The following is a 56,602-nucleotide window of genomic DNA, read 5'->3' on the forward strand; positions in this document are numbered from 1 at the left end:
ACCTTCGATCGCGTTGGCCTCGGCCAGCGCCGCGCGGCGGGCCCGCTCGCCCTCACCGGTGAGCCGGGCCTGCTCGGCGGCGGCACCGGTGCCGTGGTGACCGGTCAGCCGGCGGTGATCTCGGCCAGGATCTGCTGCTGGAAGGCGCGGGCTTCGGCGGCGGTCGGCGGTGGGCCGCCGTCGCGGGCGCGGACACAGCGGCGTAGCAGCTCCGGTTCGCGGCCGAGGGCGATCACCCGGTGGCCGGCGGCGACCTTCGACAGCCAGTCGCCGTCACGGACCCGGACCAGGGCGCGGCAGGCGGCCAGGACCGCGTCCTCGGCGCCGGGGGTGGGGCCGTCGCCGGGCGGGGCGGGCCGGGCCAGCCACCACCGCAGCGCCGCCACCAGCAACTGTCGCAGGTCACCCGGAGCCAGCTCGGCGAAGACCTCACCGGCTGGCGGTCCGGCCAACGGCAACCCCCGCTGGTGCAGGATGCTGCGGTCCAGGCCGTACCAGAAGTGGCCGTCGGCGGCGGGCCGGTCGGCCGGCGTGAAGGTGACCCGCGACGACATCCGCGCCCCGGTGTTGAGTTCCACCTCGAAACCGGGCTCGGGGGTGCCCGAGGCGGCCACCTCCCGCGAGTAGGTCACCAGTTCCAGGCCGCGCGCCGGGCAGGGCAGGGTCTCGTGACGCAGCCGGTCCACCAGGGCCTGGCTGGTCCGTCGGGACAGGGTGCCCCGGCAGACCAGCGCCACGTCGACGTCGCTGCGGCCCGGCCGGTAGGCGTCCAGCGCCACCGAACCGGCCGCGTAGGCACCGACCAGCTCCGGTCCGAGCACGTCCCGCGCACAGGGGACCAGGTCGGCGAGGTAGCGGCGTACGGCGGGATCCATGGTGGTCATCCTGCCCGCTGCCGGAGGGCCGGCGGCGGCGGAGTCGGTCGGCGGGCACCCCTGGCGCGGATGCCGTCGGTGGGACAGACTTGAGGCCCGACACCGAGGACGGGGGCATGGGCGGTTCCACACAGGACGATGCGGCGGCGGAATTCGTGCGGGAACTGGCCCACTGGCGACGCCAGCGGGGATTGTCCAAGAAGGAGCTGGCCGAGCGCACCGGCTTCGACCCGTCGTACGTCAGTCACATCGAGAACGGGCGGCACCAGCCCACCGAGGAGTTCGCCCGTCGGGTCGAGCTGGTGCTGGACAGCGGCAACCGGATCTGGCAGCAGTACGTCACCTTCGCCGACGCCCGGGGGTCGGGGGGACGCCGCTCGGCACTCGGCCCGACCGCAGTGCCGCCGCCGGCCGGCTCGCACCTGGTGATCGAGGACGAGCAGGCCATGCTCTCCCTGGTGGACGGGGTGTACGAGTGCCGGTTCCGCCGGGTGCTGCACAGCGTGGGCACCGAGCCGATCACCCGGCACACCGTGCAGATCGACATCGACCGGTTCCCCGAGGATCCGGCCCGGTCCGCTCTTTTCCACAGCCACCACCCGCTCACCATCGACGAGGTGGCCTTCCGGGCGACCATCGGCACCGAGCAGGCCGAACCGATGCGGTGGCGGGTGAGTCGCAGCCGGGACGCCTTTCTCAAGATCGTCCTGTTGCTGGACGGTGGGGGCACCCCGATGCCGCTCTACCCCGGGCAGCGCACCGTCGTCGACTACGCCTACCGGGTGCCGGCGTGGAAGTTCGGTGACTGGTTGCAGCGTGACATCCGGCTGCCCACCCGCAACCTGGTGATCCGGCTCGACTTTCCGGTCGAGACCGGCCCGACGGTCTGGGGCTCCGAGACCTCGTTCACCTCGGAGTCGACCGTCGAGGTGCACCCGGACCGCCGGGAGGGGCAGGGGCGGGTCGCGTACCGGTGGGTGGTGTCCCGGCCCCGGCTGCGCGCGCAGTACCGGGTCGACTGGCGGTACGCCGACCCGCGTGCCGCGCTGGTCGACGCGCCGACGGATATCCGACCGTTGGCCTGCTGAGCACCGCCGCCGGGGCGCCCCGGCGGCGCGGGCGGGCGGTCGGAGGCGGCCCGCACGGCCGGCCCGCCCTGGCCGACAGGTGTCGCTTCCGACAGATCCGGCCTGTTGTCGGGCTCGGCATAGCGGTGCGGCGGGCTCGACCGTTAGGCTCGAAGGCTGAGCGGAGCCGACGGAAACCATCGTAGCTGCTCGATGCAAATCGCGAGTAACGGCTGGTAGTGGCACTGGAAGGCAGGCTGCAGTGACCCGAGAAGGTGAGCCTGGGCCGCGATACGCCCACCGTGCGGACAACAAGCGGGTGGCGTACGAGGAGTCCGGTGCTCCCGACGGGTTCCCCGTCTTCCTGATGCACGGCACACCCGGCAGCCGGCGGGGGCCGAAGCCCCGGGGCATCGTGCTCTATCGGATGGGGATCCGGTTGATCGCCTACGACCGCCCCGGATACGGCGACTCCGACCGGTTCGAGGGTCGGGACGTGGCCGACGCCGCGCGGGACGTGGAAGCCATCGCCGACCAGCTCCGGCTCCGCCGGTTCGCGGTGGCCGGCCGCTCCGGGGGCGGGCCGCACGCGCTGGCCTGCGCCGCCGACGAGCGCCTCCGCGGTCGGGTGAGCCGGGTGGCGGTGCTGGTCAGTTTCGCGCCGTCGGAGGCCATCGGGCTGGACTGGTTCGACGGCATGAACCGCGACAACCAGCGCGGCTTCGGTGACGGTCGGCACGACACCGAGATCGTGGTCGAGGAGATCCGCCAGCGCGCCGCCCGGGCCGCCGAGGACCCCCGGTTCCTGCTGCGGGAGCTGATGACCCAGATGGGGCCACCGGACCGCCGGGCGATCAACGACGCGGCACTGCGCGGGATCATCTTCGACACCTATCAGGAGGCGCTGCGGGCCGGCCCGTACGGCTGGATCGACGACGTGCTGGCGCTGCGCCGCGACTGGAAGTTCGACCTCGACACGATCGACACCACGGTCACCCCGGTACGCCTGTGGCACGGCGAGGAGGACACCTTCGCGCCGGCCAGCCACGGCCGGTGGCTGGCCGCCCGGATCCCCGGGGCCGAGATCGAGGTGCAGCCCGGCGCGGCCCACTTCGACGCCATGCAGCAGCTCCCGCGCATGCTGCGCTGGCTCGTCGACGGGCAGGCCCCGACAGGCACCGACGTGCTCATCGGGGCCCGCCCCGGTCAGTAGGGGTGCGGGTCGAGGACCCGACGCACGTACCGTCCGGCGCGCAGCACCACCACACTCGGGTGTTCCTGCCCGATCCGGTCGGCGAGCCGGTCGGCCAGCCGCATCCGTCCGATGCTGACCGTCCCGCCGGTCGCCGCCTGTCGGGCCGTCTCCAGGTTGCCCAGGCTGCGCAGGGTGTCCGGATGGTCGACGCCCAACACCGCCGTCAACCGGTCCACCACCGCCTGCAACCGGGCGAAGCCCTCCTCGTCCCGGCCGGTGAGGATGGCGAAGACGGCGAGGTTGTTGTCCGCGCCCATGCTGAACGGATGCTCGGGCCCCAGCACCTCCCGTAGCCCGTCCGCCGCGGACACGGTGAGCGCGTACGCCTCGTCCTGCTCACCGATGTCCCACAGCGCCACCCCCCGGTTCAGTTCACACACCAGCGTGTAGGGGTGCCGCGCCCCGAACACCTCCGCGAGCGTCTGCTGCACCTCCTCCAGCTCCGCGCGGGCCTGCGCCCCGTCCCCCTGGAGCATCAGGTTGGCCGTCCGGCTCAACCGGCTGAGCAGGGTGTCCGGGTTGGCCGCCCCCAGGGTGGCCCGCAGCCGCGTGTAGGCGTCGTCGAGCAGCCGGCCGGCTTCGGCGATCCGGCCGGTGCTGCGCAGCGACGTGGCGAGGTTGGCCTGGCTGATCAGCAGCTCCCGGAACTGGTCGCCGAACAGCCGCCGGTAGCCCTCGATCACGTCCTGCAGCAGGGCCACCGAACCCTGGTAGTCGCCGGTCTCCCGCAGGTCGCGCGCGTAGTTGCCAGCTGAGAGCAGGGTGCGTGGGTGGTCGGGGCCGAGCACCACCCGCAGCCGACGGTAGGTGGCCTCGTCGAGATCCAGGGCCCGGGTGAAGTCGCCGGCCAACCGGTGGGAGGCGGCCAGGTTGTTGGCCGCGTTGAGGGTCCGCCGGTGGTCCTCGCCGAACACCTCCACGCAGGCCCCGTGGGTACGCAGGTCGCGCTCCAGGGCCGGCCGGTAACGGCCGAGGGCCCGCAGGTCCGCCGCGTACCCCCCGGCGGTCATCAGGGTGTAGGGGTGGCTCTGGCCGATCAGCTCCTCCTGCTGGTGCAGGGTGTCCTCGTCGAGCGCCAGGGCCTGCTCGAATCGGCCGAGGCTGCGCAGCAGGTTGGCCCGGTTGAAGCGCAGGTTGAGCAGTTGCACGCGCAGCGCCCGGTGCGCGCCGGTATCCGGGGGGAGCCCATCGAGCATCGTCGTCCAGGTCGTGTCCACCTCCCCGGCGTACTGCGCGCCCTGCGCGAAACCGCCGTTGAGGAAGATGTACCGGACCCGGTCGATGACCAGCTGCCGGACGGTGTCGTCGTGACAGGAGACCGCGTCCGAGCCGTCCAGGTGCGGCCACAGGTGCCGGTACCGGACCTGGAAGACCGGGTCGTCCACCTCACCCGAGGGGCGGGAACCGGCGAGGATGCGGTGCACGTCGTGTTTGACCTCGGCCAGTTCCCGCTCGGACATCCGGGCCCGCAGCGCCGCCTGGAGCAGCCGGTGGATCTGCACCCGCTGGGCGTGCAGGTCCACCTTGATCAGGGCGAGCCGGTTGATCCGTTGGACCAGCGCCGCGGCGATGTCGCGTTCCGAGACCCGGTCGGTGACCTGCGCGGCGACCGACGGGTCGTGCGGGGCGATGACCTTCGCCACCTGGTCGCTGAAGAGCAGGTCGAGGGCGATGTCGGGGGCCAGCACCGAACCGAGTTGCAGCAGCCGGTAGGCGCCCGGGGACTGCTCCCGCAGACCCTCCAGCGACCGGCCCCACACGTCGCTGTCCGGGCCGGTACGCGCCAGGCCCGCCAGGTAGGTGGCGACCGAGTCGGGGCTCTCCGCCAGCCACGCCCCGGCCAGCGCCACCAGGATCGGGACGTCCTCCACCGCCTCGGCGACCTGCTGCGCCTCGGCGGCCGTCATGCCGCGACGGCCGGTACGACCGATCAGGTGGTTGACGCTCTCGCCCCGCTGGAAGGCCTCCACGTCGACCGCCCGCGCCAGGTCGCCCCAGTCCGGGTTGCGGGTGGTCACCAGCACGTGCCCCTCGCCCTGGGGGAGGAAGTCCTTGACGTGGTCGTACTGGTCGACGTTGTCGAAGACGACCAGCCAGCGCAGCGGCGGCTCGTCGGCACCCCGGCCGCCGCCGTGGCTGAGCCAGTCCCGGACCGCCCGGGTGTTGTCCGGCACGTGCTGCAGGTCCGGCAGGTTGAGCCGCCGCCCCAGGTCGGCGAAGCGGACGTCGATGAACTGCGCCGGGTCCGCGTCCACCCACCACACGACGTCGTACGCGCCGTGGAAGCGGTAGGCGTACTCGGTGGCGACCTGGGTCTTGCCGATGCCCGCGCCACCCCGCAGCGCCACCGGGACGCGTTCGCGCGCCGCCGTCTTCAGCTCCTCCCGCAGGGCCAGCAGCAGGCCATCCCGGCCGGTGAAGCGGACGTTACGCGCCGGGGCGTAGAAGACCATCGGCTCGACGGCCGGGTAGCGGGTCGCCGGCACCGGCCGGTTCCGGCCGTCGACGGACCGCCCGACCAGTTCCCACACCTGCTCGGCGGCGGCCGAGACGCCGCGCTCGTGCACGGTGGCCCAACTTCCCGGCGGGGTGTCCACCGACGGGGTGGTGTCGTCCAGATGCAACGCGAGCACGGGGGAACCCGCCTGCCGGGCGGCCCCGCCGAGCGCCCGGCGGGCGGCGAGGTAGGACCGGGAGACCAGGTGCAGCTCACGCGAGGGCGTGCCGGCCGGCACCGACGCCGCGGCACCCAGCGGGGTGGCCAACACCCGCAGGTCGACCGCGTGCAACGTGGACTGCACCCACTCCGCCCACGCCTGGTCCTCCGGCACGTACCGCAGCACGATCAACTCGTCGACGATCACCGGTTTGCGTTCGAAACGCTGGATCGTCTGCCGCCGCAGCCCGTCGTCCATCCGGGGCAGTCCGGTGACCGCACCACCGGTGATGTGCCGGGTCAACGCCTCGTACGCCGACAGCAGGCCCCGGCTGCCCGGCACGTCGCCGAAGGTCGCCAGGGTCTCCTCGTACGCGTAGTAGGCCCGGTAGGGCACCTCCACGGAGAGCCAGTAGTCCTGCCGTTCCAGGTCGGTCATGCCGCTGGGCAACCCGACGAACCGCTGCATGGCCAGCGCCCGGCCGGCGTCGGTCTTGGTCTTCTCCCCCTCGTCGACGCGCATCGGCACCGGCAGCACCCGGCGGGCCCGTCGCCCCTCGTAGCTGCGGACCCGGGCGGCGACCGTGGCGGCGCCGTCGATGCCCTGGTCGCTGAGGGTGAAGCAGTCGACCAGCAGGTCCGGCAGGTGGATGGTGCAGATCTCGGCGACGTCGCTGATGCCGGTGCGGCTGTCGATCAGGGCGTAGTCGTAGTGCCGCTTCATGTCCGCGCGCAGCGCGTCGAAGAACTGCGCCCCGCCGAGCCGGTTGTAGAAGTTCTCCCAGTTGAGTCCGGTGACGCTGGTCGCGTAGTCGGGGTTGTGCCGGCCGGCGAGCAGCAGGTCCAGGGTGCCGCCGCCGGGGAACTCCCAGCCCACCGAGAAGGCGTACTTGTGGACCCGGGCGTACTGCCGGTGCCAGTCGCCGGGGCGGGTGTCGACGCCCTCCTGCCGGCGCCGGGCGTTCTCCCACTCGTACTCCAGGATCAGGTCCATCACCCCGCCGGTGGAGGCGACCTGCTCCGGGTCGAGGAACGGTGCGAAGAACCGGTGCAGGCCGGGGGATTCCAGGTCCCAGTCGGCGACGAGCACCCGGTGGCCGTTCGCGGCGAGGATCCAGGCGGTGTTCGCCAACGCCATCGTGCGCCCGGTGCCGCCCTTGTACGAGTAGAAGGTGACGACCTGGCCGTCGTGGGGTGGAGTCATCGTCATGCCTTCCCTCGCCGTACGTCGAACGGTCCGGTCGCCCCCAGGGTCGGCTTCGGGTCGTGCGGGCCCTGCGGCGGATCGACCGGACCGTGCCGGAGGAACTGTTTACGCGCCTCGGTGACCAGCAGCGGGGCGCAGCGCTCAAACTCGTCGATGGTGCGCACCGGCAGCACCCAGGGGAACCGGGCGTCCTGCAAACTACCGGCGATCGCCTCGGGCGTCGGCTCGCCACGCGCGTGGTCGGCGGCGATGACGAGCGGGACCGCCCACCGCGGCAACCCGTCGAGTGCGGACCGGGCGGCGTCCACCCCGACGCCGGCGTCGACCAGCACCACCGCCGGGCTGCTGGCGGCCCGGTCCCGGGCCTCGGCCAGCTCGACGACCCGGGTGGGCAGGCCCAGCCGTTCCGCGGTCGCGGCCACGTAGTCGGCGACGGCCAGTTGGTGCTGGTCGCCGTAGGGCCGCCAGCGCGCCCGGTCGGCGGTGAGGGTGGTGACCACGAGCGCGGCGCCCGGCCCGTCGGGGACCGGGCTGCTGGTCAGCGTCGTCGCCCGGGACGGGGCCAGCGGCTCGTTCTCGGTCACCGTGACGATCCGGTCGGCCAACGCCCCGAGCAGGTTGCGGTACTGGGTGCGGTAGGCGCTCAGCTTGCACAGCGCCCGCAGCCCGTTGTCGGCGTAGTCGGCGCGGTCGCCGGGGTCACCCACCAGGTCCAACGCCTGGACGGTCTCGGGGCGGTCCCCCCAGGACGGCAGCGGCATCCAGAGCACCGGCAGCACGTGCCGCTCGGCCCGGCCGGCCGCCAGTCGGACCAGCCGGCTGCGGAAGGAGTCGCGTTCACCGAGCGCCCAGGCGTTGCGGAAGTAGTTCGGTGAGTAGAGGGGCACGAAGACGTGGGCGAGGCTCAACGCGTTGGTCAGCGTCCGCCTCAGGTCGACGCCGGGGCTGACCTGACCGTCGAAGAATCCCGCGTCGAGCGGGCCGAGCCGGGTGGCGCGTTCCCGCACCGCGTCGGCGAGCTGGTGGAAGAACTGGCTGACCCAGTAGTCGGTGTCCGGCCGGGCGGCGTCGGACAGCGGGACGGAGTGCGCGTAGCTGAGGAAGAAGTAGGTCTCCTGCCCGACGACGCCCGCCGGGGAGGAGGGGTCAGGCCAGGTCATGCCCGTCCTCCTCGAACTGGTCGGGCAGCTGCCGCAGATCGGTCGGCACCGCCGCCTCGACCCAGTGCGTGCGGTACGCGCGGGCGACCCGCTGGGCCAGTCGCCAGACCACCGCGTCGTAGGCGTCCTTGCCGTTGCTGCCGAGGCTGAGCAGTCCGTAGATGCCCTCCTCGTGATATTGCGGGGCGATGTCCGAGGGTAACCGGGTGGGGGTGAACATCTGCCGCTGCGACACGGGTGGGGGCATCCGCCGACGCTCCACGACCGACCAGTTGACCGGGATCACCGGGGTCTCCCCCGCCGACGGTTCGGCGTCCGGGCGGGGTACGACCCGCCGCCGGGTGAAGGCGTTCCACTCCCGGGCGCACCACGCGCTGCGCAGGTACTGCGGTGAGATCAGCGGGATGAACACCTGGCAGTGCCCGGCGGCGAAGGCCAGGTCGTCGGTCCACAGCTGTCCCCCGTCGAGCATCCGGTCCATGAAACCCGCCGTTCGTCCGGGGCCCAGGCCGAGCAGCTCGACGACGTGGTCGGAGAGGTCGACGAAGAGCTGGAAGACCTTCTGGTTGGTGTCCCGTGGGGGTGCCGCCACCCGGTTGCCGGTACGGGCGTAGCTGAGGAAGAACACGGGGGCGCTCTCGTCCTCCCGGAACTGTTCCTCCGCCACCTACCGCTCCCGCCCGGCGCCGCCACTCCCGACCGACCACAGTATCGATCGCCGCCAACTCCGCGCTGTCCCGTTCCTGCCGGTCGGGGTCCGGCGGCGTCGGCGACGGGCATCCGGGCCGGGGTCGGCCGGCACCCGGGCCGGGCCGTGCCCGGCGCAGCGGGTGGCGACGCTGCACACCACGACGATCCCCGCCGGCCGGTCCGGCGGGGGTCACCGCCAGTCGTCCAGGGTGGCACGCATCCGCTGGACGAAGCGTTGGCCGTCGGCGGTGAGGCTGCCCAGGTCGAGCAGCGCGTCAACCGTGCCGTCGGTCCATTCCCGGTAGCGCCGGTGGTGCGCCGCCGCCTCGGCCCCGGGGCGGTGCCGCCACACGTCGGCGACGGCGAGGTGGGCGTAGACGCCGTGCAACGCGCCCTCCACCGGGCGCGGGTCGTCGCGCCAGGGCACCCGCAGCCGCCGGGCGTCGGCGGGGTCGAACAGGTCGCAGACGTCGAGGATCGCGTCGAGCTTGAGGTGCTGCACCTCGTGGACGAGCAGCACCGCCAGTGCGGCGGCGTCGACCGTCGGGGTGACGGCGACCGCGCCGAACGCGGACCGGGCGGCGGCGCTGCGGGACCGGCCGGACGGGTCGGGTCGCAGCGGCACCACGGCGCGCAGCAGGGCACGGACGCCGGTGGCGTAGCCGACGGCCTCGGCGTCGAGGCGGTGCACCGCCTGCCGGACCTGCGTCGTCCACCGGTCGGCGACCGCCGGGGTGAGCCGGGCCGCCACCGGCAGGTCGAAGCAGTCCCGGTACGGGTCGGTGTCCTCCAGGAGGATGGTCCCGTCGCCGGTGTACGCCGTCCGGGTCGGCTGCCACCGGTCCGGGTTCGGCCCCCGCAGTGGGCGGATCCGGATCCGTCGCCGGCCGGCCCGCAGCTCGACCGATCCGGCGCAGATGGCGACGGCGATGGTGTCGACGGGGGTGTCCACGACGAGCGTGCCGAGCGTCGGCAGGTGCACCGCGCCGGCCCGTACCGGCAGCACGAGGTCGGTGTCGACGCCGGCACGGACCGCTGCGGCGGCGGCGACGGCGGCGAGGTGGGGCAGCTCACCGGTCTCCCCGGCCCGGCACCGCTGGGCCCACCGCCGCACGAAGGGGTGGGTCAGCACGGTATGGACGGCGTCGGGCGCGGCCACGTCCAGGTCCACCAGGAGCCGCCACCCGGCCGCCGCGACGGGGTCGGCGGTGGCGGCGGGGCTGAGCGCGACCGTCAGGGCGCGGGCGATGCCGTGGTGCACGGCGGCGAGCTGACCCGTCGACTCCGCACCGCCCCGCCCGGAGCCGAGGTCGTCCAGGACGGCGGACGGCAGCGCGTCGGCCGACCGGTCCGGCACCGGGCCGGCGGGCGTCGTGGTCGCGCGGACCAACGCGGCCAGGTCGGCACAGTAGACGGACGGGTTGTCGAAGCCGCTGCCGGAGCGGTACCGGTGGGCGAAGAGGCCACCGCCGCACCGGCGTACCAACGGGCAGGACCGGCAGGTGGCGCAGAGGCCGGCCAGGCCGGTCTGCCGCACCGCGATGCCGGGATGGGCGGCCGCCTCGTCGACCGGGTGGCGGAACACGTCCAGGCCGGTGGCGGCCGCGCCGTGGAAGGCGGACTTGAGCGAGTCGACCTGTTCGAAGGTGCCGTCGGTCTCCACCACCACCAGGTCGGCCGGGGCGAGCCCGACGGCCTCGGTGCTGGTGCTGCCCCCGGCGGCGGTGGCCAGCAGGGACTCCAGCAACCGGATCGGCACCGGTCGCCCGTCGGCCAGCCAACGCCGGTGGATCGTCAGCAGCCAGTCCGCGTAGGGGGTGGCCGCGCCGTCGGGGCGGGTGGGCGGCCGGTCCCAGTTGGCGTGCGGCAGCAGGAAGTCGATCCGGGGTGGTTGCTCGGCGAGCAGCGCCTGGTAGACCCGGAGCGGATCGTTGGCCAGGTCGACGGTGCACAGCAGGCCGGCGTAGGCGCTGCGGTAGTCGGGGCGGCGCAGCAGGGCCAGCCCCCGGCGTACCTGGTCGTAACTGCTCGCACCGGTGGCGTAGCGGCGGTGCCGGTCGTTGGCCGAACGGTCGCCGTCCAGGGAGACGCCGACCCGGATCTCGTGGGCGACGAGGACGTCGGCGATCTCGGGGGTGAGCAGCACCCCGTTGGACTGCATCCGCAGGTCGAGCCGGGCCACCGGGGTGATGGTCCGGCGCAGGGTGTCGGCGGTGGCGGCGAGCCGGGCCGCGCCGGCGAGTAGCGGCTCTCCGCCGTGCAGGACCACCCGGACGGTGCCGAGCCGGTGGTCGGCGGCGTGTTCGGCGATGCGCCGCGCGGTGGCCTCGACCGTGTCGGGCGTCATCAACCGGGGCTGACGACGCCACGACTGGTCGGGGTGTTCGTAGACGTAGCAGTGGTCACAGGACAGGTCGCATCGGCTGGTCAGCTTGAGGACGTACTGGCTGAGCGGGGCGACCGGAGGCACGGGCGGGTCGACCAGGTCAGACCGTCGAGCCGAAGGAGGCGACGTCGACCCGGGTCGGGTGGGCCGCCCGGCGGTCGTCGATGCGGGCCACGGCGACGGCCCGGTCGACCGGGATCTGGCCGAGTGGCGTACGCCGCACGTCGCTCATCGGCGCCGGGAACGGATCGGACAGGCGTTGGGTGCGGTCCACGTGGGGCCCCATTTCGTGTCGGGAGTGGACGGAGGTCCGTCCACGTCGACGGCCAATCACAGATATCGATGATGCTATCCGCCACAGCGCGTCATGTCACTGCTGCGCAGCGCCATCTTCCTCGATCATCTTGGCCATCCAGGCGGCGTTGGACTGGGCGATGATCCGCTCGACCTCGGCCACGAGCGCGTCGTCGTCGGTCCAGCCCAGGCCGGCCGCGCGGGTCGTCCGCAACCGGGTCAGCTGGTCGGCCGTCCGGGCGTACTCCAGGTGCTGCTGCTCGAAACGCTGGGCCGCCCCGTAGCCGACCAGCGCCGTGGTGACCACCGCGGCCACCCCCACCCAGGCGGTCAGGCCCCACCCGTCGCCCAGCACCCCGGCGGCGGCGGAGAGCAGTGCGGCCAGCACGGTCAGCCCGGTCGTGGCCCGGCCGATGCGCCCGGCGGACCGGCCGGCCCGCCGGGCGGCCGGCAGGTAGTAGCCCTCGACCTGCCGCTGCACCCGTTCGACGAGGTAGCTCGGCACGTCGGAGACGGGCGGTAGCGGACGCCGCCCCGCCGCGACGTCGAGGGTGTGTCCGACCAGGTCGCCGCCGTCGGCCAGGAGCAGGTCGTGGCGGCGCAGCAGGACGGCGTCGGCATCGGCGTCGGCGTACGGGGCGACGCGGGCGAGGTAGCGGTGCAGTTCCGCCTTCATCGCCTCGGAGGTCGCGCGGAACCGGGTCCAGGCCGCCACCGCGTCCCGGGAGGCCGCGCGGCCGGCCACCGGCACCAGCAGCAGGGACGTGGCGGCGACGAGTGCCAGCACCCGACCGGCGGTGGGCGCGGGCTCGGCCAGTCGGGCCGCCGCGGTGCCGGCGACGGCGGCGGTGACGGTGAACGCGGCGACCAGCCGTCGTCCCCTGGTGATCCGTCGCTTGGCCCGTCGGGCGGCCTGCGACCAGATGCCCTGCCTCCGCCACACCTCGGCGGCGGCGAGAGTTCCGTCGATGTCCGGCACGCCCCGAATGGTAGGTGACCCGCGCATCCGACTCGTGCCCGCTGCGCCGAGCACGACGGACATGACGACGTTGTCGTACTGCTGGTCGACCGGGTGTATGCGCATCGGCCGCGCGTTCCGGCGAAAACGATCAACTGGGGCGGCCGACCGGACAGGATCCGGAAAGGACGACCTGTTCAGGGCGGGGTGCATGACGGTCGTTCATCGAGCGGCAACAGTCGTACCGACGACAGTGTCCGATGGTTGCCCCGGTCAACCCATTGATATGGGTGCCTACCCGTGTGATCGTGCCTCCAGTGGTCGCCAACCCCCGGCGACCTGCGACGGACAGTCACCCCCACCGGGCCGCCGGCAGCCCGGAGACCGCCCGACGCAACCACGCCTCAGTGCAGCATCGGCGCGCGACCCCACCGGGTCTCGCAGCGCCGCCCGAGAACAGGAGCACCCCCCTTGAAGCTCTCACCCCGCCTCGTCGCGCTCTCCGGCGCGGTCGCGGCCGGCCTGATCGCCGCGGGCACCACCGCAGCGGTACAGGCCGCGCCCTCCCACCCCGCCCCCGACCCCGCCCAGGCCCGCGCCGCCGCCGTCGGCGCAGCCGGCTCGCTGGTCGCCAGCCGCCCCGGTTACCTGCACGCCAGCGCCGACGACGCGTTCGTGCAGCGGCCGGTCATCTCCTCCGAGGGCATGCAGTACGTGCCGTACGAACGCACCTACCGGGGCCTGCCCGTGGTTGGCGGCGACTTCGTCCTGGCGACCACCGCCACCGGGGAGGTCACCTACGCCTCCGTCGCCCAGCAGCAGAGCATCGGCGACCTGTCGACCACACCGAAGCTCACCACCACGGCGGCCGAGCGGATCGCCCGCGCCCAACTGCGCAAGGTCACCGGTGTCGAGGGCACCACGCTGGTCGTGCACACCCTCGGCGCCCGGCCCGCGCTGGCCTGGGAGACCACCGTCACCGGCACCGGCGCGGACGGCCCCAGCCGGCTGACCGTCGACGTGGACGCCGTCACCGGCGCGGTGCTGGGCACCCAGGAACACGTCGTCCGGGGCACCGGCACCGGGGCGTGGAACGGCCCGGTCACCCTGACCACCACCCAGTCCGGCAGCACCTACTCGCTGAAGGACCCGGGCACCACCAACCTGAGCTGCCAGGACGCCGCGAACAACACCACCTTCTCCGGCCCGGACGACGTCTGGGGCAACGGCACCGGTACCAGCAAGGAGACCGGCTGCGTCGACGCGCTGTTCTCGGCGCAGACCGAGCACAAGATGCTGTCGCAGTGGCTGGGGCGCAACGGCGCGAACGGCAGCGGCGGCGCGTGGCCCATCCGGGTCGGCCTCAACGACCAGAACGCCTACTACGACGGCAGCCAGGTGCAGATCGGCAAGAACACCGCCGGGCAGTGGATCGGCTCGCTCGACGTGGTGGCCCACGAGATCGGCCACGGCATCGACGACACCACCCCCGGCGGCATCTCCCGGGGCAACACCCAGGAGTTCGTCGCCGACACCTTCGGCGCGGCCACCGAGTGGTTCGCCAACGAGCCGTCCACCTACGACGCGCCGGACTTCCTCGTCGGCGAGAAGATCAACCTGGTCGGCAGCGGGCCGATCCGCAACATGTACAACCCGTCCGCGCTCGGCGACGCCAACTGCTACTCCAGCAGCATCCCGAGCCAGGAGGTGCACGCGGCGGCCGGCCCCGGTAACCACTGGTTCTACCTGCTGGCCATGGGCAGCAACCCGACCAACGGGCAGCCGACCAGCCCGACCTGCAACAGCAGCACCGTGACCGGTCTGGGCATCCAGAAGGCCATCAAGATCATGTACAACGCGATGCTGCTCAAGACGACCACCTCGTCGTACCTGAAGTACCGCACCTGGACGTTGCAGGCCGCCAAGACCCTCTACCCGGGCAGCTGCACCGAGTTCAACACGGTCAAGGCCGCCTGGGACGCGGTGAGCGTGCCGGCCCAGTCCGCCGACCCGACCTGCACCGGCGGCACCCCGACGCCCACCCCGACGGCGACCTCCACCCCGACGCCCACCCCGACCTCGGGCGGCTGCTCGGGCCAGAAGCTGACCAACCCCGGCTTCGAGTCCGGCGGCACCGGCTGGACCGCCACCTCGGGCGTGATCACCTCGTCGGCCAGCCAGGCCGCGCACGGTGGCTCGTACAAGGCGTGGCTCAACGGGTACGGCTCGACCCACACCGACACCGTCACCCAGTCGGTGAGCATCCCGGCCGGTTGCCGGGCCACCCTGTCCTTCTGGCTGCACATCGACACGGCCGAGTCGGGCAGCACGGCGTACGACAAGTTGACCGTCAAGGCCGGCAGCACCACCCTGGCGACGTACTCCAACGTCAACGCCGCCAGCGGCTACGTGCAGCGCAGCTTCGACGTGTCGGCGTCGGCCGGCAGCACCGTCACCATCTCGTTCAGCGGGGTGGAGGACAGCAGCCTCCAGACGTCCTTCGTGGTGGACGACACCGCGCTCACCCTGAGCTGACCCCCACACTGCCGGCAGCGGCCGGTCGTCGCCACCCGCGACGGCCGGCCGTCGGCGTGTCCACCCCCACCCGCTCCTCCGGCATCCCGGGCAGGCCCCGGTCCCTCTCCGGCATCCAGGGTCGGCCCGGGTCCACCTCAGGCATCCAGGGTCGGCCCGGATCCACCTCCGGCATCCCGGGCCGGCCCGGGTCGGCTCACCGGCCGACCTGAAGCCGGTTCCCCGCCGGCACCCGTGGCTGCGGGTCGAATACAGCTCCACTGCTCGCGTCTGCAAGGGCGTTACCCGCTTCCGGGCCGCAGACGCGGGCCATTAAGGTGACCGGGTGAGCGTGTTCCGGATCAGTGAGGCAGCCGAGTTGCTCGGCGTCAGCGCCGACACCGTGCGGCGCTGGGTCGACGCCGGCCGGCTGCCCGCCCATCGCGACGACCACGGCCACCGGCTCGTCGACGGGGTGGAACTGGCCGGCTTCGTCCGCGCCCAGTCCGCCGGCCCGGACGAGGGTGCCGAGTTCTCCTCGGCCCGCAACCGGCTGCGTGGGATCGTCACCGCCGTCGTCCGGGACACCGTGATGGCCCAGGTCGACATCCAGGCCGGACCGTTCCGGATCGTCTCGCTGATGAGCCGGGAGGCGGTCGACGAGCTGGGACTCCAGGTCGGCTCGGTGGCCGTCGCGGTGATCAAGTCGACCACCGTCGTGGTGGAGCGGCCCGCGCCCACCGGCCCGGCCAGGGGAAGGGCCCAGCCATGACCCACCCCGCTGCCGGTCCCGTCGCGACCGGTCCGACCACCGACCCGCACCGCGCCGCCCACCCCGTCGCGACCGGTCCGACCACCGACCCGCACCGCGGCGGCGGCGCGGTCGGCCGACGGGTCCGCACCGTCGTCGGCCTACTCATCGCGGTCTCCCTCGTACTGGCCGGTTGCGGCGTCGACAGCACCGGACCGGCCGACGACGGGGACCTGACCGGCCCGGTGACCGTCTTCGCCGCCGCGTCGCTGACCGAACCGTTCACCACCCTCGGCCGACGGTTCGAAGCCGAGCACCCGGGCAGCACGGTGACCTTCAACTTCGCCGGCAGCTCCGCGCTGGCCACCCAGATCACCCAGGGTGCGCCGGCCGACGTGTTCGCCTCGGCCGCCCCGAGGAACATGGCCACCGTCACCGACGCCGGGCACGCCGCCGGCACCCCCACCGTCTTCGCCCGCAACCAGCTCGTCATCGCCGTACCGCAGGGCAATCCGCAGCGGCTGGCCGGGCTGGCCGACCTGACCCGGCCGGGGTTGAAGGTCGCGCTGTGCGCCGCCCAGGTGCCGTGCGGGGCGGCGGCGACCACCGCGCTGGACCGGGCCGGCGTCCGGGTCACCCCGGTCACCCTCGAACAGGATGTCAAGGGGGCACTGGCCAAGGTGAAACTCGGCGAGGTCGACGCGGCGCTGGTCTACCGCACCGACGCCCGGTCGGCCGACCGGGAGATCGACGGCATCGAGTTCCCCGAGTCCGCGCAGGCCGTCAACGACTACCCGATCGTGGTGCTGGCCGACGCGCCGCACCCGACGGCCGCCCGGGCCTTCGTCGAGCTGGTCCGCTCCGCAGCCGGCCGGACCGTCCTCACCGACGCCGGATTCCAACCGCCGGCAGGCCCGTGACCACCCGTACCCGCCGACGCGGCACCGGTCAACGGGTACCGGTCGCGCTGCTCGTACCCGCCGCCCTCGGGTTGCTGTTCCTGGTGCTGCCGCTGGGCGGTCTACTGCTGCGCACCCCGTGGACCGCGCTGGGACCGCGCCTCACCGCACCCGGGGTGCTCACCGCGCTGCGGCTGTCCGTGCAGTGCGCCACCCTCGCCACGCTGCTCTGCCTCGCGCTGGGCGTACCCCTGGCGTGGCTGCTGGCCCGGGTGGAGTTTCCCGGCCGGCGGTGGGTGCGGGCGTTGGTCACCGTGCCCCTGGTGCTGCCACCGGTGGTCGGCGGGGTGGCGCTGCTGCTGGTCTTCGGCCGGCGCGGGCCGGTCGGCGGCTGGCTCGACGCCACCTTCGGGGTCACGCTGCCGTTCACCACCACCGGCGTGGTGCTCGCCGAGGCGTTCGTGGCGATGCCGTTCCTGATCATCGCGGTGGAGGGGGCGCTGCGCGGCGTCGACCACCGCTACGAGGAGGCCGCCGCCACCCTCGGCTCGGGCCGGTGGACGACCTTCACCCGGGTCACCCTCCCGCTGGTCGCCCCCGGCGTCGCCGCCGGGGCGGTGCTGTGCTGGGCCCGCGCGCTCGGCGAGTTCGGTGCGACCATCACCTTCGCCGGCAACTACCCGGGCCGCACCCAGACCATGCCGCTCGCGGTCTACCTGGCCCTGGAGACCGACGTGGAGGCCGCCGTCGTGCTCAGCCTGGTGCTGCTGACCGTGTCGGTGCTGATCCTCGCCGGGCTGCGCGACCGGTGGATCACCGGCCCGTGACCGCCCCGCTGCTGGACGGCCACCTGGTCGTCGACCGGGCCGGCTTCCGACTGGACGTCCGGCTGCACGTCGCCGCCGGGGAGGTGGTCGCGCTGCTCGGGCCCAACGGCGCCGGCAAGACCACCGCGCTGCGCGCCCTCGCCGGGTTGCAGCCGCTCGACGCCGGCCGGCTGCGCCTCGACTCGGTGGTGCTGGACCAGCCGGACGCCCGGCGGTTCGTCCGGCCCGAGCGGCGACCGGTCGGCGTGGTGTTCCAGGACTACCTGCTCTTCCCGCACCTGAACGCCCGGGACAACGTGGCCTTCGGCCCCCGCCGGCAGGGCCTGCCCCGACGGGCCGCCCGGGAACGGGCCATCGCCTGGTTGGACCGGGTCGGCCTGGCCGCGCACGCCGGACGCCGACCCTGGCAGCTCTCCGGTGGGCAGGCCCAGCGGGTGGCGCTGGCCCGGGCGCTCGCCGTACACCCGGCTCTGCTGCTGCTCGACGAGCCACTGGCCGCGCTCGACGCCCGCACCCGGCTGGACACCCGGGCCGAACTGCACCGCCACCTCGCCGACCACGCCGGGGCGGCGGTGCTGGTCACCCACGACCCGCTGGACGCCCTGGCGCTGGCCGACCGGCTGGTCATCGTCGAGGACGGCCGGGTGGTCCAGGAGGGCGACGCCGCCACGGTGACCACCCGGCCCCGCACCGACTACGTGGCCCGACTCGTCGGGCTGAACCTGCACCGGGGCCGGGCCGACGGCAGGCACGTCCACCTGGGCGACGGGTTCGCCGTGCCGACCGCCCACCAGCTCGACGGCGACGCCTTCGTGGTCTTCGCACCCACCGCCGTCACCCTGCACCCGCACCGACCCGACGGCGACGCCCCGCACACCTGGCCGGCCACCGTCGCCGGGGTGCACCGGCACGGCGACCACCTGCGGGTGCAGCTCACCGGGGCGGTCAGCACCGTCGCCGACGTCACCCCGGCCGCCGCCGCCGGGCTGCGGCTGCTCCCCGGGCAGCAGGTCTGGGCGAGCGTCCAGACCGCCGCGACGCGCGTCTACCCGGTCTGAGCGCCATCCCGGTCGGCGACCGTGCTCTCTCCCGCCGGGGCGTGCGACGGCGGGCCGGCACGGCGACGGGCGGTGCCCGGGAGAAGACCGGGCACCGGCTTCTCGGGCGACATGCCGACTCCTGTCCACCGACGGATCTCGTACTAGGGTGACGGCAGGTGTGCCGGGAAGACTGGTCGGCGTGCGGTAGCCCATGCCCGAAACACCTTCGAGGAGTCGCCGTGCGCGCCAAGGACCTGGCGGTGCCGTTTCCCACGATCGCCCTCGACGCCCCGGTGCTGGAGGCTGCCCGGCTGCTCGCCGGGCACAACCTACCCGGGCTGATCGTCGTCGACGCCGCCGGTCGTCCCGTCGCGGTGCTGCCCGGCACCCAGGTGCTGCGTCTGGTCATCCCCGGCTACTGCCGGGAGGATCCGACGCTGGCCCGGATGATCGACGAGCCGTCGGCGGATGTCTTCCTGCGTGGGGCGGAGGGTCGTTCCGTGGCTGAGCTGCTGCCCCGTGAGCAGCCGGGACCGCCCGTCGTCGAACCGCAGGCCACCGTCCTGGAGGTCGCTGCGGTGATGGCCCAGAAACGCAGCCCACTGGTCGCGGTCGCGGCCCGGGGCGCGGCGGTGACGGGCGGCATCACCCTGGACGCCCTGCTCGACCGGATGCTGGGCACGGCGTGAGCGGCCTGGCCTGGACGGCGGTGGCCGTCTTCACCGTCGCGTACGTGCTGATCGCCACCGAGAAGATCCACCGGGTGGCCGCCGCCCTCGGCGGCGCGGCGGTGATGTTCCTGATCGGGGCAACCGACACCGAACACGCCTTCTTCTCCGAGCGGTCCGGCATCGACTGGAACGTCATCTTCCTGCTCATCGGCATGATGCTCATCGTCGCGGTACTCAAACGCACCGGTGCTTTCGAGTACGTCGCCGTGTGGGCGGCCAAGCGCGCCCAGGGGCGACCGTTTCGGGTCATGGTGATCCTGGTGCTGATCACCGCCGTCGCCTCGGCGGCCCTGGACAACGTCACCACCGTGCTGCTCATCGCCCCGGTGACCTTCCTGGTGTGTGAACGCCTGGACGTGCCGGCGGTGCCGTTCCTCATCGCCGAGGCGATGGCGTCGAACATCGGCGGCACCTCCACCCTGGTCGGCGACCCGCCGAACATCATCATCGGCAGCCGGGGCGGGCTGAGCTACAACGACTTCCTGATCCACCTCGCCCCGCTGGTGGTGCTGCTGCTGGTGGTCTTCCTGGGCCTGTGCCGGGTGCTGTTCCGGCGGGCTTTCCGCTACGACCCGACCCGTGCCGCGCAGATCGCCTCGCTGCGGGAGAAGGACGCGATCCGGGACCCCCGGCTGCTCATCCTCGGGCTGGCGGTACTCGGCGCGGTGACCGCCGCGTTCGTCCTGCACACCACCCTGCACCTCGAACCGGCGGTGGTCGCCCTGCTCGGCGGGCTGCTGCTGCTCGCGTTGTCCCGCCTCGACGCCGGGGAGGTCAGCCGGGACGTGGAGTGGCCCACCCTGGTCTTCTTCGCCGGCCTGTTCATCATGGTCGGCGCGCTGGTCAACACCGGGGTGGTCGAGCAGATCTCCCGGGCCGCGATCGACGCCACCGCCGACCGGCTGCTGCCCGCCACGATGGTGCTGCTGTGGGGATCGGCCGCGTTGTCGGCGATCGTCGACAACATCCCCTACGTCGCCACCATGAGCCCGGTCGTCGCCGACATGGTCAACGCCAACGGCGACACCGCCCAGTCCCGGGTGCTCTGGTGGGCGTTGGCCCTCGGCGCCGACCTGGGTGGCAACGCCACCGCCGTCGGTGCCTCCGCCAACGTCGTGGTGCTGGGACTGGCCGAACGCGCCGGGCAGCGGATCACCTTCTGGCAGTTCACCCGGTACGGGCTGATCGTGACCCTGGTCACGGTGGGGCTGGCCGTGCCGTACCTGTGGCTGCGTTACTTCGTGCTGGCCTGAGCATCGTCGGTGTCGCCGGTCCGGTCGGGCCCGTCTCCCGGTCCCGACCGGGAGACGGGCGAGGGGCGAACGGCCCGCCGCCACCGGTGCACCACCCCGTGCCACGCTGGCGCCTCCCGGGCCTCGTCGAAGGCGCGCGCCACCACCACGTCGGTGGAGGAGTGCGCCAGGATCGAGATGACGATGGTCAGCGCGACCAGGTGGAACACCTCGTCACCGGCGGCGATGCCGGACTCCAGGACCAGCAGTCCGTAGACGACCGAGGCGAACCCCTTGGGTCCGAACCACATCGCGGCGGCCTGCTCGCGCAGGCTCAGCCCCGAGCGCAGGAAGGAGATCCACAACGCGAGTGGGCGGGCCACCACGATGGCCAGCACCGCGAAGACCCAGCCGGCCCAGGAGATCTCGCCGAGGAACTCCACCGAGATCAGCGCCCCGAACACCAGCAGTGCGGCCAGCTTGAGCAGCTCGGCGACATTCTCCCCGAAGTGCTCGAACGCGGCCCGTTCCCGGGGCCCGAACGTGGCCACCGTGATGCCGGCAGCGAAAGCGGCCAGGAACAGGTTGCCGTGGGTGACCTTGCCCAGCGCCAGCACGAGCAGACCGATGGCGACCCCGTTGAGCGGCGCGTACGCCGCCGAAGCGGCGAACCACCGGGTCCGCTCCAACGCGATCGCCGCCAGCGGCACCAGCACCCCGATCAGCAACCCCACCGCCAACTCGGTGCCCAACTCCCCCAGGTGCAGGTCGTCCGAGCCGGCCGCGACCGCGAGCAGCACCACCACGAACGGCAGCGCCAGGCCGTCGTTGACACCGGACTCGACGTTGAGCAGGTGCCGCAGCCGGGCCGGTACCTTGTCGTTGCCGACCAGCGCGGCGGCGAACACCGGGTCGGTGGGGGCCAGGATCGCGCCGATCAGCAACGCCTCCGGCCAGTCCAGCCCGGCCACGTAGTGCGCCAGCACCGCCGTCACCAGCAGGGTCAGTGGCAGACCCCAGCCGAGCGCGCGGCCCGGCAGCCGCCAGGCCGCGCGCAGGTCGGCCCAGCCGACCCGCATCCCGTCGGTGAACAGCACCGCGAACAACGCCAGCTCGGCCAGTTGCGCCACGATCGGCGAGTCGGCCCGCAGGTGCAGCACCCCGCCGGTGTCCTCACCGAGCAGGAACCCGGCGACCAGGAACAGCGCCGCGGTGGAAAGGATGGTCCGGTGGGCCAACGCGGAAACCAGCACTGCGGCGAGCAGGACGGCGGCGAAGCAGAGCAGCAGCACGGCGAGACCTTCCAGGGGCACGGACCAGCACGGTGCCGACCAGACTTCCCGGCGCTCCTCGGATCGCCGTGATCATAGCGACCAGGTGGGGGCACCGCTGCGATGGCCGGGTCACCGCCCGGTGGGCCGCTCCGACTCCGGTTCGAAGACGTCCGGTACACCGTCGCGGTCCAGATCGATGCTCTCCGCGTCGTGCACCCGCCGGTAGACGCGTCCCCGGGCGCGCAGGATGACGCTGGCCAGCAGCGCAGACAGCAGTGAGCCGGCGAGTACGGCGATCTTGGCATGGTCGTCCCGCTCACTGCCGAGGCCGAAGGCGAGCTCCCCGATCAGCAGCGAGACGGTGAAACCGATCCCGCCGAGCAGTGCGAGGCCGAGCACGTCGAGCCAGTTGAGGCCCTCGTCGAGGTCGGCGCGGGTGAACCGGGACACCAGCCAGGTCGCGATCAGGATGCCGACCGGCTTGCCGACGATCAGGCCGACGACGATGCCGATCGCGACCCGGTCGGTCAACGCGGTGGCCAGGCCGGCGAGGCCGCCGACGGTGACGCCGGCGGAGAGGAACGCGAAGATCGGAACGGCGATCCCGGCGGAGATCGGCCGGACCCGGTGCTCGAAGTGTTCAGCCAGGCCGGGGCCGGCGTCCGGGCCACCGGCCGCCGCGCTGCGGACCACCGGCACGGTGAAGGCGAGCATGACGCCGGCCACCGTGGCGTGCACGCCCGACTCGTGCACCAGCACCCAGGTGAGGGCGGCCAGGGGCAGCAGCAGCCACCAGGACCGGACGCGACGCTGCACCAGGAACGCGAAGGCGGCGAGCGGCAGCAACGCGCCCAGCAGCGGGCCGACGGACAGGTCCGAGGTGTAGAAGACCGCGATGATCATGATGGCGAGCAGGTCGTCGACCACCGCCAGGGTGAGCAGGAAGGTCCGCAGCGCCGACGGCAGGAACCGGCCCACCACGGCGAGCACCGCCAGGGCGAAGGCGATGTCGGTGGCGGTCGGAATGGCCCAGCCCCGGCCGGCGTCGGTACCCGCGCCGGCGGCGATCACGTAGTAGAGGACGGCGGGCACGACGACCCCGCCGACCGCCGCCGCCACCGGCACCGCAGCCCGCCGGGGATCGCGCAGGTCACCGGCGACGAACTCGCGCTTGAGTTCCAGACCGGCCACGAAGAAGAAAACGGCCAGCAGACCGTCGGCGGCCCAGGTGGCGAGGCTGAGATCCAGGTGCAGCGCCGCCGGGCCGACGGTGAGGTCCCGTAGCGCCTGGTACTGCTCCGACCAGGGAGTGTTGGACCAGACCAGGGCGATCAACGCCCCGACGAGCAGGAGTGCCCCGCCGACGGTCTCCTTGCGGAGAATGGTGGAGATGCGGCTGGTCTCGCCCCACGAGCGGCGGGCGAACAGGCTGGTACGGCGCCGGTCGGCGTCGGTCACGGAAACTCCTCGTCGGCAGGGGTCGCGTCATCCATCGCCGACCAGACTTCCCGGCACACCAGCACCCACCCTATCCACCATCGCGGCGAACACATCGACGTTCGCGGACATGGCACGGGCACCCGGGCACCGTCAGTACCCGGCGGCGGCACGTCGAACCATCCGCCGGGCCTCGTCGCGCGGCACACCCGTGGCCCGCAGCAGGTCGTTGGCGACCGTCCGCAGCTGGGACACGACGATGGTGCCGGAGAAACCGACCTCCTGCCGGCAGGCGGCACCGGCCGCCCGGACGGCGTCGAGCACCCGTTCCCGGGCGTGCACCGGCTCGCGGGTGCCGAGGAACTCCCCACGCAGCAGCCGGACCGCCTCCCCGAGATCCGTCACGGCGACGGGCAGCTCGGCCGGCACCGGCTCGTCGTCGCGCAGCGCGGTGCCGATCCGGCGGACCAGGGAGCGGCTGTTGCGGAAGGCCCGGTCCAGGTGGTCGGCGCCCTGCCGGTAGGCGCTGAGCGCCCGGCGTCGCCGCCAGCGCACCGGGGAGAGCCGGACCACCTCGTCGGCGGCCTCGATCACCTCGCCGAGCCGGCGCAGTTCCGGCTCGGCGTCGCGCATCCGGTCCAGGACTTCCTCGACCGCGTCGGCGTCCCGGTCCGCCAACGCCCGTCCGGAGGCGGTCAGGTCCTGGGCGAACAGGTCCAACGCCGGGCCGGCCACCCGGCGCACGGTGCGCAGCGGATGCAGGGGGACCAGCACGAGCACCACCAACAGGCCCACCGCGCCGCCGATCAACGCGTTGAGCGTGCGGGGCAGTTCCAGGTCCGGCGCGGTCGGTGTGAGCGTGGCGATCAGCACCGCCGTACCGCCGGCCTGGGTCATCAGCGCGCCGGTGCCCCGGATCAGTACCGCCACGGTGATCGCCAGGAAGACGATCACGCCGGTCTGCCAGGGGCCGGTGCCGAGCAGCAGGATGAGCAGGTCGCCGACGAGGATGCCGAGTACGACACCGACGATCAGTTCGACGGTGCGCCGGGCCCGGTTGCCCAACGCGGCGGCGATCACACCGACGGCGGCGGCCGGTGCGAAGGTCGGCTCCGCGTTGCCCAGCACCTCCCGGGCCAGCACCCAGGCCAGCGCCGCCGCCAGCCCGGCCTGCACCGCGACGATCAGGTACGTCTGCAACCGGCGGTGCGAGTCCCGCCCCGCGGCGAAGATCTGGTTGCCGAGCCGGGTCACCGCCGGCCGCCCCTCGACCGCCCGGCCCGGAAAAGGCAGGCACCCGGCGGCCCGGGGCGGCCACCGACGAACCTGCCGGCGTTCACGCCGGGTACGCCATCGTGGTGGCCAGCGCCAGCGCACCGGGCAACCGGGTATCCTGACGCAGGAACTGCACCACCACCGGCACCGGCGAGCGCAGCAGGCAGCCGTACGGGCGGTCGAGGCGGACCGCCTCCGGATCGATCAGGTCGTTGAGGCGTACGTGTCGGATCCGGCGGGCGGCCACGGTGATCCGGTACGGCCCGACCGGTTCGGCGTCCTCGTAGTAGAGGTCGAACTCCACGTCGGCGTCGGTCGGTGTGGCGTTGAGCACACAGAGCTGGTCGAAACCGGTGAACTGCGGCTCCTCCCCGCTGCCCGGGAACGGGATGTGCCCGCCCGGCACCACCCACACCCGCGCCCCGACGTCCGGGGTCACACCGGCTCCAGCAGCCGGGCCAGGTCCGGGGTGAGGAACACCCCGTCCGGGTCGAGCCGGCGGCGGGCCGCCTGGAAGTCGTCCCACCGGGGGTAGAGCGGGCGCAGCTCCCGGGCGCTCAGCCAGTGCTTCTTGCCCCAGTGCGGCCGCCCACCGTACTGACGGAACACCGCCTCCATGTCCCGGAAGTACTCCTCGTAGGGCAGGCCGGCGTTCTGCAGACAGGCGATGGTGGTGGTGGGCCGGCCGTGGGCGTTGCTCAACCAGATGTCGTCGGCGGCGACGGTGCGCACCAGCACCCGCCAGGCGGCCACCCGCCGGTGCCGGACCATGATCCGGCGGCGTACCTCGGCGAAGCAGGCCGGGAACGCCTCCGACGGCAGCATGTACTCGATCTCCTCGAAGCGCAGCGCCCGGTCCCGGGGGATGGTCCGGTGGGTGGGGCCCACCTCGTTCTCCCGGGTCCGCGCCGGTGCGGTGCCGGCGCTGTCCCACACCCCCTGCTCCACCGGCGGCCGGTCGGCCCGGTTCATGGTGCGCACCTGTGTCTGGTCGCTGCGCGGATACCAGTAGAAGTCCATGTTGCGGTTGGTGTGCTGCAACTCGGCCAGGTGGTCGAGGGTCCAGTCGAGCCGGGCGCACCAGGTACGGCGGCGCAGGTCGTAGCGGGGCTGCACGTCCAGGGTCAGCCGGGTGACCACCCCCAGCGCGCCGAGCGACAGTCGCACCGCCGGCAGCAGCTCAGGGTGCTGCTCGGCGTCGACGTCCAGCACCTCGCCGGTGCCGGTGACCAGTCGCGCCCCGACGACCTGGGTGCTGAGGTTGCCGAAGCCCAGGCCGGTGCCGTGGGTGCCGGTGGCGGTGGCCCCCGCGATCGACTGGTAGTCGACGTCACCCAGGTTGTCCATGGCCAGCCCGGCGTCGTAGAGCCCCTCCCCCAGTGCCCGCAGCTTCGTGCCGCCCAGCACGGTGGCCCGGTCGCCGTCCTCGGCCAGCACCCCGGCCAACCGGTCCAGGCTGAGCAGCACGCCGTCGGTGCGCACCAGCGGGCTCGACGAGTGACCGGAGCCGACGGGGCGTACCGTCGCGCCGGTTTCGCGGGCCCGCCGCACCAGCCGGCACACCTCGGCCTCGTCGGTCGGCTGCGCGTGCCGGGCCGGGGTGAAGGTGAGGCTGCCGGACCAGTTGACGAACGCGTCTGTCACGGCACCGCCTCCTGCTCGCCGGGCTCCGCGCTTACCCGGCGTCCGGGCGGCTACACGCCGGCCGTCGGACGGAGTCGGCCGACGGGGTCGGCCGGACGCCGGTCCCGGCCGGGCACCTCCCGGCCGGGACCGTGCCGGATCAGAGGGTACGGGCCAACCGGTCGGCGAGCAGCCGGGCGAACCGGGCCGGGTCGGCCAGGTCGCCCCCCTCGGCGAGCAACGCCGTGCCGTAGACCAACTCGGCGGTCTCGGTCAGCCCGGACGTGTCGTCGCCCCGCTGGTGGGCGACGCGCAGGGCGCTGACCAGCGGGTGGGTCGGGTTGAGCTCGAGGATGCGCTTGACCGGGGGCAACTCCTGCCCCATCGCCCGGTACATCTTCTCCAGGGTCGGGGTGATGTCGTGGGCGTCGCCGACGACGCACGCCGGCGAGGTGGTCAGCCGGGAGGACAGCCGGACCTCCTTGACCGTGTCGGCGAGCGCCCCGCCGAGGAAGGTGAGCAGCTCGGCGTACTCCTTGTTCTGCTGTTCCCGGGCGACCTCGGTGTCCTTGCGTTCCTCCTCGGTCTCCAGGTCGACCTCGCCCTTGGCGATGGAGCGCAGCGGCTTGCCGTCGAACTGGCCGACCCGCTCCACCCACACCTCATCGACCGGGTCGGTGAGCAGCAGCACCTCGAAGCCCTTGGCCCGGAATGCCTCCAGGTGCGGCGAGTTCTCCAGCATGGTGCGGCTCTCGCCGGTGGCGTAGTAGATCTCGCCCTGGCCGTCCTTCATCCGCGCCACGTACCCGCCCAGCGTGGTGGGCTCGGTGTCGTGGTGGGTGGAGGCGACCGAGACCAGCTCCAGGATCGTCTCGGTGTTGTCCGGGTCCTCCAGCAGACCCTCCTTGACCACCCGGCCGAACTCACCCCAGAAGGTGGCGAACCGCTCCGGGTTGCCGGTGCGCATGTCCTTGACCGTGGCGAGCACCTTGCGGACCAGCCGGCGACGGACGATCTGGATCTGCCGGTCCTGCTGGAGGATCTCCCGGGAGATGTTGAGCGACAGATCGTGCGCGTCCACCACGCCCTTGACGAAGCGCAGGTAGTTCGGCATCAGCGCCGCGCAGTCGTCCATCACGAAGACCCGCTTGACGTAGAGCTGCACCCCGCGCCGGCCGTCGGCCTGGTAGAGGTCGTACGGTGCGTGCGCGGGCAGGAACAGCAGCGCCTCGTACTCGAAGGTGCCCTCCCCCCGCATGTGGATGGTCTCCAGCGGGTCGGTCCAGTCGTGGCTGACGTGCCGGTAGAAGTCCCGGTACTCCTCCTCGGCGACCTCGTCGCGCGGACGCGCCCAGAGCGCCTTGCGGGAGTTGAGGGTCTCCTCGGTGGGTTCGCCGCCGTCGACGCCCGGCACGGTGGTGCGGATCGGCCAGGCGATGAAGTCCGAGTACCGCTTGACGATCTGCCGGACCGTGGCGAGGTCGGCGTAGTCGTGCAGGTTGTCCTCGTCGTCGGCGGGCTTGAGGTGCACGGTGACCGAGGTGCCCTGCGGGGCGTCGTCGACCGTCTCCACCACGTACGTGCCCTCGCCGCTGGACTCCCAGCGGGTGCCCTCGGTCTGCCCGGCCCGCCGGGTGAGCAGGGTGACCCGGTCGGCGACCATGAACGTCGAGTAGAACCCGACGCCGAACTGGCCGATCAGCTCGTTGCCCGCGTTGTCCTTGGACTCCTTGAGCTTGCGCAGCAGCTCGGCGGTGCCGGAACGGGCGATGGTGCCGATCAGCGACACGACATCCTCGCGGGACATCCCGACGCCGTTGTCCCGCACGGTCAGGCTCCGGGTGTCCGGGTCGATCACCAGCTCGATGTGCAGGTCGGTGGTGTCCACGTCGAGGTCGGAGTCGACAAGCGACTCCAGCCGGAGCTTGTCCAACGCGTCGGAGGCGTTGGAGATCAACTCGCGCAGGAAGATGTCCTTGTGCGAATAGATGGAGTGCACCATCAGTTGCAGCAGCTGGCGTGTCTCCGCCTGGAATTCCAGCGTCTCGGTCCGACTGCTCACACCAACCTCCTCGTACGGTGGGCCAGATCCGCGCAACAGGATACGAGGTACCGTGGCGGCCCGGTCACGCCCGGTCGTCGTCCCGACGAACCAGCAGGCAGGCCTGCGGGGTACGTTCGGTGGCGCCGGCGAACTCCTGCGGGGCCCGGCACATCCGGGCCTGCTCCGGCAGCCCCGCGGCGCGCAGCAACGCCGCCACGTGGTCCGGGCTGCGGCGACGGAACGCCAGGGAGACCGGGTCACCCCACGCCTCGGTGTAGCGCACCGTCTCGTCGCCGACCTGGAAGGCGAGCAGGGCGTGCCCACCGGGGGCGAGGACCCGGTGGAACTCGGCGAACACCCGGGGCAGCCACTCGTCGGGCACGTGGATGACGCTGTACCAGGCGACCAGCCCGGCCAGCACGCCGTCGGCCACCGGCAGGTCCAGCATGGACCCCTCGACGAGGCGCAGGTCGGGGTGGGCGAGCCGGCCCTGTGCCAGCATCCCGGGGGACAGGTCGAGCCCGGTGACGGTCAGATCGAGGGCGCGCAGGTGGCCGGTGATCCGGCCGGGGCCGCAGCCGACGTCGAGCACCGGGCCACCGCCGCCGGCCAGGACGGTCTCGGCGAACGCGGCGAGCATGCCCCGGTCGACCGGGCGGGCGGCGAGCTCGGCCCGGAACCGGGTGGCGTACCCGGCGGCCATCGTGTCGTAGGAGGCGCGGGTCTCGGCGAGGAAGTCGGCGTCGGTCACGGCCGCGGACCCTACCGGCCGCGCGGCTGCGCCGGGGGCTGCGCCACACCGCCCCTCGACGTCGGCCCCGGGCGGCCCCGCCCGCGACGTCGCCTGGCGGGTCAGCGGGGGGTCGCCGGGCGGGTGACGTCGTGTACGTGGTGCACCACGTCGTGCAGGAAGTAGACGGCGAAGCGGCGCACGGTGAACACCGAGCCGTTGCTGCGCCGGCCCGGCCGGTCCCACTGCGCGGGCGTGACGGCGTCGAAGGCGGCGGCGGTCGACTCGGCCTGCGCGGCGAGTTCCCCGGCCACCCGGGCCGGTGACTGGTGGAAGTAGTCGTCCTCGACGGCGGTGGCGTCCTGGTCCCAGTTGGGGAAGACCGGGTCGTCCTCGTCGAGCATCAGCGCCAGCCGACCCCGGAAGATCCGGCAGGTGTCCCGCACGTGGCAGGCGTACTCCACCGGCGACCAGACGGTCGGCGCGGGCCGCCGGGTCGCGTCGGGCCGGGACAGCACGTCCCGCCAGACCGGGACGGTGGCGCGCAGCCGGCCCCCGGTGGTCTCGGCCCGCTGCGGCACGAAGCCGCACTCGGCGCAGCCGTCGTCGATGACGCCGGTCCAGTCCCGGTCCTCCGGTGTGATCGCCGCCCATTCCGACATGCGGCGATCCTGCCACGCGGGGACCGGGCCGCAACCGACGGTAGGGTGTACGCCGCTGGCAGATCCGAGCGGAGGTGGTCGTCGTGTCGCGGGACGCCGAGCGCAAGCTCATCGCCGCCAACAAGAAGGCCCGCCACGACTACACCGTGCTGAAGACCTACGAGGCGGGCATCGTGCTGGCCGGCACCGAGGTCAAGTCGCTGCGCGAGGGGCGGGTGTCGCTGGTCGACGCGTTCGCCCAGGAGAGCGACGGCGAGCTGCTGCTGCACGGCCTGCACATCGCCGAGTACGGCTACGGCACCTGGACCAACCACCAGCCCCGGCGGACCCGCAAGCTGCTGCTGCGTCGGGTGGAGATCGACCGGATCCTGGAGAAGCTGCGCGACGGCGGGGTGACCCTGGTGCCCCTGTCGATGTACTTCAGCAACGGCTGGGCCAAGGTGGAGATCGCGCTCGCCCGGGGCCGCCGCTCGTACGACAAGCGCCAGGTCCTCGCCGAACGCGACGCCAACCGGGAGATCGCCCGGGAGCTGGGTCGTCGGCTCAAGGGTCGCCGCCCGGCCGGCGGGGGCCGCCGACCGGGCTGACCTTCTCCCGGAGTGCCCTGCGGGCTCAGCCGGGAGCGCGGTCGTCGGCTGCGGCGGTGTCGGCGGTGCCCGGGGCACCGGCCAGCACGATCGCGGCGGCCACCGTGGTCAGGGTGGCCAGGACCGCCCAGGGCAGCCAACCGGGCCGGACCCCGTCACCGAGCAGCAGCACCCCGGCGACCGACGGTACGACGATCTCGACCGCCCAGAGCACGGCGGTGACCGGCCCGACCGACCCGTGCCGCAGCGCGTGCGCGTAGAGGATCGTCCCGGCCACCCCGGAGACGACGAGTCCCCAGCTGACCGGCTCCCGCAGCAGATCCCAGGCCGCCGCGCCGGGGTGGCCCAGCGGGTCGGGAGGCGGGGTGAGCGCCCGCGCGCACAGCGCGGTGATCCCCCAGGCGAGGCCGGCCAGGATGGCGGCGACGACCGGTCGGGCCACCCGCAGGGCGGCGACCCCGGCGGCGGCGGTCAGCACCGCCGCGACGGCCAGACCGACCCGGAGCGCCGTCGACGCGGTGACCGGCGGTTCGGAGCCGGCGGCCAGCGAGATGACGGCCAGGGCGGCGACGGTGAGCAGGATCGCCGCGGTGTCGCGGCGGCGCAGTCGCGCGCCGAGCACGATCCGGGCGATGACCACGGTGACGGCGAGGGAGCCGGCGGTCACCGACTGGACCGCGTACACGGGCAGCTTCTGGAGGGCGACCAGGGAGGCGAGCCAGGCCAGCGTGTCGCAGGCCAGGCCGGCGAGGTAGAGCGGGTGCCCGAGGGCACGCAGGGTGCTGGCGCCGCGCCGCGCCCCGACGGCCTGCAGGACCGAGCCGACGCCGTAGGCGAACGCCGCGCCGAGCGCGAAGGTCAGCGCGAGGCCGGACGTCACGGCCCGCCCCCTGCCCCGGCCCGGCCGAACGCCTCCGGGCCGGTGGACGCTGCCGGCCCGGTTGCGGTGGTCACCGCCGGCTCGGTCATCGGCACCGCCTCTGGTCCTGGTCCCGGCCGGGTCCGCGTCAGCCGTCGCTCCGTCGCATTCTCCCCGTCGCGTTCGCGCGCCGCAGCGCGTGGCCACCGCGACGCGCCATCACCATTCAACAACACTTCTTGTACTTCATGTCTTGTGCTTCTAGGGTGGTCGCATGACGGAGGAACCCACCCGGCACCTGACCGACCCCCGGGCGATGCGTGCGCTGGCCCACCCGACCCGGTTGCGGCTGCTCGGCGAGCTGCGCGTGCGGGGTCCGCAGAGCGTCGGCATGCTCAGCGACGCCATCGACGAGGCGGTCGGCTCGGTCAGTTACCACCTGGGCAAGCTGGCCGAACACGGCTTCGTCGAGGAGGCCCCCGAGCACGCCCGCGACCGCCGCGAACGCTGGTGGCGGGCGACGCACACCCGGACCTCCTGGGAGCCGGTCGAGCTGCTCGCCGACCCGGAACGCCGGGCCGCCTCCGACCTGCTCCGCCGCGCGGTCCTCGACCGGTACGTGGAACGGCTGGGCCACTACCTCGACGTCGAGGCGACCCTCGACCCGCAGTGGGTACGCGGCACCGCCAGCAGCGACTCCTGGCTGCACCTGACCAGCGACGAGCTGATCGAGCTGCGGGCCGACCTGGAGGCGCTGGCCGCCCGCTGGCAGGTCCGCAGCGACCCGGCCCGGCCGGGAGCCGAGACGGTGACGTTGATTTACCACGCCTTCCGGGACCAGCGGTGACGCCGCGCCACCGTGGGCCGTTGGTCGGCCTGCTGGTCGGTCACACGGTCTCGCTCACCGGCAACATGCTCACCCTGATCGCGCTGCCGCTCTACGTGCTCGCCGAAACCGGCTCGCCCGCCGCCACCGGCCTCACCGGTGCGGTCGCCGCCGTACCGATGGCGCTCGGCGGCGCGCTCGGCGGGGTCCTGGTGGACCGGATCGGCTACCGCCGGGCCAGCGTCCTGGCCGACGTGGTGTCGGGGCTGACGGTCGCCGCCGTGCCGCTGCTCGACGCCACCGTCGGCCTGCCGTTCTGGGCGCTGCTCGGGCTGGTCTTCGCCAGCGGCCTGCTCGACACCCCCGGGCAGACCGCCCGCAACGCCCTGCTGCCGGAGGCGGCCACCGCCGCCGGGGTGCCGCTGGAACGGGCCGTCGGCTGGTACGAGGCGAGCGAGCGGGGCGCCCGGCTGATCGGTGCCCCGGTGGCTGGCCTACTCGTCGCCACCCTCGGCGCGCTCCCCGTGCTGGCCCTGGACGCCGTCACGTTCGCGGTCTCCGCGCTGGTCGTGACGGTGCTGGTGCCCCGGGCGCTGCGTGCGGCCACGCCGACCGACCCGGGCGGTGCCGGCTACTGGCGGGAATTCGCCGCCGGGGTACGGTTCCTGACCCGGGAGCCGCTGCTGCGCGCGGTGGTGCTGCTGGTGCTGGTGACCAACTTCTTCGACGCGACCAAGAGCAACGTGCTGCTGCCGGTGGTGGCCGACCGGGAACTCGGCGGAGCGACCGCGTTCGGCCTGCTGGTCGGCGCGATGGGCGGCGGCGCGCTGGCCGGGTCGCTGGTGTTCAGCGCGGTCGGCCACCGGCTGCCCCGCCGGGCCACCCTCGTCACCGCGTTCGCCCTCGCCGGTGCGCCGCCCTTCTGGGCGCTGGCCGCCGCGCCACCGCTGCCCTGGATCGTCGCGGTCTTCGCCCTGTCCGGATTTGCCGCCGGTGCGATCAACCCGCTGCTCGGCGCGGTGGAGCTGGAACGGGTGCCGGCCCACCTGCGGGCCCGGGTGTTCGGGGTGATCGGGGCGGGCTGCTGGGCCGGCATGCCGCTGGGTGCGCTCGCCGCCGGGGTGGCCGTCGACGGCTTCGGCACCACACCCGTCCTGCTCACCGTGGGTGGCTGCTACCTGCTGGTGGTGCTCACCCCACTGCTGGGCGGCCCCTGGCGCACGATGGACCACCCGACCACCCCCACCCGCCCGACACGAACCCCCGCCCCAGTCCCCTAACCACCCCCACCCGCCCCCGCCCAGCCCCGGGCTCCGTCCCGCGTCCCAGGCTCCGTCCCCCGCCCCGGTGATCAAGAGGTTTGCGTCAACTTGAAGATCAAAGTTGACGCAAACCTCTTGATCAACTGACGCAAACTTCTTGATCACCGGGGCGGGGTGACCGGGGTTGGGGTGACCGGGGTGGGGCGGGGCAGAGTGGGGTGAGGTGGGGAGCGCGACGCGTCTGGTGGCGGGCGGGCCGGTCGCGGTGCGGGTGGGAACCGACCCGGGCTGCGGGCAGGAGGCGGGTCGGGTGGGGGTGGGTGGGTCGGGTGGGCGGCGGAGGTGCCCGGGTCAGTCGCGGCGCAGGTCGGCGTGGGCCGCGCGGAGCCGGTCGACGGCCGGGTCGGTGCCGGGTGGGACGTGCCGGTCCAGCTCGGCCCATACCTCGGCCAGCGCGTCGGTCACGGCCCGCAGCTCGGCGGCGTGCCGGCGGGCGCCCTGCCGGTGTGACTCCTCCAGCCGGCGGGCCCAACCCGCGGTCACCGTGCTCAGGCGTTCGTCGTCGGCGCGGGCCTGGGCGGCGCTGCGGGCGGCGGAGGCCGGCACGATCGCGGCGACCGGCCGGGTGTCGCCGTCGCGGGTGACCAGGGTGACCGTGTCGGTCAGCTCGGCCATCGCGATCAGCTGGGTCAGCCGGGTACGCAGCTCGCGCAGCGGCACGGATCGGGGTTGACCACTGTGGTGGGACAGCGCGGGGGCAGCCATGTCCCCATGGTCCGACCGGGGTATGACATTTATCGCCATGACGGTCCGGGTGGGGGAACCATGACGGTCCGGGTGGGGGAACAAGGCGGTCCGGGTGGGGTGGACCAGGCGTCCACCCCACCCGGGTCGGTCAGCTCACCTGCAACGTCACGTCGTCGATGACGAAGCTGGTCTGCAACGAGGAGTCCTCGGTGCCGGTGAACTTCAGGGTCACCGTCTGGCCGGCGTACGCGCCGAGGTCGAACGAGCGCAGCGTGTAGCCGGTGGCCTTGTTGAGGTTGGAGTACGTCGCCAGCGTGGTGCTGCCGACCTGGACCACCAGCTTGTCGTACGCGACGGTGGTGGTCCGTTCGGTGGTGTCGATGTGCAGGTAGAAGGCGAGGGCGTAGGAGGAGCAGCCGGCCGGCACGGTCACCGACTGGGAGAGGGTGTCGGTGCTGGTGCTGCCGTTGCCGTTGAGCCACGCCTTGTAGGAGCCGGTGCGGGCCGGCTGGCTGGACGAGTTGGTGATGACGCCGGTGGTGGCCGTCCACGGCGTGGTGCCGGACTCGAAGCTGCCGTTGCCGATGACCTGCCCGCCGGTGCAGCTACCGGTGCCGGTGACGGTGACGGTGTAGCTGGCCGTGCGGGTGGCCGAGCCGGTGCCGGTCACGGTGAGGGTGAAGGTGCCGAGGCTGGCGCTCGACGAGGCGCTGACCGTCATGGTGGCCGAGCCGCCGGAGGTGACCGACGACGGGCTGAACGAGACGCTCACGCCGCTGGGTGCACCGGAGGCCGACAGGGCGACGGTCTGGGCGCTGCCGCTGGTGGTGGCGGTGCTGACCGTGGCGGTGGTGGAGCCGCCCCGGGTGACGCCACCCGAGGTCGGGCTGACCGCGACGGAGAAGTCGTTGGTCGGGGTGCCGCCGCCGACCGCGAGGTCCCAGATGGCGTACGCGACACCGTCGGCGCTGCGGTTGAGCCCGGTGGCGTTGATGTTGCTGGTGGTGTCGCAGGACGAGTGGTAGCACGGGTCGTACGCGGCGTTGGCGGTGCCGCCCCACTTGCTGGCCTGGGCGCTGGTCTTGCGGGCGCTGGCCCCCATCGCGTAGCCCGAGGTGGGGATGCCGGCCTGCTGGAACGAGTAGTCGTCGGAGCGGCCCTGGCCCTCGGTGTTCTCCTCCGGCGACAGCCCGAGGGAGTCCCAGTACGCCTTGAGCGGCGCGGCGGTGGTGGAGGTGACCCGGTTGATGAAGTAGCCGCCGTTGGTCGAGGCGACCATGTCGAAGTTGTAGTACCCCTTGATGTAGCCCTTCTGGGCGGTGGTCAGGGAGTTGACGTAGAACTTGGAGCCCTGCAGGCCCTGCTCCTCGCCGTTCCACCAGGCGAACCGGACCCGCTTGCTCATGGTCGGGTTCTGCTGGGCGAGCACCAGGGCGTTCTCCAGCAGCACCGACGAGCCGGAGCCGTTGTCGTTGATGCCCGGTCCGGCGGCGACGCCGTCGAGGTGCGCGCCGAACATGACCACGTCGGTGGTCGGGCCCTGCGGCCACTCGGCGATCACGTTGTTGCCCTGGTAGGTGCAGCTGGTGCAGGTCTGCTCGGTGACCGTGTAGCCGGCGGCCTGGAGCTTGGACTTCACGTAGGCGACCGAGGCGGTGTAGCCGGCCGAGCCGGCCCGCCGGTTGCCGCCGTTGCTGGTGGCGATGCTCTGGAACTGGGCCAGGTGCGCCTGGACGTTGGCGACCTGGACATCCGGCGCGGCGAGCGCGGCGACGGCCGGCGCGGCGGTGGCCGGGCGGGCGGTCGGGGCGGCCGAGGCCGGTGGCGCGGCCAGGGCGAGCGTCACCGCGGTGACGGCGGCGATCGCCAGGGTTCTGCGCTTCATGCGTGCTCCTCATGGGGGTCGGCGGGGCATCCGCCCGGGCGTCACCGTCCCGTCTGTCGGATGTGACCGGGGGTGGACGGGCGACCCGCGATCCGGGGGTGGGATCGCGGCGGAAACGCCGGGGAAGCAAACACTGACATGTATCAATCTGCGGGTCAATCCGTCGGACGGTGTCACATTCGCGGGCGACACCCCGGGGGTCACCGGGAGCCGGTCGCGACCACGTCGGCGCTGGGTGTAGACAACGCGCGTATACGCGGTGTGTATAGTCGCCGGCATGTCCATCGGCCAGACCTTCCTCGGCCTGCTGGAGGCGACCCCCCGGCACGGTTACGACATCAAACGGCGCTACGACGAACACTTCGGCCACTCCCGCCCGGTCGCCTACGGCCAGGTCTACGCGACCCTGTCCCGGCTGCTGCGCGGCGGCCTGGTCGAGGTGGAGGCGGTCGAGCCCGGCGAGGGCCCCGACCGTAAGCGGTACGCCATCACCGAGGCCGGCGTCGCCGACGTGGCCCAGTGGCTGGCCCGCCCGGAACAGCCCGAGCCCTATCTGCAGAGCATCCTCTACACCAAGGTGGTGCTCGCCCTGCTCACCGGTCGCGAGGCCGCCGAACTACTCGACGTGCAGCGCGCCGAGCACCTACGCCTGATGCGGGAGCTGACCCGGCGCAAGCGCGGCGGCGATCTCGCCGAACAGTTGATCTGTGATCACGCGCTCTTCCACCTGGAGGCCGACTTGCGCTGGCTGGAACTGACCACCGCCCGCCTCGACGACCTGGCCGCGCGGGTGCGCGCATGAGCGCCCCGCTGCTGGTCGCCGAGGGCCTGCACCGCAGCTTCGGCGAGACGGCCGCACTGGTCGACGCCGCGCTGCGCATCGACGAGGGCGAGGTGGTAGCGGTGCTCGGGTCGTCCGGCTCCGGCAAGTCCACCCTGCTGCACTGCCTGGCCGGGATCGTCCGCCCCGACCGGGGCCGGGTCGTCTTCGACGGCCAGGACCTGGTGACGATGAGTGACGCCCGGCGCAGCGCCCTGCGCCGGGAAGCCTTCGGGTTCGTCTTCCAGTTCGGCCAGCTGGTACCCGAGCTGACCTGCCTGGAGAACGTCGCGCTGCCGCTGCGGCTGGCCCGGGTCCCCCGGCGTGAGGCCGAGCAGCGGGCCGGGCAGTGGCTGGAACGGCTGGAGGTCACCGACGTGGCCGGCAAGCGTCCCGGCGAGGTCTCCGGCGGCCAGGGGCAACGCGTCGCGGTGGCCCGCGCGCTGGTCACCCGCCCCCGGGTGATCTTCGCCGACGAGCCGACCGGAGCGCTGGACTCGCTCAACGGCGAACGGGTCATGCGGCTGCTCACCGAGGCCGCCCGGGACAGCGGGGCGGCGGTGGTCCTGGTCACCCACGAGGCACGGGTGGCCGCGTACTCCGACCGGGAGATCGTGGTGCGCGACGGGCGGACCCGCAACCTGGAGGTGGCGGCGTGACCGGTCGGGGCGCGCTCGCGGACCTGGCGATGGGTGCCCGGATGGCCGTCACGGGCGGCCGGGAGGGTTGGACCCGGGCGCTGCTCACCGCCGTCGGCGTCGGCATCGGGGTGGCCATGCTGCTGCTGGCCACCGCCGTACCCGGGGCACTCGACGCCCGGCAGGCGCGCGGCGACGCCCGCGACGACCTGCGGTTCGGCGAACAGGTCGCGGCCGGTCCCGGCACCCTGCTGGTGCACGCGCTGGACACCGAGTTCCGGGGCCGGCCGGTGCGGGGCCGACTGCTGCGGCCGGAGGGACCGGCCGCGCCCGTCCCGCCGGGGCTGACCGCCCTGCCCGCCCCCGGGGAGGTGGTCGTCTCCCCCGCCCTGCGCCGGCTGCTCGACTCCCCCGACGGCGCGCTGTTCGCCCCCCGGCTGGGCGGCGCGCGGGTCACCGGGACCATCGCCGACGAGGGCCTCGCCGGCCCCAACGAACTGGCCTACTACCAGGGCGACGACCGGCTGTCCGACACGTCCGGGGCGACCCGGCTGGACAGGTTCGGCGGCGGGCTGCCCGGCGAGGGTCTCGGCCCGGTGCTGATGCTGCTGGTGGCGGTCATCTTCGTGGTGCTGCTGCTGCCCATCGCGGTGCTCCTCGGCTCCGCCGTGCGCTACGGCGGTGAGCGACGCGACCGGCGGCTCGCCGCGCTGCGCCTGGTCGGCGCGGACACCACCATGGTCCGGCGGATCGCCGCCGGGGAGGCCGCCGCCGGGGCCCTGCTCGGGGTCGTCGTCGGCATCGGGTTCCTGCTCGCCGGTCGCCAACTGGTCCCGCTGGTCACCCTCTACGACATCAGCGTGTACGCCGACGACATCCAGCCCCCCACCGCGCTGCTGCTGGCCGTCGTGCTGGCCGTGCCGGCGCTGGCCGTGCTGGTGGCGATGCTGGCGTTGCGCGCGGTCGTGGTCGAGCCGCTCGGCGTGGCCCGGCGCAGCACCCCGGTCCGCCGTCGGCTCTGGTGGCGGCTACTGCTGCCCGCCGCCGGCCTGGCCATGCTCCTGCCCGTGGCCGGTCTGCGCGAGGGCGACGGCGGGGTCACCCGGTGGGTGGTGCCGGCCGGCGCGGTGCTGCTGCTGATCGGCACGGTCACCGTGCTGCCCTGGCTGACCGACCTGCTGGTACGACGACTGCGCGGCGGTCCGGTGTCCTGGCAGCTGGCGGTCCGCCGGGTGCAGCTGGACAGCGCCACCTCCGCCCGGCTGGTCAACGGCATCGCCGTGGCCGTCGCCGGCACGATCGGTCTGCAGATGCTCTTCGCCGGGATCGCCGGGGACTTCACCACCGCCAGCGGGCAGGACACCTCCCGGGCGCAGGTGCAGGTGCAGTTCCTGAACCAGCCGGACCTGGCCCGGGTCCTGCGGCAGCTCGGCGGGGCCGACGGGGTGACCGCTGCGACCGGCACCCTCATCTCCGTGGCCACCATCGGCTCGCCGGACGGCCCACCGGTGGAGATCCGGGTCGGCGACTGCGCCGCGCTGGCCGAGTTCGCCCGTCTCGACCGGTGCGCGGACGGGGACACCTTCCTGGTGTCCGATCCGGGTGACCCGGCGGTCGTCCCGACCGGCACGGTGCTGACCGTCGAGGACGGGTCACGATGGCGGGTGCCCACCACGGCGCGGCCCGCGACGGCCCGACCCGACCCGGCCGGCTGGATGCAGAACGCGGTGCTGGTCACCCCCGGCGCGGTCGGCTCGCGGACCCTCGGTCCGCTGCGCTCGACCGTCTACCTCCAGCTCGACCCGGCCGCCCCCGACGCGGTCGAACACGTCCGTAACGCCGTCGCCGCGATCGACCTGGCCACGCCCGTGTCCGTGTTGTCCTCGACCATCGTGTCGCCCCGGTTCGCCGACATCCAGCGCGGCCTGGCCATCGGCACGGTCGTCACCCTGCTGCTGATCGCCACCAGCATGCTGGTGGGCACGCTGGAGCAGCTGCGGGAACGCCGCCGGCTGCTGGCCATGCTGGTGGCGGTGGGCACCCGACGCAGCACCCTCGGCTGGTCGGTGCTGTGGCAGACCGCCCTGCCGGTCGGGGTCGGGCTGGTGCTGGCGGTCGGCTTCGGGCTCGGCCTCGGCGCGGCCCTGCTGCGGATGGTGCAGGCACCCGTCACGGTCGCCTGGCCGGTGGTGGGCTTCGCCGTCGGTCTCGGCGCGCTGGCCGTCCTGGCGATCAGCGGGCTGAGCCTGCCGCTGCTGTGGCGGCTCACCCGCGCCGACGGGCTGCGCACCGAATGACCGACCGGTCCGGGTCGGCGACGTCGCCGACCCGGACCGGTGCAGGGCGGTCAGCCGGCGTACGGGGTGGCGACGTCGAGGATCCAGGTGACGCCGAACCGGTCGGTGAGCATCCCGAAACCGGGGGCCCACGGCGACGGGCCGTACTCCTCGATCAGGTCGGCGCCCTCGGCGAGCCGGTGCCAGAGCGCGCCGACCTCGTCGGCGTTGTCCCCCCGGACGGCGACGAAGAACCGCTCGCCGGTCAGCGTCGTGCCGTTCTCCCGGGTGGTGGCGGTCGGCGCGGCTGCGGCGGGGGCGCCGGCGGGCACGTCGTAGGCCATGATGGCGAAGCCGTTGTCGGCGGTGACCTGGCCGAAGACGACCTTGTCGGCGTCCGGCAGGTCCTTCGGCATCCCCAGGTCGCCGTAGCTGACGACGGTGCTGTGGCCACCGAACACGGCCTGGTAGAACTCCAGCGCCGCACGGGCGTCACCCCGGAAGTTGAGGTGTGTGGTGGCGGAGATGCCCATGGTCGACTCCTTGCTGTTGGTGCTCGACGCCCGGTAGGGGGCTGGTCAGGAGCAAGATTCGCAGCAGTAGGTGACAGGGTGTGGCACCTACTGCGGGCAGAATCGGACCCATGCCGACCATGTCCGCCCGACTGCTCGCCCTGCTGTCGCTGTTGCAGACCCGCCGGGACTGGTCCGGCACCGTGCTCGCCGAACGCCTCGGCATCAGCCTGCGCACCGTGCGCCGCGACGTCGACCGGCTGCGGGAACTGGGCTACCCCGTCGCCGCCGCCAAGGGCCCCGACGGTGGTTACCGGCTCGACGCCGGCACCGAACTGCCCCCGCTGCTGTTCGACGACGAACAGGCCGTCGCCCTCACCGTCGCGCTCCAGGTCGCGGCGACCGGCGCGGACGACGCACTGGCGGACGCCGCCGCGCGGGCGCTGCAGACCGTACGACAGGTGTTGCCGACCCGGCTGCGGCAGCGGGTCGGGGCACTCAGCGTGACCGCCGTCGCGCGACCCGCCACCACGCCGGCCGCGCCGGTCGACGGCGGGGTGCTGCTGGCGCTCAGTGCCGCCGTGCAGACCCGCGAGATCCTGCGCTTCGACTACGGGCCCGACAGCACCGAGCGCCCGGCCCGGCACGCCGAACCGCACCACGTCGTCACCTGGGACGGCCGGTGGTACCTCGTCGCCTGGGACCTCGACCGGGCCGACTGGCGGACCTTCCGCGTCGACCGGATCACCCTGCGCCCGCCCCACGGGCCCCGCTTCACCCCCCGACCGCTGCCCGGCGGGGACGTCGCCACCTATCTCACCGGGGTGTTCCGGGGGTCGGCCGGCGGGTCGGCGGACTGGCCGTGCCGGGGCACCGTGCTGCTCGACCTGCCCGCGGCGACCGTCGCCCGGTACACCCGCGACGGCCTCGTCGAGGAGGTCACCCCCGACCGGTGCCGGCTGACCCTCGGGTCGTGGTCCTGGGTGAGCCTCGCCGCCGCCGTCGCCCGGTACGACGCCGCGATCACCGTCGTCGGCCCGCCGCCGCTCGCCGACGCGTTCGCGCTGCTGGCCGGCCGGTTCGCCCGTACCGCCGCCGGTGGTGCCGCCGCCGGGAAGTCAGCGGGTTCCGCCGCCGGGACGCGGTCAGGCCAGCAGCGGAAGCGCGGCGAAGGTGTGGTCCCGCCACAGCAGCCGTGACGTCTCCTCCGGGTACGCCACGACCGTCGGCCGCTCGTCGAAGATCCGGGTACGGCGACCGGCATCGTACGGCGGCCAACCGGGGTCGCCGGTCGCGGCGAACGCCGTCCACGCCCTGCGGAACTGCCCGGACAGCTCGTACGCCGCCGGCGGAGGCGGATCACCGATCAGCATCGCGGGCTGCCCGCTGGTGAGGTTGCCGAAGACCAGCGGCACGTCCAGGCCGTGACAGGCACCGAGGGCACCGCCCAGGCCCGACGCCGGCCAGGTCAGCTCGTAGAGGTGCGCCCGGCCGCCACCGGCGACCTGCGCCTCGGCCAGGTGCAGGCTCGGCATCCGGAACAACCAGTCGGCGTTGACCAGCTCGTACAGCTGCTCGTCGGTGGCGGCCGGGAACGCCTCCCGGTAGCGGCGGGCACCGACCGGGCCCGGGGCCAGCATCCGCAGCGCCAGCTCGGTCTGCTCCGGGGTGACCTGGCCGAGTACCCCGTCGAGCAGGCTGAACAGCCGGTGCTCGTCGCGGGTGTGCCCGACGAGCAGGTCGACGTCGCGGGCGGCACCGTCGGCCAGCGCCCGCCACGGGGTCGCCGGCAGCACGTCACCGTCGACGACCGGTGCGAACGGGATCGGCCGGTGGGTGATCTGCCCCCACCGTTCCCGCCACCTGACGATCCCGGCCGAGATCGCCTCGCCCACCGCCGGCAGCCGGTCCGCAGCCACCGCCGACAGGTCGGCCAGGGTCGGTCGTACCCCCAGCTCGGCGGCGCAGGCGGCGGTGACGTCGGCGGCCAGCTCGGGCGAGAGGAACGTCCCCGGGACGCTCTGCGCGACCGCCCGCCGCAACAGCCCGGCGGCGCGCGGCATGGCCAGCAGCGCGGCGACCGAACCGCCGCCGGCCGACTGCCCGAAGACCGTCACCCGGCCCGGGTCGCCGCCGAAGACACCGATGTTGTCCCGCACCCACTCCAGGGCCGCCACCTGGTCGAGCAGCCCCCGGTTGGCCGGGGCCCCGTCGAGCTGCCCGAACCCCTCGAAACCCAGGCGGTAGTTGAGCGTCACCACCACGGTCCCGCCGCCGGCCAGGTGCCCGCCGTCGTACTCCGGGAGGCCGGAACAGCCGACGAGGTAGCCGCCACCGGGAAGCCACACCAGGACCGGCAACCCCGCCGCCGGGTCCGGGTCCGGCGTCCACACGTTGAGCGTCAACCAGTCGTCGCCGGTGCCCTGCGGGGCGGTCCCGAACGCGTCGGGCTGCGGAGGCGGCGGACCGAAGGCGACCGCCGAGCGTACGCCCTCCCAGCCGCGTACCGGTTGCGGCGCGGCGAACCGGTGGGCACCGACGGGCGGCTCGGCGTACCGGATGCCCCGGAACACCGCGCGGCCCGCCTCCCGGCAGCCGCGCAGCACACCGGCCACGGTACGGACCTCCGGCTCGGACTCCGACGGCATGCTGGCCCCTCCCCGCTCCCGGTCGGCCGCAGCATCCCAGCGCCCGCCGACCACCGGCAAACCATTTAGGGCCGTCGAACGAGTTCGGTCACCAGGCCTGTCGGCGGGAGCCTCCACTGCGCTCGTGACGCGGGAGCCACCGGTGTCCGGTCAGTCATCGATCCTGGCGTCGGGGGCCAGCTCGTCGAGGAGCCGGGCGACGTACTGGCGGATCTCGTCGCGGACCTCGCGGACGACGGACAGCGGCTGGCCGGCGGGGTCGGTGAGTTTCCAGTCCTCGTAGCGTTTGCCGGGGAAGACGGGACAGGCGTCGCCGCAGCCCATCGTGATGATCACGTCGCTGGCCTCGGCGGTGTCCCAGTCGAGGATCTTCGGCTGTTCGGCGGTGATGTCGATGCCGACCTCACGCATGGCGTCGACCGCGACGGGGTTGACATGGTCGGCGGGTTCGGAGCCGGCGGAGCGGACCTCGACGGTGTTCCCGGCGAGGTGGCGCAGCCAGCCGGCGGCCATCTGGGAGCGGCCGGCGTTGTGGACGCAGACGAACAGCACCGATGGCGTGGTGGGCCGGGCGGGGGTGCTCATGGGTGGTGGACCTCTTCCGGTGCTGACGGGGCTAGGTGATGGTGGGGCTGCGGCGTTCGATGAGGATGACGTCGCGCCATCGGTCGTGGTGGCGGCCGAGGCGTTCGCGTACGCCGATGGTGCGGAAGCCGCAGGCGTGGTGCAGGGCGAGGCTGGCGGTGTTCTCGGGGAAGACCCCGGACTGGATGGTCCAGATGCCGGCCTGTTCGGTGGAGTCGATGAGCCGGTGGAGCAGGAGCCGGCCGACGCCTCGCCCTCGGGCGTCGGGGTGGACGTAGACGGAGTGCTCCACGACCCCGGCGTACACGCACCGGTCGGACACCGGGGTGCACGCGACCCAGCCGAGCACGCGGTCGGCAGCCGTGTGGTCGACGGCGACCCAGCGGTGTTCGGGTAGGCGGGTGGCGGTGAACCGGGCCCAGGTGGGTGGTTCGGTCTCGAAGGTGGCGTCGCCGGTGGCGATCCCGTGCCGGTAGATGTCGAGCACCGCCGGGGCGTGCTCGTCGGTCATCGGCACGAGATCGGGGCGGGGCGGCCGGGCGCCGGTCATGAGGCGGCCCGTTCCGGCTGCGCCGGTGCCAGCTCGACCGCCACGCCGTCCGGCTGTCGAACGGTCGGATACCACCAGGTGATCGCGGCGACCGCGATCCCGACGGCGGCGAGCTGTGCGGCGACGAACCCGGCCGCCGAGGTGGGGGCGATGCCGGCGAAGGTGTCGGTGAACATGCGGCCGATCGTGACGGCCGGGTTGGCGAACGAGGTGGAGGCGGTGAACCAGTACGCGCCGCCGATCCACGCCCCGACCGCCGCCGGGGCGACCGCGGTCCGGCGGGCACGGGTGAGGGCGGCGATCAGCAGGAGGAGCCCGGCGGTCGCGACGACCTCGGCCAACCACAGTCCGCCCCCGTCCCGCTGGCGGGTGGAGATCGTGACGGCGGGCAACCCGAACATCAGGTGTGCCAGCACCGTGCCGCCGATCGCACCGAGCACCTGCGCCACGACGTACGCGCCGAGGTCACGGGTCGACAGACCCGCTCCCGTCCGGCGGGCCTGCCACCAGTCGGCGAGCGACACGACGGGGTTGAGGTGGGCGCCGGACACCGGGCCGAAGATGAGGATCAGCGCGCCGAGGGCGAACGCGGTGGCGATGCTGTTCTCCAGCAGTTGCAGCCCCACGTCGCCCGGCGACAGGCGGGTGGCGGCGATCCCGGAGCCGACCACGGCGGTGACGAGCAGGCCGGTGCCGACCAGTTCCGCCGACGCCCGACGCAGCACGGCGTGCGGCGGGTCGGGCGTCACCGGGTCGGCCCGGTCGATGCGGCGGCAGCCGAGACGTCCAGGAGCTGGGACAGGACGGCGAGGCGGGCCGGGACGATCCAGTAGTAGACCCAGGTGCCCCGGCGCTGGCAGTCGATCAGCCCGGCCTCGCGCAGGACCTTCAGGTGGTGGGAGATCGTCGGGCCGGTCAGGGTGAACGCGTCGGTCAGCTCGCACACGCACACCTCGCCACCGGCCCGCGCGGCGATCAGGGACAGCAGCCGCAGGCGTACCGGATCACCGAGGGCCTTGAAGCCGCGCGCCAGACCGGCGGCGGCGTCTTCCGTCAGGGCCTCGGTGACCATCGGCGCGCAGCAGGCCGACGGATCGGCGAGGACCGGCAGTTGTTGTCTCGACACCCGTCTAGTTTGACAAGCATCTAACCAGAGTGCAATCTCTGCCTAGACAGTCATCTAAACAACCGGAGGTGTGGGATGTCCCGCGTCCAGCTCGCCCTGCGCGTCTCCGACCTGGAAGGGTCGATCGCGTTCTACTCGAAGCTGTTCGGCACCGAGCCGGCCAAGCGGCGACCCGGCTACGCCAACTTCGCCATCGAGGAGCCCCCGCTGAAGCTGGTCCTGCTCGAAGGCACCCCGGACCAGGCCACCGCGATCGACCACCTCGGCGTCGAGGTGTTCGACGGCGCGCAGGTCACCGCCGCCACCGACCGACTCACCGAGGCCGGGCTGATCACCCTGACCGAGAACGACACCTCCTGCTGCTACGCCGTGCAGGACAAGGTCTGGGTTCGCGGCCCCGGCGACGAGCGCTGGGAGGTATACGTGGTCAAGGGCGACTCCGACCAGTACGGCACCTCCGCGCAGACCCCGCCCGCAGCCGACGACGAACGCACCTGCTGCGAGACCACCGCCCCGTAGCCCGCCCCGTAGCCACAACCCGGCGTCGTTCCGGTCCCGCAACCAGTCAGGAGTCGTCAGGGCCTGACGACGCGGCAGGGAAGTCGAAGCACTGGTGCCTGGTGGTTATGCCGGTGGTGGGGGTGGGGTGAGCAGAGAGTTCGGGCACCATCCCACTCCCCCCTTCCCGCATCTCGATAACGCCACATACACGAGCTCGACCAGAATCCGGATTCGCGTTCCGCGATGTGGCGGTATCCCCGCACCTTGGATACCGCCACATCGCTGAAACGTAGCCCTGTCGGCGGCCGGGGCAGCTGGCACGACCAGTGGGCGAGGGGACGCCGCCAGGGTAGCGCCGCGTCGTCCAAGTCCATTGGCCGGCCCGCCACCGAACTGCCTGGCCCAACGCCGCGAACGTTCACGGTCATGCCACTAGCTGATAACCCACTTCGCGTAATCGCCCGCCCCACTCGGAGGCGAGGATGGCGACGAAGAGGGAGAAGGTGCAGGGCTTCCACCCGCATTCAGGCACGACATCAGGACGACGATCGTCCCCGGTGCCGGGTTATTCCCGTAAATAGAGAGACACCAACCGCCTGACAGACCGCTCAGCAATCTGCCACCATTGGTGAGAGTCCACTGTTGGTTGGTGGAGCCGCAGGTCCAGTCGAGCACGGAGGTTCCGTCGGCGGTCACGCCATTCAGGACATCGACACATCGGCTCGGATCGGCTTGGGAGGAAAGGCTGCCAGCGTTCCCAGCACTGAAAGCCCAGCTCATAGGCTTCCCACCTTGGGCGCATGGCATGACGACCAGCGGTGCGCCATCGAACATGTTGCCGTTGTAGAGCGTCAGACACAATCCGGAGTCTGGATTCTTGAGCTGATAGTAGTTAGCGTTGACACCCGCCTGTGTGCCATTCCGATCGGACGCTTCCAGCTGCGCCGTCGCGCCGGCGGCCGGCCACACCAGAAGACTCAGCGCGAGAAGGACGGCTCCGAATCCTGCCGTGAGGGCACGACGATCACGATGGAGATGATTCATGCGTTGATCCATTCGTAGATGTGAATGCCACTCATGAGTATCCGGAAGCGGGAAGGAGATTGCAATAGCCGCTCGACCATTGCATCGATCACCGCCTCTCCCCCTGATCGCCCCAGCGATCTTTCCGAGACGCGGGCACCAGGCCACCGGCTCCGCGAGTACCGAACTCCTTGTGACCGATCAGGTGGTCGGCGGATTCGGTGATCTCAAGCGCGGGAATACCGTTTTGCGGCAGGAAAACGCGGTGTTGCGGGCGGAGAACAGCGACCGGTACTGGGCGGCGCGGAGCGGCAAGAAGACTGTACATGCGTCGACACAGGTCAACCTGGACCTGAACCGATGGCGTTCGGCACCTACTCAACGACCCGGAGCGTCACCAGTCGACAGGTTCAGGCCGCATCCCGCGGCGGGGCTTCCCACAATTGGGCGAGGGTCAGCGACCCACGCGGATGCGGTCGGCGGCGTACAGCTCTCGGGAGCCGTCGGCGCGGAAGATCACGATGACCGGGATGCCCTCCCCCATCTCCGGTTCGCGTCGCTCGGCGGGGGTAGGCATCCGGGCGGTAGCGGTGTCGCCCTTGAGGAGAGTCACCGTCTCGGTCGGCTCGATAGCGCGGACGAACGTGCCGCGCGGTGGTTCCACGATGACGAGCCCTTCCGAACGGAGCAGTGCCACCGCTTGTCGGACGATGGTGCGACTCAGCCCATGCTCCTGAGCCAACCGCAGCTCGCTGGACAGTGAGGCCCCACCGCCCAGGTCCCGTCGCGCTGCCAGCGGCGAAACACCGCGTACGCCGCCGCCCAGGACCCGTAGCACCCCGGCACGTCACGCCACGGGGCACCGACTCGGATCCGCCACCGGATCCCGTCAATGAGCTGCCGCTTCGTCCATGTCGACGGCCGACCCGGTCGATGCTCCCACAGGCAACACCAGCTCAAGCGCCGCCCGCTGCGCGTCGGTCAGGTCGTGCCGCCTCGTCACCGCCACAGTGGCCACGAGGTCTCCGTGCTGATGGTCTTCTTCGTCGATGAACCATCTACCGGAGACCTCGCTACGTACCGATCACCGCCGCGCCGGGATCTCATCAGCCCGCTACCGCCGAATTCGACCCAGGCCCGAGTTGACGACCCATACCGGTCGAAATCAGGTGCTTGATGATCCCGAAGCCTGCCAGGCTGCGCGGCATGGACGTTCGTCTTGAGCCTTGGTCGGAATCCGCGCTCGACCTCCTGCGCCGGATCAACACTCCGCAGATGCGTCGACACGTCGGCGGTCCCGAGCCGGAGGAACAACTGCTTGCCCGGCACCGCCGGTACCTTGCCATGCCGGCAACCGGCTGCGGCTGCATGTTCGCCGTACTGCTCGGCGACGAGATGGTCGGCAGCATCGCATACCACCAGCGTGACTGGCAGGGCCAGCAGATCTACGAGACCGGCTGGAACGTCCTACCGCCCTACCAGGGCCGAGGCATTGCCTCCGCAGCCGGCACCGCCCTGATCACCATCCTCCGCGAGGCTGCCCGCCACCCCGACGCGCCCCACAGCCTGCACGCGTTCCCCTCAATCGAGAACGCCCCCTCCAACGCACTCTGCCACCGCCTTGGCTTCACTCTCCTCGGCCCCTGCAATTTCGAGTACCCGCCGGGCAGCGGCTCCCTCATGCGCAGCAACGACTGGCGCATCGACCTCGCCAACTCTGGCCGGACTGCCATCACACCGCAGCGCGACCGCCTGCGACTTCGACACGGGCCCTAGCACGAGCTGAAGTCCGGCTCCTCCTTGAATTCAGCCATTGGAATGCGCCCGAGGCTGACGTGAGGCTGGCACCCCGGGCGGGATCCGGCAGCGATCCAGGTCCCGTCGTGGGAACAATGCCCACCTAAGCCAACACGCCACAGCGATGTCCCTACGGAGCTCACGCGGTCGAAGCCGCAAAGTCTGCACGGAGAGCGGTGTGGCCGTCCCGGACGAGGTAACGCTTGAAGGCAGGCTGTTGCAGGCCTGCTCACGGTCGGATTTCCGGCGGCCCGGCGATGATGAGGTCATGGAGGCCACGCCACTCGCTAGACGGAAAGCAGCGAAACAGGCACCTTAAGTAATCAAATTGTCTCATGACAGTTTATGTGACTTAAGATGGATATCCGTCGGCTGACCATCGGGTTGGCCGGATACCCGAACCGTCCCACAAGTAGCCTTCTGTCAGACGACAGTTGGAGAATCCGATGAACGACGCGAGCGGCCACGGCCGGAAGCACAGCGCCGACAGCTTCGCTGCCGAACTCAGGCGCAGGATCAAGGAAGGCGTGAAGGGCTACGAAGCCGGCGCGAAGCTCCCCACCATTCGCGAGTTCGCCGCGAACCCCGACGAGGCCGTAGCACGTGGCGTTGCAGAGAAGGCCATCGACCGCCTGAGAGCCGAGGGCCTGGTCGAGTCGCGCCGCGGCTCGGGCAGCTTCGTGCGGGCCAGCCGCATCCCACGCACCTCACCGGGCAGGCTCTCGCCAGATCGGTGGGGACGCGGACTGTCGATCCAGGCACACGACTCGGCAGACCCACCCAAGGCCGTCGATGTCACAGTCGGCGATGTCGTGCCGCCGGCACACGTTGCCGACGCCCTCGGAGTGCCGCGTGGCGACGTCGTGCTGTCGAGGTACCGCCGCTACGTCCGGGACCGGCGTTCAGTCCAGCTCGCCACCGCCTACCTGCCGACGGACCTGACCCGTGGCACACGGATCGAACACACGGACACCGGCCCCGGTGGCACGTTCGCCAGGCTCAGCGAGCAGGGCTTCCGACCGACGAGATTCGTGGAACGGGTCATCAGCCGCGCACCCACCCCCGAGGAGATCAACGGGGTCGACGGGCGGGAGGGGCTGAGCCTACGCCGAGAAGGCAGCCTGGTCTTCGAGATCACCAGGTATGCCTATGCAGGAGATCGCTGCGTCGAGGCGTCCCTCATGGTGCTCGATGCCGAGATGTACGAGCTGGTGTACGAACTCCAGGCCGACAAGTAAATCCAAAGACATCAGACACGTTGATTGTCCGCAGACAATCTGCCATCCTTCCTACAAGGGAAGGCCCCTGCACCGACTGGTTCCTTGGCGAACACGGACGAGGTAGCGGCCCACGGATTCGACCCGCGTAGGAGCGCCCCCATGCAGCACGAGTCTGTCGTCGACCCCCGGTCCCATCACCACACCTCGGCAGACGATCCCGCTGCCGGGGCCGCAGAGCGGGGACGCTCGTGATCTCCCACGTTCTGTCGGTCCTGTTCGGGGGGTTGGTGCCGGGCTTCCTGCTCGGGCTGCTCGCGTTCCGGGTCAAGTCCCGGTGGTGTCCCCGCTGCGGCGAGGCCACCCACACGATGCCGGTGCCGGGGCACGACCGGTGAGCGGCCCCGGCCGGCAGCGCACCGAGCCGGCGATCGGACGGCGGATGGCAGAGCTACGGGCCCGCCGGGGCATGAGCCAGCAGGTCTTCGCCGACCGGATCGGCAAGTCCAAGAGCTGGGTCGACAAGGTCGAACGGGGGGTGCGTACCCTCGATCGGCTCTCCGTCATCGACACCGTGGCCGGTGCGCTCGGCGTCGCGCCGCAACTGTTGCTCGCCGGGCGGACCGCGCCGGCACCGGTCACCGACGTCGGTGCCGCCGTGGAACGGGTCCGGGCGGCGCTGGCCCGGCACGACCCCCCGGCGTCCGTCCCGGCCGGTCCCCTGCTGCGGCAGCTCGACGAACAGGCCGGATACGCCTGGGCGGCGTACCGCAACGGGCAGCACCCGCAGGTGCTGCGGATGCTGCCCGACCTGCTCGCCGACAGCCGACACGCCGGCCACACCGGCCCGGTGGACCCGCCCGTCCTCGACCTGCTGGTGCGGGTGCACCGGCTCACCGCCCAGACGCTGGTCAAGCTCGGCGACGCCCACCTGGCCTGGCTGGCCGCCGACCGGGCCATGATGACCGCCACCCGTGGCGACCCGGTGCGGATCGGCCGGGCGGCGGTGACCCTCGCGCAGGTGCTCCGTGCGCTGCGGCGGGGCCGGCTGGCCAGGACCGCCGCCCTCACCGCCGTACGCCAGCTGGACCCGGCGGCGGCGCAGGGCGACCCGCCGGCGCTGGCCCTGACCGGGGCGCTGCTGATCGAGGCCGCCCTCGCCGCCGCCGGCTACGGCGATGCCGCCACCGCCCACGACCTGACCGAACGTGCCGCCCCGCTCGCCGCCGCCGACGAGCCGCCCGACCCGGACGGCATCACGTTCGGCCCGACCAGCGTCGCACTCGCCCGCGCCCTGACCGCCACCCACCTCGGCGACCACCACCGGGCCGTCGACCTGCACCGCCGGGCCACCGGGCAGGACGGCTGGCGACAGCTCCCCGCCGAACACCGCGCCGCCCACCTCATCGACATCACCCGCAGCCACCTCGACCTGGGCGACCCCGACGCCGCCGGGCGGGCCCTGCTCACCGCCGACCGCACCGCCCCCGGTGAGACCCGCACCCGCCCCGCCGCCCGTGCCGCCCTGACCGCTGTGCTCCGCGCGGGCCCCACCCCGGCCGACGTCGCCCGCCTCGCCGACACCATCGGGCTGACCCGCCCCTGACCTGTGCACCTCGTGGCCGGACCGGCCGTGGAGTGATGTCCGGGAAGCGCACCTGACCATCAGCCAGCAAACCGCCGACGAGTTCGGACCGGTAAGCGGCTGCTACGCCCATCGCCGGCCCTGAGCCCCAGTGGTCCTCCTGACCTGGTCGATCTCCTGGGGGACAAGCACAATGACGGCATGAGTCTTGCCGCGGTCCGTGCGGATGTCGCGGTGATCGACGATCTGTTGCGGTACGTCGCCGAGCGCCCGGTCGACCTCAGCGATCCGAATGCGATGGCCGAGATCCGGAAGGCGCAGTCGCCGGTGGAGGAAGCCGGGGTGGCGGCCGAGGCGTCCGCCGCGCTCGATGAGCTGTTGGATGCGTACGAGACCGGCGGAGCGCCGGCCCGTGAGGAGGTCCGAGACATCTTTCGGGCTTACCCGTCCTTCCGCTGGGCTGCCCACCTACCGGTGGTGTGGAATTCGGTCGGAGAGTTCCGCCGACGACTTTGTCCATGTCTCCGCGATGGATCAGGGTGCCGATCCGCGCGACGAGCTGATGACGATCTGGTGGCTGTGCAACCGGGCCCGCGAGTGCGCCATCGACGTCGAACCGGTGCTCAGCGAGGTGGCGAACCTGTCATCCGACGCGGATCTCTACGGGTTCGGCTCGATGCAGATGCTGATCATGCGAGGGCTGGAGGTACACGACCTCGGCTAGCAGTCGCGGCAGGAAGCCTGTCACGATCGTGGGCAGCCTCCCCACCCAGACCACCTGCTTGAGCCCGGGCCGCCGCCATCGGCCTGACCCGCGCCCGGGCGCAGGAGGCGACGAGGGTCGCGGTTGTTGCCCCGCTGTTACGTCACGGTGCGGGCGCTGTGGCACGGGTGGCGCACCGTCGACCTCGACCGGCCACCGTGGCCGGACACCGTCGACCGGGAGGTCACCATGCGTTCCACCAGGACCCTGATGGCGGTCACGGCCGTGCTGGCCGTGCTGCTCACCACCGTCGGTACGGCGACCGCCGCCGGCCGGCTCCGCGCCGGCGTCACCGCCGCACCCTACTGCGGGATCACCTGGGGCAGCGCCGGAAAGACCGGGGGCGACCTGAACCCGGCCCCGCTGCTGACCACCCGCACCGGCCAGCAGGACTGCTACGACCGGCTGGTCTTCGAGTTCGACGGGAACGCCGACGGCTACTCGGTCGGCTACGGCGAGGTGTTCACCGAGGGGCAGGGGTTGGCGATGTCGCCGTACACGGCGGGCGGGGCGGTGCTGCGGGTGCAGTTGCGGGAGCCGGCCGTGGGCTACCCGTACCGGGCCGGCGACCACGTGGCGGCGGTGCTCGGCTACCGCACCCTGCGCGACGTCGTCTACGGCGGCACCTTCGAGGGCTACAGCACCTTCGCCGTCGGCGTCCGGGCGCAGTTGCCGTTCCGGGTGCTGCTGCTCGCCGGCCCCGGCACGCACAGCCGGATCGTGCTCGACGTGGCGCACCAGTGGCAGGAGTGACCGCGACGGTGACCACCGGTCGGGCCGGGAGTCGACGTCGATCGGCTCCCGGCACCGGCCGTTGCGCCGGGTCTCGACCGGCCGCCCCGGGACTACCCTGGGAACACCATGGACGGCCGGGTGCTGCTGGTCGAGGACGATGCCTCCATTCGGGAGGTCACCGCCCTCGGTCTGCGCCGGGCCGGGTTCCGGGTCAGCACCGCCGCCGACGGCCGGACCGCGCTGGCCACCTGGCGGGCCCAGCAGGTCGACCTGATCGTCCTGGACGTGCTGCTGCCCGGCCTCGACGGGTTGGAGGTCTGCCGGGCGGTCCGGCGCAGCAGCCAGCTGCCGATCCTGCTGCTCACCGACAGCACCGACCCCATCGACGTGGTGGTCGGCCTGGAGTGTGGGGCCGACGACTGCCTGCGTAAACCGTTCGACCTGGCGGAACTGGTGGCCCGGGTCCGGGCGGCGCTGCGGCGGGGGTACGCCGTGCCCACCGAACCCGTGCTGACGGTCGGGCCGCTGGAGGTCGACCCGGCCCGCTTCGTGGCCCGCCGCGACGGGCGGGAACTGCCCCTCACCGCCACCGAGTTCCGGCTGCTGACCGAGCTGGCCCGCCGGCCCGGTCAGGTGTTCACCCGGGAGGCGCTGCTGGACCGGGTGTGGCGGCACTCCCACCTCGGCGACTCCCGCCTGGTCGACGTGGCCGTGCAGCGGCTACGGGCCAAGGTCGACCACGACCCGGCCGCCTCCCGGCTGGTGCGCACCGTACGCGGGGTCGGCTACAAACTCGACGCGGCGTGACCTCGCCCCTCGTGACGGACCGGTGGTGTCCCCGCTGCGGCGAAGCCACCCACCCCGTGCCGGTGCCGGGGCACGACCGGTGAGCGGCCCTGGCCGGCAGTGCCCGGCACCGAGCCAGGTTACGACCCCAGGTGGCCGGTCCGGGGGCCGGACCGGCCACCCCGACGCTCAGCTGGGCCCGACGCCGCTCACAGCCTCGATCCAACCGGCGAGGTAGTGGGTCGTCAGGCCGTAGGCCAGATCCGTCTCGTTGTTCGCGATGTGGACACCGTAGATTTTGTCGAGCCAGTAGATCCCTGCCCCGGAATCACCCTGCCCCGGCACGCCGCTTCCATAGCTGACCATTCGCATGGCGCTGTTGCCGGCCCCCACGAGATCGTGGTGAATGTTGTAGTCCGTCACCCGCATCCCGCAGATCCGCAGGAACGAGGCGGGAGTGGTACTCCCGCGGGTGGTGGCCCCCCAACCGCTGATCGACGGGGTGGAGTTGATGGGGGGATATGCCAGCGAGTAGCCCACGACGATCCGGGACCAGTTCGGGACGTCCTGCCAGAGGTTGAGGAGCATCGCGTCCTGGAAGGGCTCCTTGTAGATTCCGGCGATCGCCATCAGGTGGCCCTTGGCGAGCGTGCGCTCGCCTGCGGCGACCAGGCTGTTGTTGACGTTGCCGCCGGTGTTGTCGAAACAGTGTCGGGCCGTGAGGACCCAGTTGCTGGCGATGAGCGTGCCGGCGCACTGATAGGAGTCGTTGACGAAGATCTGCACCTGACCGCGCAGGTACCCGGCGGAGTTTCCGCCGATGACGGCGCCGGCCGGCTGCGCGGTGCCGGCCACGGCGGCAATGGGGGTCAGGGACAGGGTCACCGCAACGGCGACCCGCCGCAGTAACGATGGTGTACGCATACGTCTCTCCACTTCAGTACAGGTGTAGGGATTCCCGATGCCGTTTCGGCAGTAGGTCGCCGGCTCACGGAGATGCCGGCGACGAAGGGGACTTCTTGATCCTGTACCGCACATGGTGATCGGCATATCCCGCCTGCTGGTCACCTCGTGGTGGCGCAGGCCGTACGCCAGAACTCCAGAGTGGAGGATTGACACCAGACGGCTCCGCATGGGATAGGGCAGCGGATCTTCGACGCGTCCCCGGAGCCGCCGCGTTCAGGTGACGGCGGTGGCCATCCGGCGTACCGCCTCGGCGAGCAACTCCGGCGAGGTGGCCAGGTTCAGCCGGACGTGGCCGACACCGCCGGTGCCGAAGGCCAGGCCGGAGTTGAGCGCCACCCGGCCCCGGTCCAGGAAGACGGCGGCGGGATCCTCGCCGAGGCCCAGCCCTCGACAGTCGAGCCAGGCGAGGTAGGTGGCCTGGCCGGGTCGGTACCGGACGGCCGGCAGGTGCTCGGCGAGCAGCGCGGCGAGGAGCCGACGGTTGTCGTCCAGGCCGGTCAGCAGCGCGTCGAGCCAGTCACCCCCGCCCCGGAACGCGGCGGTGTGGGCGATCACCCCGAGGTGGCTGGTGCCGACGCTGACCTCGAAGGGAACCCGGGCGACGTCCCCGGCGGCGGCCGGGCCGGCGACGAGCAGCCCACCCCGCAGACCGGCCAGGTTCCACCCCTTGGAGGCGGACATCAGCGACAGGCCGTGCTCCGCGCCGGGCACCGAGAGGTACGGCACGAAACGCGCTCCCGCGCCGACCAGCGGGGCGTGGATCTCGTCGGCGACCACCCGCACCCCGTACCGCCCGGCCAGCGCGGCGACGGCGGTCAACTCGTCGGCGGTGTGCAGGACACCGGTCGGGTTGTGCGGGTTGCAGAGCAGGTACGCCGCCGGTCGCCCGCCGGAGCGGGCCACCCGGAACGCCTCTTCCAGGGTGTCGAGGTCGATCCGCAGGTCGTCGCCGAGCGGCGCCTCCACGATCCGGCGGCCGGCGTACCCGACGAACCCGTAGAACGGCGGGTAGACCGGGCAGTTGACGACCACCGCGTCACCGGGCCCGGTGAGCAGCCGCAACGCCTCGACCACGCCGTGCATCACGTCGGGCACCAGGGCGGTCCGCTCCACGGCCAGCCCGTCCCAGCCCCACCGACGCCGGGCGAACTCCGCCAGTGCCTCCGGGTACGCCGTGCCGGCGGTGTACCCGGTGTCGCCGAGCGCGACGGCGTCGGTGATCGCCCGCGCGACCGGCTCGGCGAGCGGCACGTCCATCTCCGCCACCCAGAGCGGCAGCACGTCGTCCGGGTACTCCCGCCACTTGACGCTCGTCCGTCGTCGCAGCTGGTCCAGCCGAAGCTGGCGCAGGGGATTCGCCTGGTCCCGGGAGCCCTGATGCGTACCACTCATGACATGAAGGATATTCCGCCCCTCCTGCCACCGCGCGGTCGCACGGCAGCAGGGCGGAGGGTGCCCCGACCAGGATTCGAACCTGGGCTCTCCGGTTTCGTAGACCGGCGCGCTGTCCGCTGCGCCACCGGGGCTCACGGCCGACGCCCGGGGGCGTCGGCCGGTCTAACCCTTCACACACACCACCTGCTTGAGGTGGGCCACCACCTCGACCAGGTCGTCCTGCTGGGCCATCACCTCGGTGATGTCCTTGTACGCGCCGGGGATCTCGTCGACCACCCCGGTGTCCTTGCGGCACTCCACCCCGGCGGTCTGCACCGCCAGGTCGTCAACGGTGAACGTCCGCTTCGCCTGCCCCCGCGACATCCGCCGCCCGGCCCCGTGCGACGCCGAGCAGTACGCGTCCGGGTTCCCCCGACCCCGCACGATGTACGACCCGGTGCCCATCGACCCCGGGATGATGCCCAGGTCCCCCCGGCCGGCCCGGATCGCCCCCTTGCGGGTCACCAGCACGTCCACCCCGTCGTAGTGCTCCTCGGCCACGTAGTTGTGGTGGCAGGAGATCGGCTCCCCGTAGCTGACCTGCGGGAAGGCGTCCCGCACCACGCCGCAGAGCAGGGCCAGCATGACCGCCCGGTTGCGCCGCGCGTACTCCTGCGCCCACCACAGGTCCCGCCGGTAGGCGTCCATCTCCGGGGTGCCGGCGAGGAACACCGCCAGGGCCCGGTCGGGCAGGTCCGCGTTGTGCGGCAGGGCACGGGCCACCCCGATGTGCCGCTCGGCCAGCTCCTTGCCGATGTTGCGGGAACCGGAGTGCAGCATCAACCAGACCTGCCCGGCGTCCGGGCCGTCCTGCTCGACGCAGACCTCGATGAAGTGGTTGCCCCCACCGAGGGTGCCGAGCTGGTGCCGCGCCCGGCTCTCCAGCT

The 56,602-nt window shown here is 72.6% G+C and carries 53 protein-coding genes, 1 tRNA gene and 3 pseudogenes (1 of these 57 cut by a window edge); 24 read left to right on the forward strand and 33 right to left on the reverse strand.

Features of this window, described 5'->3' with window-relative positions:
* Positions 1–104: 104 nt before the first annotated feature.
* Positions 105–875, reverse strand: a complete 771-nt coding sequence (locus AB0B63_RS28405; protein WP_357024210.1) for a nucleotidyltransferase domain-containing protein — start codon at positions 873–875, stop codon at positions 105–107.
* Between the two features lie 116 nt (positions 876–991).
* Between AB0B63_RS28405 and AB0B63_RS28410 the strand changes: the two genes are divergently transcribed.
* Positions 992–1,963, forward strand: coding sequence for a helix-turn-helix transcriptional regulator (locus AB0B63_RS28410; protein WP_208570624.1), 972 nt, complete (start codon positions 992–994; stop codon positions 1,961–1,963).
* Positions 1,964–2,204: 241 nt separating this feature from the next.
* The gene (locus AB0B63_RS28415) at positions 2,205–3,155 is read left to right on the forward strand and encodes an alpha/beta hydrolase (protein ID WP_357024213.1); all 951 of its coding nucleotides are present in this window, start codon (positions 2,205–2,207) and stop codon (positions 3,153–3,155) included.
* Here the strand turns inward: AB0B63_RS28415 and fxsT are convergent.
* The 6 genes from fxsT to AB0B63_RS28445 all read right to left on the reverse strand — a co-directional run bounded on the left by fxsT (position 3,149) and on the right by AB0B63_RS28445 (position 12,569).
* Positions 3,149–7,057: an FxSxx-COOH system tetratricopeptide repeat protein gene (gene fxsT / locus AB0B63_RS28420; protein ID WP_357024216.1), complete on the reverse strand. Its 3,909-nt coding sequence runs from the start codon at positions 7,055–7,057 to the stop codon at positions 3,149–3,151. The genes AB0B63_RS28415 and fxsT overlap by 7 nt on opposite strands.
* A gap of 2 nt (positions 7,058–7,059) precedes the next feature.
* Positions 7,060–8,220, reverse strand: coding sequence for a TIR-like protein FxsC (locus tag AB0B63_RS28425; protein ID WP_357024219.1), 1,161 nt, complete (start codon positions 8,218–8,220; stop codon positions 7,060–7,062).
* Positions 8,207–8,887: a TIR-like protein FxsC gene (locus AB0B63_RS28430; protein WP_208570628.1), complete on the reverse strand. Its 681-nt coding sequence runs from the start codon at positions 8,885–8,887 to the stop codon at positions 8,207–8,209. Before AB0B63_RS28430 ends, AB0B63_RS28425 begins: the two co-directional genes overlap by 14 nt.
* A 213-nt stretch (positions 8,888–9,100) precedes the next feature.
* A complete protein-coding gene (locus tag AB0B63_RS28435) occupies positions 9,101–11,380 on the reverse strand; it encodes an FxsB family cyclophane-forming radical SAM/SPASM peptide maturase (protein WP_357024223.1) in 2,280 nt (759 codons plus the stop codon).
* Positions 11,381–11,396: 16 nt separating this feature from the next.
* On the reverse strand, positions 11,397–11,570 hold the full coding sequence (locus tag AB0B63_RS28440; protein WP_357024226.1) for a hypothetical protein: 174 nt from the start codon (positions 11,568–11,570) through the stop codon (positions 11,397–11,399).
* A gap of 96 nt (positions 11,571–11,666) precedes the next feature.
* Positions 11,667–12,569 (reverse strand): DUF4231 domain-containing protein, encoded by a 903-nt coding sequence (locus AB0B63_RS28445; RefSeq protein WP_357024229.1) that lies wholly within the window; start codon positions 12,567–12,569, stop codon positions 11,667–11,669.
* A 450-nt stretch (positions 12,570–13,019) separates the two neighbouring features.
* Here AB0B63_RS28445 and AB0B63_RS28450 point away from each other — a divergent pair, with 450 nt between their 5' ends.
* The 7 genes from AB0B63_RS28450 to AB0B63_RS28480 all read left to right on the forward strand — a co-directional run bounded on the left by AB0B63_RS28450 (position 13,020) and on the right by AB0B63_RS28480 (position 20,563).
* Complete coding sequence (locus AB0B63_RS28450) at positions 13,020–15,083, forward strand: M4 family metallopeptidase (protein ID WP_208570631.1); 2,064 nt, start codon at positions 13,020–13,022, stop codon at positions 15,081–15,083.
* A gap of 325 nt (positions 15,084–15,408) precedes the next feature.
* Positions 15,409–15,834, forward strand: a complete 426-nt coding sequence (locus AB0B63_RS28455) for a TOBE domain-containing protein (RefSeq protein WP_208570632.1) — start codon at positions 15,409–15,411, stop codon at positions 15,832–15,834.
* Complete coding sequence (modA, locus tag AB0B63_RS28460; protein WP_357024232.1) at positions 15,831–16,733, forward strand: molybdate ABC transporter substrate-binding protein; 903 nt, start codon at positions 15,831–15,833, stop codon at positions 16,731–16,733. Before AB0B63_RS28455 ends, modA begins: the two co-directional genes overlap by 4 nt.
* The gene (locus AB0B63_RS28465; RefSeq protein ID WP_357024234.1) at positions 16,730–17,539 is read left to right on the forward strand and encodes an ABC transporter permease; all 810 of its coding nucleotides are present in this window, start codon (positions 16,730–16,732) and stop codon (positions 17,537–17,539) included. The genes modA and AB0B63_RS28465 overlap by 4 nt, the downstream gene beginning before the upstream one ends.
* Entirely contained in the window at positions 17,536–18,597 is a 1,062-nt protein-coding gene (locus AB0B63_RS28470; protein ID WP_357024237.1) for an ABC transporter ATP-binding protein, read from the forward strand. The genes AB0B63_RS28465 and AB0B63_RS28470 overlap by 4 nt, the downstream gene beginning before the upstream one ends.
* Before the next feature lie 221 nt (positions 18,598–18,818).
* A complete protein-coding gene (locus AB0B63_RS28475) occupies positions 18,819–19,268 on the forward strand; it encodes a CBS domain-containing protein (RefSeq protein WP_357024240.1) in 450 nt (149 codons plus the stop codon).
* Positions 19,265–20,563 (forward strand): ArsB/NhaD family transporter, encoded by a 1,299-nt coding sequence (locus AB0B63_RS28480; RefSeq protein ID WP_357024243.1) that lies wholly within the window; start codon positions 19,265–19,267, stop codon positions 20,561–20,563. Before AB0B63_RS28475 ends, AB0B63_RS28480 begins: the two co-directional genes overlap by 4 nt.
* On the opposite strand, the gene AB0B63_RS28485 is transcribed toward AB0B63_RS28480, so the two are convergent.
* From AB0B63_RS28485 to AB0B63_RS28520, 8 genes are all read right to left on the reverse strand, one after another.
* Positions 20,545–21,855, reverse strand: coding sequence for a cation:proton antiporter (locus AB0B63_RS28485; RefSeq protein ID WP_357024247.1), 1,311 nt, complete (start codon positions 21,853–21,855; stop codon positions 20,545–20,547). The genes AB0B63_RS28480 and AB0B63_RS28485 overlap by 19 nt on opposite strands.
* 90 nt (positions 21,856–21,945) lie before the next feature.
* Complete coding sequence (nhaA, locus tag AB0B63_RS28490; protein WP_357024250.1) at positions 21,946–23,274, reverse strand: Na+/H+ antiporter NhaA; 1,329 nt, start codon at positions 23,272–23,274, stop codon at positions 21,946–21,948.
* A 132-nt stretch (positions 23,275–23,406) separates the two neighbouring features.
* Positions 23,407–24,507, reverse strand: coding sequence for an FUSC family protein (locus AB0B63_RS28495; protein WP_357024253.1), 1,101 nt, complete (start codon positions 24,505–24,507; stop codon positions 23,407–23,409).
* Between the two features lie 82 nt (positions 24,508–24,589).
* On the reverse strand, positions 24,590–24,967 hold the full coding sequence (locus tag AB0B63_RS28500; RefSeq protein ID WP_357024256.1) for a sensory rhodopsin transducer: 378 nt from the start codon (positions 24,965–24,967) through the stop codon (positions 24,590–24,592).
* Complete coding sequence (locus tag AB0B63_RS28505) at positions 24,964–26,172, reverse strand: D-arabinono-1,4-lactone oxidase (RefSeq protein WP_357024259.1); 1,209 nt, start codon at positions 26,170–26,172, stop codon at positions 24,964–24,966. The genes AB0B63_RS28500 and AB0B63_RS28505 overlap by 4 nt, the downstream gene beginning before the upstream one ends.
* A gap of 139 nt (positions 26,173–26,311) precedes the next feature.
* Positions 26,312–28,213: a molecular chaperone HtpG gene (gene htpG / locus AB0B63_RS28510; protein WP_357024262.1), complete on the reverse strand. Its 1,902-nt coding sequence runs from the start codon at positions 28,211–28,213 to the stop codon at positions 26,312–26,314.
* Positions 28,214–28,277: 64 nt separating this feature from the next.
* Positions 28,278–28,946 (reverse strand): class I SAM-dependent methyltransferase, encoded by a 669-nt coding sequence (locus tag AB0B63_RS28515; protein WP_357024265.1) that lies wholly within the window; start codon positions 28,944–28,946, stop codon positions 28,278–28,280.
* Positions 28,947–29,047: 101 nt separating this feature from the next.
* Positions 29,048–29,587, reverse strand: coding sequence for a DinB family protein (locus AB0B63_RS28520; RefSeq protein ID WP_208570637.1), 540 nt, complete (start codon positions 29,585–29,587; stop codon positions 29,048–29,050).
* Positions 29,588–29,670: 83 nt separating this feature from the next.
* On the opposite strand from AB0B63_RS28520, the gene smpB reads away from it, so the two are divergent.
* Positions 29,671–30,174 carry an SsrA-binding protein SmpB gene (gene smpB / locus AB0B63_RS28525; protein ID WP_208570638.1) on the forward strand — a complete coding sequence of 168 codons (504 nt, stop codon included), beginning with the start codon at positions 29,671–29,673 and terminating at the stop codon, positions 30,172–30,174.
* Between the two features lie 25 nt (positions 30,175–30,199).
* Here the strand turns inward: smpB and AB0B63_RS28530 are convergent, their stop codons facing one another.
* Positions 30,200–31,054 (reverse strand): hypothetical protein, encoded by an 855-nt coding sequence (locus tag AB0B63_RS28530; protein ID WP_357024270.1) that lies wholly within the window; start codon positions 31,052–31,054, stop codon positions 30,200–30,202.
* Positions 31,055–31,307: 253 nt separating this feature from the next.
* Here AB0B63_RS28530 and AB0B63_RS28535 point away from each other — a divergent pair, with 253 nt between their 5' ends.
* Together AB0B63_RS28535 and AB0B63_RS28540 are read left to right on the forward strand one after the other, a co-directional pair.
* Complete coding sequence (locus AB0B63_RS28535; protein WP_357024273.1) at positions 31,308–31,880, forward strand: helix-turn-helix domain-containing protein; 573 nt, start codon at positions 31,308–31,310, stop codon at positions 31,878–31,880.
* Complete coding sequence (locus tag AB0B63_RS28540) at positions 31,877–33,139, forward strand: MFS transporter (protein ID WP_357024276.1); 1,263 nt, start codon at positions 31,877–31,879, stop codon at positions 33,137–33,139. Before AB0B63_RS28535 ends, AB0B63_RS28540 begins: the two co-directional genes overlap by 4 nt.
* Positions 33,140–33,472: 333 nt before the next feature.
* Here the strand turns inward: AB0B63_RS28540 and AB0B63_RS28545 are convergent, their stop codons facing one another.
* A complete protein-coding gene (locus AB0B63_RS28545) occupies positions 33,473–33,886 on the reverse strand; it encodes a type II toxin-antitoxin system Phd/YefM family antitoxin (RefSeq protein ID WP_208570641.1) in 414 nt (137 codons plus the stop codon).
* Between the two features lie 130 nt (positions 33,887–34,016).
* A complete protein-coding gene (locus tag AB0B63_RS28550; protein WP_357024280.1) occupies positions 34,017–35,753 on the reverse strand; it encodes a M28 family peptidase in 1,737 nt (578 codons plus the stop codon).
* Positions 35,754–36,030: 277 nt separating this feature from the next.
* Here AB0B63_RS28550 and AB0B63_RS28555 point away from each other — a divergent pair, with 277 nt between their 5' ends.
* From AB0B63_RS28555 to AB0B63_RS28565, 3 genes are read left to right on the forward strand one after another with little or no spacing between them, the layout of a single operon-like run.
* The gene (locus AB0B63_RS28555; protein ID WP_208570643.1) at positions 36,031–36,555 is read left to right on the forward strand and encodes a PadR family transcriptional regulator; all 525 of its coding nucleotides are present in this window, start codon (positions 36,031–36,033) and stop codon (positions 36,553–36,555) included.
* Entirely contained in the window at positions 36,552–37,232 is a 681-nt protein-coding gene (locus AB0B63_RS28560; RefSeq protein WP_208570644.1) for an ABC transporter ATP-binding protein, read from the forward strand. The genes AB0B63_RS28555 and AB0B63_RS28560 overlap by 4 nt, the downstream gene beginning before the upstream one ends.
* Positions 37,229–39,508, forward strand: a complete 2,280-nt coding sequence (locus AB0B63_RS28565; RefSeq protein WP_357024284.1) for an ABC transporter permease — start codon at positions 37,229–37,231, stop codon at positions 39,506–39,508. Before AB0B63_RS28560 ends, AB0B63_RS28565 begins: the two co-directional genes overlap by 4 nt.
* Positions 39,509–39,558: 50 nt before the next feature.
* Here the strand turns inward: AB0B63_RS28565 and AB0B63_RS28570 are convergent, their stop codons facing one another.
* The gene (locus AB0B63_RS28570; RefSeq protein WP_357024287.1) at positions 39,559–40,020 is read right to left on the reverse strand and encodes a VOC family protein; all 462 of its coding nucleotides are present in this window, start codon (positions 40,018–40,020) and stop codon (positions 39,559–39,561) included.
* A gap of 110 nt (positions 40,021–40,130) precedes the next feature.
* On the opposite strand from AB0B63_RS28570, the gene AB0B63_RS28575 reads away from it, so the two are divergent.
* A complete protein-coding gene (locus AB0B63_RS28575; protein WP_357024290.1) occupies positions 40,131–41,198 on the forward strand; it encodes a WYL domain-containing protein in 1,068 nt (355 codons plus the stop codon).
* Here AB0B63_RS28575 and AB0B63_RS28580 read toward each other — a convergent pair.
* The 5 genes and pseudogenes from AB0B63_RS28580 to AB0B63_RS28600 form a co-directional block, all read right to left on the reverse strand.
* Positions 41,145–42,647 (reverse strand): carboxylesterase family protein, encoded by a 1,503-nt coding sequence (locus AB0B63_RS28580; RefSeq protein WP_357024293.1) that lies wholly within the window; start codon positions 42,645–42,647, stop codon positions 41,145–41,147. The two genes, AB0B63_RS28575 and AB0B63_RS28580, sit on opposite strands and share 54 nt — an antisense overlap.
* Before the next feature lie 150 nt (positions 42,648–42,797).
* Positions 42,798–43,232: an arsenate reductase ArsC gene (locus AB0B63_RS28585; protein ID WP_357024296.1), complete on the reverse strand. Its 435-nt coding sequence runs from the start codon at positions 43,230–43,232 to the stop codon at positions 42,798–42,800.
* Between the two features lie 31 nt (positions 43,233–43,263).
* Positions 43,264–43,743, reverse strand: a complete 480-nt coding sequence (locus AB0B63_RS28590; protein WP_208570673.1) for a GNAT family N-acetyltransferase — start codon at positions 43,741–43,743, stop codon at positions 43,264–43,266.
* A gap of 104 nt (positions 43,744–43,847) precedes the next feature.
* Positions 43,848–44,531 (reverse strand): annotated as a pseudogene (locus AB0B63_RS28595) (aquaporin); the annotation flags it as partial.
* Complete coding sequence (locus AB0B63_RS28600) at positions 44,528–44,854, reverse strand: metalloregulator ArsR/SmtB family transcription factor (RefSeq protein WP_204960779.1); 327 nt, start codon at positions 44,852–44,854, stop codon at positions 44,528–44,530. The pseudogene AB0B63_RS28595 and the gene AB0B63_RS28600, both read right to left, overlap by 4 nt.
* 129 nt (positions 44,855–44,983) lie before the next feature.
* Between AB0B63_RS28600 and AB0B63_RS28605 the strand changes: the two genes are divergently transcribed.
* Positions 44,984–45,427, forward strand: coding sequence for an ArsI/CadI family heavy metal resistance metalloenzyme (locus AB0B63_RS28605; RefSeq protein WP_208570650.1), 444 nt, complete (start codon positions 44,984–44,986; stop codon positions 45,425–45,427).
* A gap of 414 nt (positions 45,428–45,841) precedes the next feature.
* Here AB0B63_RS28605 and AB0B63_RS28610 read toward each other — a convergent pair whose 3' ends face one another.
* From AB0B63_RS28610 to AB0B63_RS28625, 4 genes and pseudogenes are all read right to left on the reverse strand, one after another.
* The gene (locus AB0B63_RS28610) at positions 45,842–46,465 is read right to left on the reverse strand and encodes an RICIN domain-containing protein (RefSeq protein WP_357024300.1); all 624 of its coding nucleotides are present in this window, start codon (positions 46,463–46,465) and stop codon (positions 45,842–45,844) included.
* A gap of 421 nt (positions 46,466–46,886) precedes the next feature.
* Positions 46,887–47,129, reverse strand: a complete 243-nt coding sequence (locus AB0B63_RS28615; RefSeq protein ID WP_357024364.1) for a hypothetical protein — start codon at positions 47,127–47,129, stop codon at positions 46,887–46,889.
* Positions 47,130–47,270, reverse strand: a pseudogene (locus tag AB0B63_RS28620) (hypothetical protein); the annotation flags it as partial.
* Positions 47,207–47,450, reverse strand: a pseudogene (locus tag AB0B63_RS28625) (transposase); the annotation flags it as partial. The pseudogenes AB0B63_RS28620 and AB0B63_RS28625, both read right to left, overlap by 64 nt.
* 158 nt (positions 47,451–47,608) lie before the next feature.
* On the opposite strand from AB0B63_RS28625, the gene AB0B63_RS28630 reads away from it, so the two are divergent.
* From AB0B63_RS28630 to AB0B63_RS28645, 4 genes are all read left to right on the forward strand, one after another.
* Positions 47,609–48,208, forward strand: coding sequence for a GNAT family N-acetyltransferase (locus AB0B63_RS28630; RefSeq protein WP_357024302.1), 600 nt, complete (start codon positions 47,609–47,611; stop codon positions 48,206–48,208).
* 467 nt (positions 48,209–48,675) lie between these two features.
* A complete protein-coding gene (locus AB0B63_RS28635; protein ID WP_357024305.1) occupies positions 48,676–49,467 on the forward strand; it encodes a GntR family transcriptional regulator in 792 nt (263 codons plus the stop codon).
* Between the two features lie 230 nt (positions 49,468–49,697).
* Positions 49,698–49,844, forward strand: coding sequence for a hypothetical protein (locus AB0B63_RS28640; protein ID WP_357024307.1), 147 nt, complete (start codon positions 49,698–49,700; stop codon positions 49,842–49,844).
* A 44-nt stretch (positions 49,845–49,888) separates the two neighbouring features.
* Entirely contained in the window at positions 49,889–51,052 is a 1,164-nt protein-coding gene (locus AB0B63_RS28645; RefSeq protein ID WP_357024310.1) for a helix-turn-helix domain-containing protein, read from the forward strand.
* Between the two features lie 102 nt (positions 51,053–51,154).
* Here AB0B63_RS28645 and AB0B63_RS28650 read toward each other — a convergent pair whose 3' ends face one another.
* Positions 51,155–51,499, reverse strand: coding sequence for a hypothetical protein (locus AB0B63_RS28650; RefSeq protein ID WP_357024313.1), 345 nt, complete (start codon positions 51,497–51,499; stop codon positions 51,155–51,157).
* 61 nt (positions 51,500–51,560) lie between these two features.
* Between AB0B63_RS28650 and AB0B63_RS28655 the strand changes: the two genes are divergently transcribed.
* The 3 genes from AB0B63_RS28655 to AB0B63_RS28665 all read left to right on the forward strand — a co-directional run bounded on the left by AB0B63_RS28655 (position 51,561) and on the right by AB0B63_RS28665 (position 53,336).
* Entirely contained in the window at positions 51,561–51,755 is a 195-nt protein-coding gene (locus AB0B63_RS28655; RefSeq protein ID WP_357024316.1) for a hypothetical protein, read from the forward strand.
* 123 nt (positions 51,756–51,878) lie between these two features.
* Positions 51,879–52,547 carry a hypothetical protein gene (locus AB0B63_RS28660; RefSeq protein WP_357024319.1) on the forward strand — a complete coding sequence of 223 codons (669 nt, stop codon included), beginning with the start codon at positions 51,879–51,881 and terminating at the stop codon, positions 52,545–52,547.
* 108 nt (positions 52,548–52,655) lie between these two features.
* On the forward strand, positions 52,656–53,336 hold the full coding sequence (locus AB0B63_RS28665; RefSeq protein ID WP_208570657.1) for a response regulator transcription factor: 681 nt from the start codon (positions 52,656–52,658) through the stop codon (positions 53,334–53,336).
* Positions 53,337–53,504: 168 nt separating this feature from the next.
* Here AB0B63_RS28665 and AB0B63_RS28670 read toward each other — a convergent pair whose 3' ends face one another.
* From AB0B63_RS28670 to AB0B63_RS28685, 4 genes are all read right to left on the reverse strand, one after another.
* Positions 53,505–54,200: a trypsin-like serine protease gene (locus tag AB0B63_RS28670; RefSeq protein WP_357024322.1), complete on the reverse strand. Its 696-nt coding sequence runs from the start codon at positions 54,198–54,200 to the stop codon at positions 53,505–53,507.
* Positions 54,201–54,494: 294 nt separating this feature from the next.
* The gene (locus tag AB0B63_RS28675; protein ID WP_357024325.1) at positions 54,495–55,673 is read right to left on the reverse strand and encodes an aminotransferase class I/II-fold pyridoxal phosphate-dependent enzyme; all 1,179 of its coding nucleotides are present in this window, start codon (positions 55,671–55,673) and stop codon (positions 54,495–54,497) included.
* 61 nt (positions 55,674–55,734) lie between these two features.
* Positions 55,735–55,807: transfer RNA gene (locus tag AB0B63_RS28680), tRNA-Arg, on the reverse strand.
* 31 nt (positions 55,808–55,838) lie between these two features.
* Positions 55,839–56,602 carry the 3' portion of an RtcB family protein gene (locus AB0B63_RS28685; protein ID WP_357024328.1) on the reverse strand. It continues 436 nt past the right edge of the window, so the window shows 764 of its 1,200 coding nt (coding positions 437–1,200); its start codon lies beyond the right edge, outside the window; its stop codon occupies positions 55,839–55,841.

Source organism: Micromonospora sp. NPDC049081 (genome assembly GCF_040648835.1).
GTDB classification, from domain to species: Bacteria; Actinomycetota; Actinomycetes; order Mycobacteriales; family Micromonosporaceae; genus Micromonospora; species Micromonospora antibiotica.

Excerpts from the sequence above, each read along its gene's own strand:
- AB0B63_RS28550 (WP_357024280.1), bottom strand. The coding sequence starts at position 35,753 with ATGAAGCGCAGAACCCTGGCGATCGCCGCCGTCACCGCGGTGACGCTC.
- AB0B63_RS28570 (WP_357024287.1), bottom strand. The coding sequence starts at position 40,020 with ATGGGCATCTCCGCCACCACACACCTCAACTTCCGGGGTGACGCCCGT.
- AB0B63_RS28535 (WP_357024273.1), top strand. The coding sequence starts at position 31,308 with ATGACGGAGGAACCCACCCGGCACCTGACCGACCCCCGGGCGATGCGT.
- AB0B63_RS28600 (WP_204960779.1), bottom strand. The coding sequence starts at position 44,854 with ATGGTCACCGAGGCCCTGACGGAAGACGCCGCCGCCGGTCTGGCGCGC.
- AB0B63_RS28590 (WP_208570673.1), bottom strand. The coding sequence starts at position 43,743 with ATGACCGACGAGCACGCCCCGGCGGTGCTCGACATCTACCGGCACGGG.
- AB0B63_RS28425 (WP_357024219.1), bottom strand. The coding sequence starts at position 8,220 with ATGACCTGGCCTGACCCCTCCTCCCCGGCGGGCGTCGTCGGGCAGGAG.
- AB0B63_RS28610 (WP_357024300.1), bottom strand. The coding sequence starts at position 46,465 with ATGGATCAACGCATGAATCATCTCCATCGTGATCGTCGTGCCCTCACG.
- modA (WP_357024232.1), top strand. The coding sequence starts at position 15,831 with ATGACCCACCCCGCTGCCGGTCCCGTCGCGACCGGTCCGACCACCGAC.
- AB0B63_RS28675 (WP_357024325.1), bottom strand. The coding sequence starts at position 55,673 with ATGAGTGGTACGCATCAGGGCTCCCGGGACCAGGCGAATCCCCTGCGC.
- AB0B63_RS28630 (WP_357024302.1), top strand. The coding sequence starts at position 47,609 with ATGATCCCGAAGCCTGCCAGGCTGCGCGGCATGGACGTTCGTCTTGAG.
- fxsT (WP_357024216.1), bottom strand. The coding sequence starts at position 7,057 with ATGACTCCACCCCACGACGGCCAGGTCGTCACCTTCTACTCGTACAAG.
- AB0B63_RS28645 (WP_357024310.1), top strand. The coding sequence starts at position 49,889 with ATGGCAGAGCTACGGGCCCGCCGGGGCATGAGCCAGCAGGTCTTCGCC.
- AB0B63_RS28655 (WP_357024316.1), top strand. The coding sequence starts at position 51,561 with ATGGATCAGGGTGCCGATCCGCGCGACGAGCTGATGACGATCTGGTGG.
- AB0B63_RS28405 (WP_357024210.1), bottom strand. The coding sequence starts at position 875 with ATGGATCCCGCCGTACGCCGCTACCTCGCCGACCTGGTCCCCTGTGCG.
- AB0B63_RS28585 (WP_357024296.1), bottom strand. The coding sequence starts at position 43,232 with ATGAGCACCCCCGCCCGGCCCACCACGCCATCGGTGCTGTTCGTCTGC.
- AB0B63_RS28555 (WP_208570643.1), top strand. The coding sequence starts at position 36,031 with ATGTCCATCGGCCAGACCTTCCTCGGCCTGCTGGAGGCGACCCCCCGG.
- AB0B63_RS28635 (WP_357024305.1), top strand. The coding sequence starts at position 48,676 with ATGAACGACGCGAGCGGCCACGGCCGGAAGCACAGCGCCGACAGCTTC.
- AB0B63_RS28665 (WP_208570657.1), top strand. The coding sequence starts at position 52,656 with ATGGACGGCCGGGTGCTGCTGGTCGAGGACGATGCCTCCATTCGGGAG.
- AB0B63_RS28410 (WP_208570624.1), top strand. The coding sequence starts at position 992 with ATGGGCGGTTCCACACAGGACGATGCGGCGGCGGAATTCGTGCGGGAA.
- AB0B63_RS28520 (WP_208570637.1), bottom strand. The coding sequence starts at position 29,587 with ATGTCGGAATGGGCGGCGATCACACCGGAGGACCGGGACTGGACCGGC.
- AB0B63_RS28560 (WP_208570644.1), top strand. The coding sequence starts at position 36,552 with ATGAGCGCCCCGCTGCTGGTCGCCGAGGGCCTGCACCGCAGCTTCGGC.
- AB0B63_RS28575 (WP_357024290.1), top strand. The coding sequence starts at position 40,131 with ATGCCGACCATGTCCGCCCGACTGCTCGCCCTGCTGTCGCTGTTGCAG.
- AB0B63_RS28545 (WP_208570641.1), bottom strand. The coding sequence starts at position 33,886 with ATGGCTGCCCCCGCGCTGTCCCACCACAGTGGTCAACCCCGATCCGTG.
- AB0B63_RS28605 (WP_208570650.1), top strand. The coding sequence starts at position 44,984 with ATGTCCCGCGTCCAGCTCGCCCTGCGCGTCTCCGACCTGGAAGGGTCG.
- AB0B63_RS28580 (WP_357024293.1), bottom strand. The coding sequence starts at position 42,647 with ATGCCGTCGGAGTCCGAGCCGGAGGTCCGTACCGTGGCCGGTGTGCTG.